Raw genomic sequence first — 57,671 nt, forward strand, 5'->3', positions numbered from 1 at the left:
CTACCAGAGTTAACAGCAGACTTTGATGAAGAGACTTTGCTTGCTGATGAGCCTGAAGCACCAGTCGAAGAAGCTGAGAGTGACACGCTAGAGTCCGAGCCAGATCTGGAAATCGAAGACGAGCTGCCAGAATTAACTGCAGATTTTGATGAAGAGGCTTTGCTTGAAGACGAGCCTGAAGCGCAGGTTGAAGAAGCAGAAAGTGACACGTTTGAGTCTGAACCTGGGCTTGAAATCGAAGATGAGCTGCCTGAATTAAATGCAGATTTTGGCGAAGAGACTCTGTCTGAATTCAACGATGAAGATGACTTGGAAACTCTACTTTCTGAGCCACAAACAGAATCTGAATTACCAGAGGTCAATGAAGCCGAAATTGAAAAAGAATTTATGGCTGACTTCACCCAAGCAGACTTCGATGCTCTACTCAGCGAACTGGATGATCCCAGTGACTTTGACGCCGGAAATGCAGAAGATTTCGAAGTAGATTTCGATAGCTTGTTACAAGACGAATTGGTCGCAGGGGAAGCCCAAGCGCTACCAACGGATGCCGAAGGTACGGAAGATTACTTAGAAATTGAAGACTTACTTGAACAAAGCGACGACCTTGATGGCGATGTTGAACCTTACGTTGGAGCAAATATGGACGTTGGGCTTGGCGATTTTGAAGAGCTATTAGCGGGTGAAAATACCACGGATGTTGATTTAGAGGATGAAGGATTTGCCGCTAAATTAGATTTAGCGAAAGCTTACATCGAAATTCAAGATTATGATTCGGCGATATCAACGCTCAACGATGTTATTGAGAACGGCCCGGATTCAGTGCAAGCTGAGGCAAAGTCGCTTAAATCCAGTCTTACAGAGCCTTAATACTCACTTCAACGATACCGACCAAACAAAGTAATTGCCTTGTTTGGTCAGTATCATCATCTACTTCTTAGCTTAAGCGCTTTAATTCACATCGCCAATCGCATAAAATGTCGTTTTTGTTATGGGTTGCGATAGAAAAAGTATGCGAGTAGCGTTAGGCATTGAATATAATGGTGCAAATTATAGTGGTTGGCAGAGGCAAAATCATGTCAGCAGTGTCCAAGAAGAAATAGAAAAAGCGCTATCGAATATCTGTAATCATCCCGTTGAGATAACTTGCGCGGGGCGCACTGATGCAGGGGTTCATGCAACGGGTCAACTCGTGCATTTTGACACAGATTCTGCTCGCGATATGAGTGCCTTTACATTAGGAATGAACTCTCAGCTTCCTGACGACATTGCGGTACGATTTGCTAAACAAGTCGACCCAGAGTTTCACGCTCGTTTTTCGGCGACAGCTCGCCGATACCGCTACGTTATTTATAATCATACCTACAGACCGGGCATTTTACGCAGTGGCGTAACGCATTTTCACCACGAGCTTGATGTTGAAAGAATGAAAGCAGCATGCCCTGTGATGATAGGGGAGCAAGATTTTACGTCTTTCAGGGCAGTACATTGTCAGTCTAATACGCCGTTTCGTAATATCCATCACTTAGAGGTGAAACGCATTGGCAAATATATTGTCATTGATATTAAAGCAAACGCGTTTTTGCACCATATGGTGCGCAATATTACAGGTTGTTTACTTGATATTGGTGTCGGCAAGCAAGAGCCTGAGTGGATGGCGGAGCTTCTTGTTGCCAAAGACCGCACCTTAGCAAGTGCTACGGCAAAACCTAACGGATTGTATTTAGTTGATGTGGACTACCCTGAACAATGGCAAATAGAAAAGATGCCGCTTGGGCCATTATTTTTGCCTGAGGAATTAGTGTAACGGTCATGTTTATGTAGTACCTTATACTCTTAAGACCAGTTTTTTATATCACCTATAGCTAAATCATGATTTAATTGGGAAAAGATGTCTGTCTTTGCTGACGGAACAGAATAAAGCACGATAGAGAGTTGCAAATGAGTTGGTTAGAAAAGATCTTACCTAAAACCACTAAATCTTCTGGTAAAAAAGAGATCCCAGAAGGGGTTTGGGCAAAGTGTACAGATTGTGATTCAATCCTATACAAAGCGGAATTAGAAAAGTCGTTAAACGTATGTCCGAAGTGTGATCATCACATGCGTATTACGGCACGTAAACGTCTTGAAAGTTTCTTAGATGATGCAGATCGTCAAGAGCTTGGCACAGAGCACGAGCCACAAGACGTATTAAAGTTTAAAGACTCTAAAAAATACTCGGATCGTATTGTTCAAGCACAAAAGGCAAGCGGTGAGAAAGACGCTTTAGTTGCAATGAAAGGTCGTGTAAAGGGTATTCCTGTTGCTGCTGTTGCTTTTGAATTCTCCTTTATGGGTGGCTCAATGGCGTCAGTTGTTGGTGCGAGATTTGTTGATGCAGTTAACGTTTGTTTAGAACATAACATGCCATTAATCTGTTTCTCTGCATCTGGAGGTGCACGTATGCAAGAAGCACTTATGTCATTGATGCAAATGGCAAAAACAAGTGCTGCATTGGCAAAAATGAGTGACAAAGGCTTGCCATTTATCTCAGTATTGACCGACCCAACAATGGGTGGTGTTTCAGCATCATTAGCGATGTTAGGTGATATCAACGTTGCAGAGCCAAAAGCACTTATCGGTTTTGCGGGTCCACGTGTTATCGAACAAACTGTACGTGAAACCTTACCAGATGGTTTCCAGCGCAGTGAGTTCTTATTAGAGCACGGTGCGATTGACATGATCGTCGACCGTCGTGAAATGCGTGATACGTTAGCGCGTATTTTGGCGAAGTTTATGGACTTGCCTTCCACTGAACAAGAGCATAGAGTAGCGTAAATTTTTCAAATTGAGCTACTCAACTTATGACGGTTAACCAGCCTAGCCAATCATCAAGCCTTGATGATTGGCTTTGTTATTTAGAAGCAATTCATCCAGCCACCATTGAAATGGGACTTGAGCGTGTAGCACAAGTTGCCGAGCAAGCCGGATTACTTGAGCCTTTCAGTAAAATTATTCTAATTGGTGGAACCAATGGTAAAGGCACAACAGCCAGGTGCTTAGAGTCGTTGTTGCTCGCACAAGGGTTTTCTGTTGGCACCTACGCTTCACCACATTTAGTACGCTACAACGAGCGTGTCCGAGTGAATGGGGCAGAGCTTGAAGATCAGTATCATATCGATGCATTTAAATTCCTCGATGACACCCGCAAAGACACTCAGCTGACCTATTTTGAGTTTGGTACGCTTGGCGCGTTAAGTATTTTCAAGCGCTGTAAGGTTGATTATATTTTGCTTGAGGTGGGTTTAGGCGGGCGGTTTGATGCGACAAATATAGTCTCGCCATTTGCCTCTGTTATCACGACTGTCGATTTAGATCATAAAGAGTATCTGGGTGATACCCGAGAGCTGGTAGGCTATGACAAAGCTGGCATTTTCCGCAGTGGTAAGCCTGCAATCGTTGGTGATTTAAATATTCCACATACGGTTATAGACTATGGCGATGAAATTGCCGCAGATATGGTGTTATCAAAGCGCGATTTTTATTTTACTCCGCTAGGTTCTCAGTTTAGATGGCAATATCTTGATTTTGATTGGCACTTCGACAAACCAGCTATTCCAGCACAAAATGCTGCGACAGCGTTAACGGTATTAGCTAAACTAGAGTTGCTACCTAGCTATGATGTAGTGAAGACTTGTTTGGCAAATTTGCAAGTAGAAGGCCGCTTTCAGCAACTCAATACCACGCCGCTGGTGTATACCGATGTTGCTCATAATCCAGAATCTGCAAGATATTTAGCAACTAAGTTACAAGAACTCAAGCAAAAAGGGTTTAAAATTCATGCCTTAGTCGCTATGCTTGCGGATAAAGACAAAGCCTGTGTGCTTAAAGAAGTCAGCCAATATGTAGATAGCTGGAGTTTAGCTTCACTTTCAGGGCCTCGTGGAGAGCGTGCGGAAAACCTTAAGCCATTGCTTGACTCAAGTTGCAATGTCACCTTATTCGATAGCGTTACAGCAGCACTTGATACTCAGCTCGATACACTTGCGAGCGAGCAGGTACTAGTGATATTTGGTTCGTTCTTTACCGTTGCTGAGGCAATGGAGTACTGGCGAAAATAGTTATAGATGATTTAATGTAAAGTAGAGAGTAAAGTTGTGAACTCAGTATTTATAAATCGCCTTGTTGGAACAAGTATCGTCGTCGTAGCTGCGGTGATCTTTATTCCTAATATCCTTGATGGTGAAAAGGTCCACTACAAGGAAGGATTTCAAGCGATCCCTGAAAGACCTGAGTTCAAAACGATTGATCTGCAAGAAAAAGTAGATGCGCAAGCCAAGCTTGCGCCTGAGTTGCCCTCAGAGCCGCTGGAAGATATTGACGCCGATGATGCTAAGCTAGAGGGCACAGAAGAGGCAACGCTAGCAAATACGCAGCAATCAGATACGTCACCTACACAAGTTGAGGCGAAACCCGTCGTAACGACCGACAAAGTTGAGGTGGCAAAATTAACGCGTCCTGAGACTGCTAACTTTTCAAAAATGGCTTACGTTATTCAGCTTGGTAGCTTTTCACATAAGTCGAACGTCGATGCACTAACGAAGAAGCTTGCAGATAATGGCTTTAAAACCTTTACTAAACCCGTTAAAACGGCCAATGGTACATTGACAAAAGTGTTTGTCGGACCAGATTTAAATAAAGCTGAACTTGAAGCTAAGTTACCAGAATTAAAGAAATTAACTAAGTTAAATGGTCGTTTGACACAATTTGAAGTGACAAAATGATCTGGCATTTAGATGCCAAACCTTTTAGAATGCGCCCCACATTAACGACTTATTGGTTACTATGATCTGGGTTGATTACGCCATTCTTGGTATTGTTGGTTTATCGACTATCTTTGGCTTGCTTCGAGGCTTTGTCAAAGAAGCGATGTCACTTGTCGTATGGATCGGCGCTTTTTTCATCTCTAGTATTTTTTACCAATATCTCGCAACCTTCCTAACATTCATTTCAGAACCCCTTTTAAGAAATGCAGCCGCAATAGCCATACTCTTTTTTGCGACCTTGATGTTAGGTGGGCTTGTTAATTATGTCTTGAGTGAACTGGTTCAAAGAACTGGGCTCTCAGGCACCGATAGGATCTTTGGGATTGTATTCGGTGGACTTCGAGGTGTGTTGGTCGTTAGCGCCTTACTCTTTTTCCTTGATGCGTTTACCAGTGCACCAGACACGCAGTGGTGGAAAACATCAAACTTAATTCCTGAATTTGGCTTTGTGATAGAGTGGTTTTTCTCCTATCTTGAACATAACTCGAGCTTTTTAGATTCAGTAAACCGTTAATCGGCGAGGAAATTTTTAATGTGTGGTATCGTTGGGATAGTCGGAACATCTCCTGTTAATCAGGCGATTTATGACGGCTTAACTGTTTTGCAACACCGCGGCCAAGATGCGGCTGGCATTATTACCATTGACAACAATACGTTTAGCTTACGAAAAGCAAACGGCCTAGTGAAAGACGTATTTCATACAAGACACATGAAACGCCTACAGGGCAACATTGGTCTTGGTCATGTACGTTATCCTACTGCTGGTTCTTCAAGCTCAGCAGAAGCTCAACCTTTCTACGTAAACTCTCCATTTGGTATTGCCCTTGCGCACAACGGCAACTTAACCAATGCAGAAAAATTAAAAGAGCGTTTGTTTACTCAAGCGCGTCGCCACGTTAATACTACGTCTGATTCTGAGATCCTGCTGAACATCTTAGCTCACGAGCTTGGCAAAACAGACAAGATGAAATTAGACGCGGAAGACATGTTTACGGCAGTAACGGAGGTTGTGTCTATTGTTTCTGGTGGTTACGCGAGTATCGCGATGATCATCGGCCATGGTATTTTGGCATTTAGAGACCCTCACGGTATTCGTCCGCTTGTTTTCGGTAAGAAAGAAACTGAGCGTGGCATGGAATACATGTTCGCTTCAGAGAGTGTTGCATTGGCAACCGATGGCTTTGAGTTTGTGCGAGATGTTGCACCTGGTGAAGCTATTTACGTAACCGAAAAAGGTGAGTTTTTCTCTCAGATCTGTGCAGCTAAAACGATGCTTGCACCTTGTATCTTCGAGTTTGTATATTTTGCCCGTCCAGATTCAAACATTGATAAAATGTCTGTTTATGCAACTCGCGTGAATATGGGTACCAAGCTCGGTGAGAAAATCGCAACTGAGTGGGGCGATAAAGATATCGACGTGGTTATCCCAATTCCTGAAACATCATGTGATATCGCACTTGAAATTGCTTCCGTGCTAGGGCTTCCTTATCGCCAAGGGTTTGTTAAGAACCGTTATATTGGCCGTACTTTTATTATGCCAGGCCAAGAGCTGCGTAAGAAGTCTGTACGTCGTAAACTTAACGCAATTGACAGAGAGTTTGCTGGTAAGAACGTGCTACTTGTCGACGATTCGATTGTACGAGGCACTACATCAGCGCAAATCGTTGAGATGGCGCGTGAAGCGGGTGCGAAAAACGTGTACTTTGCATCAGCAGCACCAGAGGTAAGATTCCCGAACGTATATGGTATCGATATGCCTTCTGCATCAGAGCTAATCGCTCATGGTCGTGAAGTGGAAGATATCAATGCGAGTATTGGCTCGGATGGTTTGATCTACCAATCACTAAGTGATTTGATTGCAGCCGTTGGTCAAGAAAACCCAGAGATAGCTCGCTTTGAGACTTCGGTATTTGATGGTCAATACATCACAGGTGATGTTGACCAAAACTACCTCAATCACATTGATGAATTGCGAAACGATTCGGCAAAGTCTAATCGTGAAGCTGCGATGTCTGCAAGCCTTGAGTTACATAATCAAGAAGCAGAAAGCGCCGAAAGCGATTAAGCTAGTTGATGATGTGAATAAGCATTATGATAAAAACCCAAGTTTAACTTGGGTTTTTTTATTTAATTTTAACTCAGGCAACAGCCTAAAATTGATAGACTAGGCCAACATAAGCGAGGTCACTGGTGTCTCTGTCTAGCAAAGGACTATTGGCGATAGCATCATCGAGCTTAGTTCGTGTTATCCCACCAACCAAACTGAGTTGTGTTTTTAACTGATAATGTGCGGTAAACCCTGCCGAATAATTCACGGCGTCATCAGCAGTTAAATAGCCCACTCGACCACGGCTTATATCGATGTTTTTCCCGCTTACCCCGTAAATATAATTGACGTAATCAGATTGCTGCCACTCTACGTTACCTACTGTCGAGATTTTAAATCCTCGACCATCGTTGTACAGTGGGATTGATACCGAAAAAGTAGCCGTGGTTGAATCTGAATTATCGGAAATATCACTGTGACCAGCGAGCGTAAACCACAAATAGGTGACGCCATAGTTAACGGTAACATCGCCATCCGGTGCGTCATACCCTTCAAAAACCTCGTCCTCAGATTTCGCATCTCGGAACACGCCGTCATAGCCGTCTTGACGATAGCCCAATCCGGAGTAGACAGATAAATCCTCGGTAATAGGGAAGCGATAGCCAATTAAGCTGTCTTTGTTGATAAACCAGTTTCCTTTTTGGATATCGATAATGGGAATTGAGATCAGCTCACTTTCAATGCCTTTCCATGGCAAATCTGCAGCGGCAGCTCCTCCTCCTAGACGAACTTGCCATTCGTCAGATGACGTTTCAATGGCGTGGCTACAAGAAGCAAAAGCGAGAGTGAAGATGGCAGCAGAGGTAAGTGCTGACTTGATGAGATACATACAGAATTCCTTTCGTAAGTTAAAGGTTGCGAGAATTTAGAATGTAAGAAGTTTGTTACAAGACTTGGAAAAGTGCTGTTAGAAAGTGTAATAAATTGTCGGGAAGCGTTGTCTGGTGTGCTAGGAGTCATTTGCCACACTCTTCTATTCGCTATTTCTATGGTTGTTTGCATAAAAGTAGCGAATAGAAGAGTGTGAACATAAAGGTCAGTTGGATTGTGTGGGCTCGGAATCAGAAAGCAATAAAGTGAGTCCATCAACCAGCTCAAATAGCTCAGGCTCGATATCACTGAGTGGTTTTTCTTGTTTTAATCCTGTTTCAATGGTTTCGGCCAATTTCTTCAGGGTTGGCACGCCAGTGTAACAACATGCCCCGTGAAACTTATGCACTACTTTGAGCAACGTTGGGAGATCCTCTGCGTCTTGTGCAGACTCCAACTGCTGCAACGTTTCGGGCACGCTAGAAAGCAGCATGTTAAGCATCTCCAATGCTAAATCAGGTTTATTACCCGCGCGCTGTAACGCTAATCCCCAATCTAACATTTGGCTATTAAATGGCGGCACACTGTGCTGATGACTCTCGATATTTTTTTGTCTCGCGACTGGTGAAGATGCGCTATGGTCGCAAATAATTTGTTTGAGCATATCTTCATCTATGGGTTTAGTCATATAGTTACTAAAACCATCTTTAAGCAATTGCTCTTTTTCGCCCGCAAGCGCATGTGCGGTGACGGCGATGATAGGGGTATCCTCATTTAAGGACGAATCTCTTATGCTTCTACAGGCGCTTATACCATCCATTATGGGCATTTGAATATCCATAAATATCAGGTCGTATTTCCTTGATTTACATAAACTGACTGCTTGAGCGCCGTTATGTGCGGTATCTATTGCCTCTACCTGCTCATCTAACAAAGTACAGATCAACTTCAAGTTAGCATCGTTATCGTCTGCAACGAGCACTTTAAGTGGTAAACTGGTAGCTTCGATTTCATTGGCACTCATGTCTGGGTGGTCTAAACGATAAGGTGCTGCAAGCATTTCGCAGAGTTTTCTGTGATTAAGCGGTTTGCTTAAACAAGCGTCAGCACCACTGCCAATAAGCGCCTCACGCATATTATGAGACACTGTATTAACCATCAAGTATAAGTAGTCTGCGGAGCCGCGAGCTTGCTTGATGTAACTCTTAACCGTCTGCATTTGATCGACGCTTGCCATAGAGCCGATTAGACAGATATCGTAATTAAAATCCTGCGCCAAGGCTGTATCAAACTCTTCTTCGGTGAGGCAGCGTGTTACTTGCATGTCCCATGCTTGTAGCTGAGCCATAACAGCATGATGAGTATGCTCTTGCGGTTCAAAGTAAAGCACGCGCTTATTTTCCAGCGGCTTGCTTGGTAAATCGTCGTTGTAGAGACGGTTTGGCAGGGCAAAGACGGCATTAAATGAGAAACATGTACCATTTCCAGGTGCTGAGTTCAGAGTGATACGGCCATTCATCGCCTCAACAATGTGCTTAGTGATGATAAGACCTAGGCCGGTGCCGCCAAATTTACGGGTGATACTGGTATCGGCTTGAGCAAACGGTGTAAATAGCGCGTCTTGTTTATCCTGCGCAATACCAACTCCTGTATCGCTGACAGACACTAACAAGGAGGACTGAGATTCATCCATCAAGCGATGGTTAATATCCACTTTGACTGAGCCTTTTTCCGTGAACTTGATGGCATTACTAATTAGATTGGTCAATACCTGCTTAAATCGCGTTGGGTCGCCAATTAAGTTGTCGGGCACCTGGCGATTAACAGAAATCGAAAATTCTAGCTGTTTGTCGTGGGCGCTTGGCGCTAATAAGGTCATGACCTCATTAACGGCGTCGCGTAATTCAAACTGGATATTCTCCAGCTCCATAGCACCGGCTTCTAGTTTTGAGAAATCCAAGATGTCACTAATGATGGTAAGCAGGCTATTTGCAGATAGCTCTATGGTATCTAAATAATCTTTTTGGTGTTTATTTAATGGTGTTTTATAAAGTTGACGAGTAAAGCCTATGACCCCATTGAGCGGCGTTCTAAGTTCATGACTCATTTTAGCCAAGAAATCCGATTTTACGCGGTTAGCGTCTTGTGCTTCTTTTTTGGCAATATTGAGCTGAATATTCTGCGTTTCATACTGCTCTAGGGTTTCGCGATAATCACTAGTTGCCTGATCAATGTGCTTTTGCATTTCGTCTTTTTGATTGGCCATCTTTCTGCCAATAACAATCAAGCCTTGGCGCAACAGCTCAAACTCACCCCGCATCGGCTCATTGATAGCGATGTCTTGTTTACCTTCGTTGAGCTTGTCTGTGGCTAAAATCAAACTGGCAATCGGTTTGGTCAGCATACGTGATAATCGCATGGCCAACATAACACTAAGTAAAAAGGAGAAAATAATAACAATAGCACTCAAGATCAGCGCGCGCTGCTGCGATATCAACGCTTGGTCTTTACTGATCTCTACAACTAAAATCGCGAGCGTAGCTGGTTCTGCACTGTGCCAATCGGTTTTTTTGGCTAAATGGTTTTTAACTGGTGAATAAAACACAAAGGTATTTTTTAGTGCAGTAACTTCGGTGGTTTGTAGCTTTTGCACTTCACCAAAATAATGTAATTTGTCGAATTCACTATGATAATTACTGGTAAGAATAAGCTGATTTTGGTTATCAAACAGCGCGATACTTTTTACCAGTGGTGCGTGTTTATTGTGTGCTTGGCTTAAAATGCGGTGTAAATGCGCTTTATCTTGTTTTTCTATTGGGTATTCTACTGACATGGCCAGAGAATCTGCAATGCGATTTCCCTGACTTATCAGAATTTCCTCAAGCTCTACGTAGCGATTTATAGTAAAATAACCACCAAGTAGCAAGCCAACCAAAAGAGTTGGCAAAAGAGTGAGTAGTAAAATACTGTCACGCAGGTTTAATTTTGTCATAGGGTCAAAAAAGTGCAGAGAAATCTGTAACTAAGATTATCTTTTACCGACGTGATAAGCAAACAAATGAGGAACCCAATGGCACAGATTTTTCGTGCTAAGAAAGCTGCTAAGCCGTCAAAGCAAATAGAATTAAACATAGAGTCAATGGATCATCAGGGGCGAGGTGTTGCTCGTCACGAAGGTAAGGTCTGTTTTGTGGCAGGTGCCTTGACTGGCGAGCGAGTGAGAGCACAGGTTGTACAGGCCAAGTCTAAACTGTTGGAAGCGAAGATGACCAAAGTACTTAATACCTCTAAAGAGCGTGTTAAACCGTTTTGCCCGCATTACCAGCAGTGTGGTGGTTGTAGCTTGCAGCATCAAAGTGTTGATGGTCAGCTCAATGAAAAGCAACATGCAGTTGAAAAACTTTTTGCGCGTTTTGCTAACATTAAACACTTACCTTGGCAAGCACCGATCACTTCTATGCCGCTTCATTATCGCCGAGCAGCTCGTTTGGCATGTATTTATGATAAACAAAGCAAAAGCGTGAAGTTAGGCTTTAGAGCTAGTCAGTCGAAGCAGATTATCGAAATAGCGCAGTGTGACGTATTGGTGTCGCCTTTTGATCGTATTGTTAACACGCTAAATGCGCTTGCACAGTCGCTAAGTGAGTTTAGGCTGATCAGTCATATTCAGCTTTGTCAGGCCGACAACCATAATTATGTGTTGTGTCGTCATACAAAGCCACTGTCCGCTTCGACTCGCGAAACGTTACAAAACGAGCTAGGAAATTGCCAGGTCCTGTTTGACGATGGCGAGACGCCAGTTGTGTATTCCCCGATGCCGTACTATCACCTTGGTGAATTTGGTTTAACACTTGAATTTAAATTGAACAACTTTATTCAAGTGAATCAATCAGTAAATGAAGCAATGCTGCGCCAAGCGACAGACTGGCTACAGCTGAGTAACGATGAAAGTGTCCTCGATCTTTTCTGTGGGGTGGGAAATTTCTCATTGGTGCTCGCAAAACAAGCAAAAAATGTGATTGGGGTAGAAGGTGAAGCGCAATCGGTTGCAATGGCTCAGCAAAATGCGCAAACTAATCAAATCAGTAATGTTCAGTTTCACTGTTTTGATCTAACCCAGTCGATTACAGAGGCTGCTTGGTTCGACGCAAATCTGGATGTGTTGGTACTGGACCCATCAAGGCCTGGTGCACTTGAGGTTCTGCAGCAATTACCGTTGACGCAGTTTACCCGTATTTTATACGTGTCATGCGATCCTGTGACACTGGCGCGCGATGCTTTGGTAATAGCGCAGGCAGGCTTTGAATTAGAAAAGCTTGGCTTAATGAATATGTTTGTTCACACGGGACATATCGAAACCATGGCGCTGTTTAAAAAACAGTGTAAATAACCTGAGCTTTGAGGCCGTTATTGCCCGAGCATTAGGTTAAATAATTTACCCGAAAATGAGGCGGGTAAGTAGTTTTAAGGAGGTATCAAAACATGGTTGCTACTCGGCAGTCGCATCAAACCACTTTGCCACTAGAGTTTGATGCGCGACTCACTATCTTAAACTTGTCTGAGGATCAAAGAGAATGGCTGCAAAAGGCCTATGAACTTTGTCCCGCGGATCAATCAACGGAACATCTCAATAATGCCATCGAAATGGTAGAGATCCTTGCAGACTTAAATTTTGATAGCGAATCCTTAGCAACCGCGTTTTTAACTCCTTATTTTGTCGCTGGAAAGTTGTCCCTTGAGCAAGTAGAGGAAGCGCTTGGCAAAAACATCTCGCTGCTTTTAAGAGGGGTGGAAAACATGGACACCATTAGCACTTTGGCACACCAAAGCTCGGGTAAGGTACAAGTCGATAATATCCGCCGTATGTTACTCGCTATGGTGGAAGATGTGCGTGCTGTAGTGATTAAACTTGCTGAGCAAATCTGCCATTTGCGTGCGGTTAAGAAAGCATCGGAAGAAGAAAGAGTTGTTGCTGCAAAAGCCGCAGCAAATATTTTTGCGCCACTTGCGAATCGGTTGGGGATTGGTCAATTAAAATGGGAACTTGAAGATCTCTCGTTCCGTTATTTACATCCGGATACGTATAAGTCTATTGCCAAGAAGCTTTCTGATAAACGCCTAGACCGCGAAGCTTATATGGAAAATATGGTTTATTCGGTGGCACAAAAACTTGCGGATGCAGGCATTAAAGCGCAGGTCTACGGTCGCCCTAAACATATTTACAGCATTTATAAAAAAATGGCGCAGAAAAGCTATGAATTCGAACAGTTGTTCGACATTCGCGCGATGCGAGTGGTGGTAGATGAAATTCAAGATTGCTACGCCGCTTTGGGTATTGTGCACACCAGTTGGCGACATTTAAACAAAGAGTTTGACGACTATATTGCTACGCCTAAGCAAAACGGCTATCAGTCTATCCACACCGTGGTATTTGGTCCTGAGGGCAAAACGGTAGAAATCCAAATTCGCACCGAGGCCATGCATCGAGATGCAGAGCTTGGAGTAGCGGCACATTGGATGTACAAAGAAGGTGCATTGCCGGGCAGAAACTCAGGATACGAGCAAAAAATTAGCTGGCTACGCAAACTGTTGCAGTGGCAAGAAGAAGTGGTAGATGGTAGTGAAATAGCTGATGAGCTAAAGAATCAGGTTGTCGAGGACCGCGTTTATGTATTCACGCCCAAGGGCGATATCTTTGATTTGCCGTTAGGCTCGACGCCGCTCGACTTTGCATACTACATTCATTCCAATGTTGGACATCGCTGCATTGGTGCAAAAGTGTTTGGTAAAATAGTGCCTTTCACTTACACATTGCGCACCGGCGATCAGGTAGAAATTCTTACCCAGAAAAATGCTTCGCCAAGTCGAGATTGGTTAAACCCGTCGCTGGGATATATTCATTCTTCAAGAGCGCGCAGTAAGATCCATCACTGGTTTAAGCAGCAAGATAGAGACAAAAATCTTCAAGCGGGTAAGGAAATTTTAGATAGTCATCTGCAAAAACTAGATATTACCTATAAAGATTTAGAACCCGCGATTGACCGCTTTAACTTTAAAGAGCTCGACGATTTAATGGTGGCGATTGGTGCCGGTGATATTCGTATCAACCAATTCCTGAACTACGTTCAAGATAAACCTGAGGATACACCTAAGTTAAAAATCTCCTCGCCAAAACACACTAAAGGCGACAAAAACGCAGTGGTGGTTGATGGGGTTGGCAGCTTGATGAGTCATATGGCGAAATGCTGTGAGCCTGTACCGGGCGATGAAATTGTGGGTTACATCACGCAAGGGCGAGGTATTGCTGTGCATCGCTCTGATTGTGAGTCATTTGCTCATATTACGGATGTACATCCAGAGCGTGAGATTGCGGTCAGTTGGTCAGATGATGTTAAAGCGTCGTACGCCATTACATTAAAAATTGAAGCGCACGACCGTCAAGGGCTGATCCGAGACATTAGCTCTGTGCTTGCCAATGAAAAAGTCAATGTGCTCAATATGAACGTACAAACACAAGACGATAAAAACGTAGCAGTATTTATGATGAAGGTAGAGGTGGATGACCTTTCTGCTATGCATCGTTTGCTGACTAAATTGATGCAAATCGAAGGTGTTTTTGATGCTAAACGACTCTAAGCCTTCTACAGCAATTGGGATAGAGCAGCTGCTAGAGATTATGTCGCAGCTGCGCGACCCAAGCACTGGATGCGACTGGGATAAGAAGCAAACCTTTAAAACCATTGTCCCTCATACGTTAGAAGAAGCACACGAAGTTGCCGATGCTATCGAGCAAGGCGACTTTGCTCACTTAAAAGAAGAGTTGGGAGACTTGCTGTTCCAAGTGATTTTTTATGCTCAGCTTGGAAAAGAGCAGGGGTTGTTTGATTTTGCTGACATAGTGCAAACTCTCAATGACAAATTAGTGAGACGTCACCCTCATGTATTTGAAAAGCAGGAAAGTTTAAGCGAAGCAGAGCTTGAGCAGCAATGGCACGCCATTAAACAGCAAGAAAAACAGGGGCAAAAACAAGGGGCGTTCGCGGCGGATATTCCAAGTAGCTTGCCAGCATTATCAAAAGCCTTCAAAATTCAAAAGCAAGCAGCCAAACTCGGATTTGACTGGCCAAGTTACCACGGCGCGTGGGATAAAGTACAAGAGGAAGTCGCTGAGGTGAGCGAGGCGCTGCAAGTTGACCCACTCTCTGAACATACGGCGGAAGAGGTGGGCGACTTGTTGTTTGCAACTGTAAATGTGAGCCGACATATAAAACGAGATCCTGAGCAGCTGCTACGTCAAGCCAACGAGAAATTTAGAAATCGCTTTGTGCAAGTCGAAGCCGTTTTGAATGAGTCCTCACTATCACTTAAAGATGCGAGCTTGGAGGAGATGGATGGTGCTTGGGAGACAGTGAAACGTCGTCAACGCAGCAAAAACAGAGACTGATTTTTACGGTTTGTTCGTTAATTAAAACGACCCCCTGATAAAATATATTACCGTGCTAAGTCATTTTTAGCTGGAATGACTTAGGTGCTTTTGCTATACTATCGCCCCGTCTTGATTCTTATTTAAATTCCAATTTTCCTGAAATTTCTAGGGTTCGCATGAGTACAAAATTTATCTTCGTAACGGGCGGAGTAGTATCCTCCTTGGGTAAAGGTATTGCAGCTGCTTCTTTAGCCGCTATATTAGAAGCACGTGGCTTGAAAGTAACGATTCTAAAGCTGGATCCTTACATCAATGTTGACCCTGGGACCATGAGCCCTATCCAACACGGTGAAGTATTCGTAACCGAAGACGGCGCGGAAACCGACCTTGATCTTGGTCACTACGAGCGTTTTATTCGCACTAAAATGACCAAGCGTAACAACTTTACACAAGGCCGTGTATTTGAAGACGTGTTGCGCAAAGAGCGCAGAGGTGAGTACTTAGGTGCCACTATTCAGGTTATTCCTCACATCACAAATGACATCAAGCGTCGCGTGCTTGAAGGCGCGGAAGGGCATGATGTTGCTATCGTAGAGATTGGTGGCACGGTTGGTGATATCGAGTCACAACCTTTCCTAGAAGCAATTCGTCAGCTAGGCACAGAGCTTGGTCGTGAGAGCGCTTTGTTTATGCATTTGACGCTAGTGCCTTTCTTAGGCCCTGCGGGTGAAGTGAAAACTAAGCCAACTCAGCACTCAGTGAAAGAGCTTCGTTCAATCGGTATTCAACCTGATATTTTGATCTGTCGTTCAGATCGTAAACTACCAGCGAACGAGCGCGCAAAGATTGCACTATTCACTAACGTGGAAGAAAAAGCAGTTATCTCACTACAAGACGTAGACAGTATTTATAAGATCCCTGCGCTATTGAAGTCGCAAGAGCTTGATAACATCATTTGTCGTCGTTTCTACCTTGAACGTCCGGAAGCGGATTTATCTGAGTGGGAACAAGTACTTTATCAAGAGTCAAATCCTACTGGTGAAGTGACAATTGGTATGGTTGGTAAATACATCGAATTACCGGACGCATATAAATCAGTTAACGAAGCATTGAAGCATGCTGGTTTGAAAAACCGTTTAACGGTGAATATTGAATATGTTGACTCTCAAGATATCGAGAGCAAAGGCACTGAGTTACTTGAGCACCTTGATGCTATCTTAGTACCTGGTGGCTTTGGTAACCGTGGCGTTGAAGGTAAGATTTTAGCTGCAAAGTATGCACGTGAAAACAAAGTACCATACCTAGGTATTTGTTTAGGGATGCAAGTTGCGCTAATCGAGTATGCACGTAACGTTGCAGGTCTTACTGGTGCTAACTCAACTGAATTTGATCTTGAAAGCCCACACCCAGTGGTTGGTCTGATCACTGAGTGGTTAGATGCAGATGGTAAGATTGAAGTACGTGACCACGATTCTGATCTTGGTGGCACAATGCGTCTTGGTGCACAGCTTTGCCACTTAAAAGAGGGCTCTAAGGTGCGTGAAGTATACGGTAATGCCGAAATCGTTGAGCGTCACCGTCACCGCTATGAAGTAAACAACAACTATGTTGCTGAGCTTGAAAAAGCGGGTCTGCAATTTACTGGTCTGTCAGAAGACAAGAAGCTAGTTGAAATTATCGAGAATAAAGATCACCCTTGGTTTATCGCGGCTCAGTTCCACCCTGAGTTCACGTCAACGCCTCGTGATGGTCACCCATTATTTGAAGGCTTTGTTGCGGCGGCATACAGCCACCAAAAAGCATCTTCGTAATAAGAAAAAGCCGTGCTCTTGCACGGCTTTTTTGTTGCAGAAGGTTTTGCAATAGGCGCTAAGAGTAGTGTTTATCGCCAAACTTTTTCTTATCTGTCGGCGCGTCAATGTGATACGTGTAAATTCTTCACTTTGCGAAGCAACAGAGATAAGGCAAACTTTAAAGCGGGTTTATTGACCCTGAATTCGCCTGCGACAGAAGCAGTGCAACACACACCACTTTGGGAATAAGAGGAATCAAGATGTCAAAAATCGTTAGAGTGATTGGCCGTGAAGTTATGGACTCACGCGGTAACCCAACAGTAGAAGCGGACGTACACCTAGAGTCTGGTGCATGGGGCCGTGCATGTGCGCCATCAGGTGCATCTACGGGTACCCGTGAAGCACTAGAGCTACGTGACGGTGATAAGTCTCGTTACTTAGGTAAAGGTGTATTAACAGCGGTAAACTACGTAAATAACGAAATCGCGGCAGCACTTGAAGGTCAAAACGCGCTAGAGCAACGTGCAATCGACCAAATCATGTTGGACTTAGACGGCACTGAAAACAAAGAAAAACTAGGTGCGAATGCCATCCTTGCGGTATCTCTAGCAACAGCAAAAGCAGCTGCACAAGACAAAGGCGTGGCGCTATACGAGCATATCGCAGACATCAACGGTACAGCAGGTCAGTACTCAATGCCAGTTCCGATGATGAACATTATCAATGGTGGTGAGCACGCGGATAACAACGTTGATATTCAAGAGTTTATGGTTCAGCCTGTTGGCGCAAAGAGCTTCCGTGAAGCACTACGTATGGGTGCTGAAATCTTCCATAGCCTGAAAAACGTACTTAAGTCACGTGGCCTGAACACTGCAGTTGGTGATGAAGGTGGTTTTGCTCCAGACCTTAAATCAAATGAAGAAGCGCTAGAAGTAATTGTTGAAGCAGTTGCAGCTGCTGGCTACGAAATGAACAAAGACGTAACACTAGCACTTGACTGTGCAGCGTCTGAGTTTTATGTCGATGGCAAGTATGACCTAAAGGGCGAAGGTAAAACATTCGACTCGGAAGGTTTTGCAGGCTTCTTGGCCGATCTTGCCGCACGTTACCCAATTGTATCAATCGAAGATGGCTTAGACGAAAGTGACTGGGCTGGCTGGAAAATCCTAACAGATAAAATTGGCGATAAAGTTCAGCTAGTGGGTGATGATCTCTTTGTTACTAACACTAAGATTTTAAAGCGTGGTATTGAAGAAAGCATTGGTAACTCAATCTTGATTAAATTCAATCAGATTGGTTCACTGTCTGAAACGCTTGATGCCATCAAAATGGCGCAAGATGCTGGCTTTACTGCCGTTATTTCACACCGCTCTGGTGAAACTGAAGACGCTACCATTGCTGATTTAGCTGTGGCGACAGCGGCAGGTCAAATTAAAACAGGTTCACTTTGCCGTTCGGATCGTGTAGCTAAGTACAACCAATTGCTACGTATTGAAGAAGCGCTAGGTGAAAAAGCGGTATACAAAGGCCGTAGTGAAATCAAAGGTCAGTAATTAGCATTACTTGATGTATTGTAAAAACGCCAGTTTAGCTACTGGCGTTTTTTATTGCTAGCGGTCGTCACCCCAAATCTCACAATTTGCTTGGCCATTTCTAAATGTCCAACAGACTTGAAGTGAATTACAAGCATCATCCATCGTTGCAGGACCATTACCTCCAGCAACAGCCGGCGTCATCTTAGTAGCAAGTGTTTTGTTCACACTAAGTTCTTTAATCGATTTTTTGTTGAACTTTAATTTCATTGTCGTCTCCTTCTATAAAAATATAAATGTTAACCAAATCCATACAAGATGTTGGTTGTGTTACATTTGTACTTTTTGTATAAAAAGTCAACAGGTGTTTTTAAGCACCAAACTCTTGCGCCAATATCGATTGAGTGAAATTGATTTTCAAATAAAAACCTCTTGGCAAAGTTTGCACTATTTTACCGTTTGGCCCTATGGCGTCGGTGAGCGCCTTGGCATTTGCCGCCTTTGGCCTTATCTGCATGACTTCTCCAAGATGCCCTGAGATTTGGTCTACGTGACCCGTAGCGATTAACTCGATTTGCTCTTCCCAGTCTCTTCGTAACAACTGTTCTTGATGCGCGTCTGGCCGCCATAAGAAGCCGTGTCCAATAACCCTATCTATTAAAGGAATTTCTCGTTCGGCTAATATGGGTAGCCAAAGAACGTGAGCTAATTTCTTTTTAACACTCGACGCTTCCCACGTTAACCCTGTTAACTGAGTCAGCGGCACGACAGAAACATAGGTGGTCTCTAGCGGTTTGCCTTGATAGCTTATTGGCAAAGTTTTGAGTTCAACGCCAATATGCTCAAAATCAGGTACAGGCTTTGAGCCCGCGGTGGCACCTAAGGCTGCTTCTATGAGTTGTCCTACCCAGCCTTTCTCTTTGAGCAAATCTTGTGGTGTTTTAAACGAGAGCTGCTGAGCGAGTTCTCCCAATGTTAAACCGGCTATGTTTTCAACACGTTGCATAAGTTCGCCCACAGAGCGTGGTGGTGTAACTGATGGCAAGCGATACTCCTGAGTCTATCCCCTAAAAACACGATTATAAAAGAAATCATGTGGTGAAGTAAGTTGGTTATTTTGCGCTCAACTTAAGTGCGGCTTGTTATCTCAACATATGGTTAAAGTAATAACTTTATTATCTATATGATAAATATGAAGTTATTTTTATTTTGCTACAGTCAGAGTGGCTTGAAAATCTTATGGCTTTGGATAAATACAAGACTATAAACATAATTATCCACAGAATATGTGGAAAACCTAGGGTTTGAAGTGTGTAATTGTGGATTTGTTCGTAATTTGAACTGAAAAAAACTTAGTTATGCACAAGTTGTGGGTAACTTGAGAGTATGCTGAGATAATTTAGGTATAGAATGGAATTAAATTTGCCGTGACGCGGGAGTTGTGGAACAATCATTAAAAATCGACTTATAAATGAGGCACTAAGGTGATTGATGCCGAAGGGTTTCGTGCCAATGTCGGAATAGTGATTTGTAATAATCAGGGGCAGGTTTTTTGGGCCCGTCGTTACGGACAACACTCTTGGCAATTTCCTCAAGGCGGAATAGATCAAGGGGAAACACCTGAGCAAACGATGTATCGTGAACTTCATGAAGAAGTTGGACTTAGGCCAGAAGATGTTGAAATAGTAGCAAGTTCTAAACATTGGTTACGTTACAAACTACCAAAAAGGTTAATTAGACGAGATTCAAGCCCAGTTTGTATCGGGCAAAAGCAGAAATGGTTTTTATTGAAACTTAGGTGTAAAGATGAAGACGTAGACTTATTACGTACGCATCACCCTGAGTTCGATGATTGGCGCTGGGTCAGCTATTGGTATCCAGTACGTCAAGTTGTATCGTTTAAACGTGATGTCTATCGTCGAGTGATGAAGGAATTCGCTCCGTTTGCGATGCCATTTGGTAAACGTGAACAGCAAGGGCAGAAGGATTTCTGGCGCACAAAACGATAAAAATAGGAGCAGCAGGTGTTAGCAACGTTAAGATCGATTGCTGAGTCAGTGGCACAGCAAAGTGACCTACAAAGCGCGTTAAATTGCTTTGTTACTATGGTCAAAGATGCCATGCACACTGAATGCTGCTCAGTTTATTTTGCCGATTACAGTCAAGATAACTTTATCCTGATGGCAACGGATGGCTTAAACCCTGAAGCAATCGGAAAATTCCGAATGGGATTTACCGAAGGCCTAGTCGGTCTTGTTGCCCAGCGTGAAGAGCCAATTAACGTTGCCCACGCCCAATCACATCCAAGATTCAAATTGTCACCTGAGGTCAATGAAGAAGGCTACAATGCTTTCTTATCAGTGCCCGTTGTACACCAGCGTAAAGTGCTTGGGGTTATTGTGGTGCAGCAAAAGGTTGCTCGTGTATTTAGCCATGATGAAGAGTCCTTTCTTATTACGCTTTCAGCGCAATTGGCTTCACAGCTTGCCAACACCGAGATCCAAACTTTACTTCAACAAGATGCAAGCAGTCACAGAACCTCAGTGTTAAAAGGGGTATCGAGTGCACCTGGTATTGCCTTAGGTGATGGTTATGTGGTGTTACCCCATATTGATTTTACGAGTATTGAACCGCAGCATAGTGACAATATTCAGCAGCAAATTCAGCTGTTTCATCAAGCGGTGGCCGCGACTCGGCAAGAATTCCATATTTTAGCCAAAACCTTGAGTGATGATATTCCAAAAGAAGCGGTAGCTGTGTTTGAGGTTTACCAACAACTTTTGGATGCCAAGAGTTTAGGTAAACAAGTGGAGTCTGAGATACAACAAGGCTGGAACGCAAAAACCGCGCTAAAGCTTGTTATCGAAAAGCTTGTGGCTCAGTTTGATATGATGAGTGACCCTTATATCAAAGAGCGTGCGATTGATGTTAATGATATTGGCCTGCGCGTGCTCCAGCATTTAGTCTCAACTGAGCAAGCTGTTAAACACTATCCAGATAATACGATTCTAATCGCCCACACCTTGACCCCAACTATGTTAGCGCAAGTACCAAAAGAAAAGCTCAAAGGGGTAGTCAGTGTGCATGGTTCGGCCAACTCTCATGCTTCCATTCTCACTCGCGCGATGGGCGTCCCCGCTATTTGGGGCATAGAAGACATTCCATTATTACAGTTTGATGGTAAGTCTATGATCATGGATGCGTATTCTGGACGGCTTTATATTTCGCCTTCGCAAATGTTGGTCAATGAGTACGTTGAAATTAAACGTAAAGACAACATTCTGCATGATAAGTTTGAGGCGGAACATGATTTGCCGCCCATTACACTCGATGGTGAGCGTATAAATTTACTCTTAAATGCTGGGCTTGATCTATCGACCGAGACATTAAGCGCCAGTTATTGTGATGGCGTTGGTCTTTATCGTACTGAGTCTTGGTTTATGCAAAAAGGCCAATTCCCAACACAATCGGAGCAAGAAGTCTGGTATCGTGAGGTGCTATCACGTTATCACCCTGAGCCTGTAGTAATGCGGACTTTAGATATCGGTGGCGACAAAATTCTAGATTATTTTGATATCAAAGAAGAAAACCCATTTTTAGGGTGGCGAGGCATTCGTGTATCGCTGGATCATCCCGAGCTTTTTTTGGATCAAATCAAAGCGATGATCAAAGCAAACGCGGGTCTTGGCAACTTACAGATCATGTTGCCTATGGTGGGCCATAGTGAGGAAATAGATGAAGCGATGGCACTCATTGAGCAGGCTTGTTTTGAGCTGCAAGATGAATGGGCTGATCCTTTTTATACCATCGACCGGCCAGAAATCGGCGTAATGCTTGAAGTACCGTCTAGCGTGTACTTGTTACCTGAGTGGTCGAAAAAAATCGATTTTTGCTCTGTGGGCAGTAACGATTTGACGCAGTATTTATTAGCAGTGGATAGAACCAACGCACAAGTGGCGGATCTTTTTGACCCTTATCATCCCAGTGTATTGCGAGTGTTAAACCAGATTGCACAGCAGTGTGAATTACACGAGCTGCCTTTTAGCCTGTGTGGAGAATTAGGCGGTGAGCCTGAGGGAGCAATCTTGCTTATTGCAATGGGGTATCGCCGTTTGAGCATGAATATTTCATCACTGAACAAAGTAAAATGGGTGTTACGTAGACTGAGAGTAACGGATATGGAAGCTTTACTTGAAAATTGTTTAGCACAGCCGTCATCCAAGCAAGTGCGCCGAATTATTAAAGAATTTATGATAGAACATCATTTTGCAGAATTACTCTATACCAGCCACCAAGCAAAGGGTGCTTCTTAAAGCTATTTACGCTACCATTACGGCGCTATAAGAATAAGAGCTTGTTGATGGAAACTATTATACTCATCGTTGTACTTTGCGCTTTGCTTGGCTGTGCAGTTGGCTTTTTGGCAGGTCTGCTTGGTATCGGCGGCGGGCTGCTGATAGTCCCTATTTTATCTGTTATCTTGACCAAATTTAATGTTATACCCACAGAACAAGTGGTGTTGGTTGCAATTGCGACGTCTCTCGCCTCCATTATTTTCACTTCGACATCTTCAGCCAAAGCGCATCATAAAAATGACAATGTTCCATGGCACATTGCTCCATGGGTGATGTTAGGTGTGGCAGTCGGCGCGTTGGGCAGTGGTTTTGCCGCAGTGATGTTGCCTGAAAAACTCGTCAGAATTATTTTTGTGGTTAGTGTTGTGGGCATTGCATTGAAAATGGCGTGGAGCTCCAGAAGACCGCCACAATCAACCAGAGTTATACCACAAGGACCGATACTTGCGATGCTAACCTCGGTAACGGGGGCGCTGTCTGCAATGATTGGTATCGGCGGGGGAGCATTAATCGTCCCACTACTGACATTTTTCTCTGTTGATATGAAAAAAGCGATAGGATGTGCGTCTGCCAGTGGTATTGTTATTGCTATCTTTGGCTCCTTTGGCTATATCGCCTCTGGCAGCCAACATGTGGATATTGAACATGGATTTTTAGGTTTTGTCTATTTACCGGCTTTGTTTGGTATAGTGGCAACTTCATGGTTTATGGCGCCTATTGGTGCTAAAGCTACGCACCACTTACCTGTCACAACGATTAAGAAAGTGTTTGCGGCGTTACTCATTGTTATCGCTGGCAATATGTTAATGAATTAAGGAAAGGCTATGGCTTTGCAGTTTCCACAGATAGACCCTGTGATTTTTTCCATCGGACCGTTAAGTGTTCGTTGGTATGGATTAATGTATTTAATCGGCTTTATGTTCGCCATGTGGTGGGCAGGGAAAGAAGCAAAAAAACCAAACTCTGGTTGGAATAAAGACCAAGTTGGCGACCTAGTTTTTTACTGTATGCTCGGCGTGATCTTGGGCGGGCGAATTGGTTACGTGTTGTTTTATCAATTCTCTCATTTTATTGAAAACCCGCTTTATTTGTTTAGGGTGGACCAAGGCGGTATGTCTTTCCATGGCGGTGCATTGGGCGTTATCACGGCGATTATCGTGTATGCGCTTAAAAACAAACGTTCGATTTTATCGGTAGGCGACTTTGTCGTTCCTATGGTGCCTGTTGGGCTTTTTGCCGGTCGTATCGGTAACTTCATTAATGGCGAATTATGGGGTCGCGTAACGGATGTTCCTTGGGCATTTATTTTCCCAACGGGCGGACCACAGCCGCGCCACCCATCACAACTTTATGAAGCGTTTTTTGAAGGGTTGGTATTGTTTGTGATGTTGGTATGGTTTAGGAAAAAACCGCGCCCAGCGGGCAGTGTAGCTGGTCTATTTTTAGCCGGTTACGGTGTGTTCCGCTTCTCAATCGAGTATTTCCGTGAACCAGATGCACATATTGGCTTATATGGTGGCTTTATTTCTCAAGGTCAGATCTTATCCCTCCCTATGGTGATTGCAGGCGCTATCCTTATGGTGTGGGCATATAAGCGAGAAGGTAGCAACCCATCTACCGGGCAAGTTAAAAGTTAAAGAGTAGCGAACAATGAAGCAATATTTAGAACTGATGCGCCATGTGCGTGATAATGGCACAAAAAAAGAAGACCGCACGGGCACTGGCACAGTGAGTGTTTTTGGATACCAGATGCGCTTCAACTTGCAAGAAGGCTTCCCACTTGTAACGACGAAAAAGTGTCATCTACGCTCGATTATTCACGAGCTACTTTGGTTCTTGCAAGGCGATACTAACATCAAATACTTAAAGGAAAATGGCGTTAGCATTTGGGATGGCTGGGCAACGGATGAAGGGGACTTAGGGCCAGTTTATGGCAGCCAGTGGCGCTCTTGGACTGGGCCAAATGGTGAAGTGATAGATCAAATCAAAGATGTTGTAGAGCAAATCAAAACCAACCCTGACTCTCGTCGCCTGATTGTGAGTGCTTGGAACCCTGCGCTTTTGCCTGATACTAACTATTCACCCAAAGAAAATGCAGCTATGGGCAAACAAGCGTTGCCACCTTGCCACACGTTATTCCAATTTTATGTACTAGATGGCAAGCTTTCTTGTCAGCTTTATCAGCGCAGTGCGGATATTTTCTTAGGTGTGCCCTTTAATATCGCAAGTTATGCGCTGTTAACGATGATGATTGCACAAGTTTGTGACTTAGAAGTGGGGGATTTCGTACATACTTTCGGCGATGCCCATTTATACCTAAACCATATGGAACAAGTTGAAGAGCAGCTAAGCCGAGCGCCGTTTGCGAAGCCACAAATGCAGATCAACCCTCAAGTAAAAGACATATTTGGTTTTAAGTTTGAGGACTTTGAGTTGGTGAACTACGAATGTCACCCGCATATAAAGGCACCGGTCGCGATTTAGGAGCATTTATGAAAGCCGTTATTCCAGTGGCGGGTCTTGGCACTCGCATGTTACCCGCGACGAAGGCCATTCCCAAAGAAATGCTGCCAATTGTCGATAAACCTTTGATCCAGTATGTAGTAGATGAAGCAGCTGCGGCTGGCGTCAAAGAAATTGTACTGGTAACTCATTCAAGTAAAAACTCAATTGAAAATCACTTCGATAAGAGCTTTGAGCTGGAAGCGACACTGGAAAAGCGGGTTAAGCGTCAACTGCTAGAAGAAGTACAATCTATATGCCCCAAAGGTGTTACGCTGATCCATGTGCGTCAAGGTGAGGCTCGAGGCCTTGGTCATGCCATCAATTGCGCAGCCCCTGTGATTGGCGATGAGCCTTTTGTGGTTATGCTGCCCGATGTATTGGTTGATGACGCTGCATGCGATCTAACAAAAGATAATCTTGCTGACATGATCGCGCGTTTTAAAGCGTCAGGTAATAGCCAAGTGATGGTAGAAGCGGTAGCGCCTGAACTCGTCTCTCAGTTTGGTATTGTGGACTTGGGAGGAGCAGCACTCGCGCAAGGAGAGTCAGGCGCCATGCAGTCTATTGTCGAAAAGCCTGAACTGCAAAGTGCACCTTCAAACTTAGCCGTTGTTGGTCGTTACGTACTTAACAAATCTATTTGGCCACTTTTGGCAAAAACACCGCTAGGCGCTGGTGGCGAAATTCAACTGACTGATGCTATTGCTATGTTGATGGAGCAAGAGCAAGTCGATGCATACTCGTTACGAGGAAAGAGTCATGATTGCGGGAGTAAAATCGGCTATTTAAAAGCGATAGTTGAACACGCGATGAGAAGAGAGGAGTATTCAACTGAGCTTGCTTCTCTTATCGATTCAATGGCTAAAAGGTAATTACATAAAGTTAAATGTACCGATATTTGCGGTAAAAGCATTTGGTACTTTACCGCGATTTATGTACTATATCAGAAAATGGATTTTTGTTATAACTTATTGTGGATATTCGGTTTTTTAAATTTTTACTACTCGGCTCTTTAATCACCTTAGGTGGCTGTAGTCATTCATCTAAAGAGCCTTCGCTGTTAAGTGAGCAGCAGCTCAAAAGTATTGAGCGATTGAGCTCGTTAGAGCAGGATCTCACAAACTTGCTGACTTTGTTAGAGTCTCAAGCAAGCGTCGATAATATCCAAGTAGAATCAAATCCTGACGTAGAGGTTAAGCGTTATTCCGCGAGTAAACAAAAGGCGAATCAAACGACTGGAATTCAACTCAAGTTGTTTCCCCTATCTATCAATTCCATGCCTCAAGTTGAGCAGCATCAAGCGCTATTAGCGGCAGTAAAGCGAAAGTTTCCTAGTATATTTTCTGAGGCAGAATTGCAAATTCAAGCGTTTGAAATGCGAAATTGGGCAACAGTTTCTGGATTAAGAACAACTCAAGAAGCAAAAGTCTACTGTAGACTATTTTCTATCCAAAGCATTGATTGTAGAAGATTAATGCTTTAATTTTACTAAAGTTTTCCCATTTGGGAACGATAAACAATAAGTCACCAAAAAACGGTATTGCGGTGATGATAAAAATGACCTCTAAAGGAATTTAAAGATGAAAACACTGATTAAATCTGCGCTTATTGCAAGCTCTATTTCCGCTGCTTTACTTACTTCTTCAGCAATTGCTAAGGATACTGCTCGTCTTGAAGTTAAAGTAGAAGTTAAAAACTTATTTTCAGCTGAAGCCGGTGATCCGCTTGATTTCGGTATCATTCGAGTGCAGGGCGATGCAGCGGATGTCGCCACTATAAAGATTGAGGCGGATCCAACACTGACCGATCCTGAAATTAAGAATACTGGTGACGCAGTAATAAACCTCATTAGTACAGGTGGAGCTGGCTCTATCAATATCACCGATGCCGCGCCAAATACTGAGCTAACGATTACGGTTCCGGCCGCAACTACGGTTGATAGCGTAGGTAATGCCTCTTTTGATTTAAAGGATTTTGAGTTTTATGTGGTAAGCGGTGCACAGCCTAATAGTGAAGTGACAAACAACAAGTTTAGGGTTGATGCAAATGGTGCCGCAACGCTTTCAGTTGGTGCGACATTAAGTACGAAAGCACTTTCTGGAACAGATACGTATGGCGGTGGTGTATACACCAGTAAAGTTGATATCGAAATCGCTTACTAAAACATGTGGCGTTACATGGTACTGGCATTGCTTTTTGCCAGTCACTTGGCCAAAGCTCAAGATATATCGGTCGTTAAGAAATTGAGCTTTGGCACTATTGCGATTATTGACCAAAATAGCGCAGGCACAGTGACGATAGAACCTAATGTTAGACCACAAACCTCAAGCAATATTCTATTCGTAGAGTTTGGTCATGCGGCAGAAATCCTCTTGACCGATTTTCCTCATAATCGCCAAATTAGCGTCCAATCTACCGTTTACAACGACTGGTTTGGCTATTGGAATCTTGGTGCATCCGATGCCTTCCAATTGACTGAGTTGTATCACGAGAAGGCTATTTTCACTGATAGTGTTGGGTCTGGTGAGTTTAAGGTCGGGGGGCAATTGCGCTTTGCTGGCAACGGTAAATCGCTATCGGATGGGGTGCAAACCTTGAACGTTGAAATAACTTTGTCTTACTAGGGCCTGTTGACCTTTGCTGTTTGATTTTTGTTCCCCTGAGTGGGTTTTGGTCGCGGCGCTCGACTTGCCGCCTAGTAATCTAAGCAAAAGTTGAGCAACAATGAACAAAGCGCACTCAGGGGAACCCAAAGGGCAGCGCTTGATTGGCATTTCTTCTGTGATGCCACACAAGGATGTGGGGTAAGGTGACTTTGCAAGAGCACAAAGTCTTTATCGCCTGACTCACATAGAATAACTATGCTACGCAGGCTCTGCCTTGTATAAATGGCAATTAAACTGCTGCAAAAACAAACTTGAAAGATAAACAGGCCCTACATTATGAATAAATTAATATTAACGCTGCTTTTGTTTTGTTGCTGTAAAGTAAGCGCCAATCTAATGATCACCCCAACACGGGTTGCTTTCGAAGAGCGTCAGAGAATTGAGAGGGTTACAATCATTAATAATGGTGATGTGACCAAATCTTATCGACTTGAATTTCAAGAGAAGCTAGCACTTAAAGAAGGTGGTTATGCCAACTTTTCCGAGCAAAAAATGAACCCTATGGCTGCAAGCCATTTCATCCGTATTTCACCTAGGCAAGTAACACTGGGACCTGGTGAGCGTCAGGTAATAAAGCTGGCTGTGCGCAGAAAGGCGAATATGGAACAAGGAGAGTATCGCTCACATTTGCTTTTTAGGGAGCTGCCGAATAATAAAGGCAAGCTGCAAGAAGGTATCAATATTGACGTGCTGATGAGCTATAGCATTCCGGTGATGCTACGAGTTGGCGATGCGAACCCGCAAGTACAGCTTGAGGATGTCATTGTAAGCAACGCAAAAAATGGTCGTCAGGCAATTACGGTACTACTTAATCGAACTGGGAAATATAGTAGCTTTGGCGAATTATCCGCTTATTGGCAGGGGAAAAATGACGTTAAACCTTTGCGGATCGGAGTATTAAATAAGTTTGCCGTATATCCAGAGCTTAATCAAAGGAGTGTAGAATTCTCGATAGACCCTGCAATCAAGCTCGGGCCATCAGGCAAGGTCTTAATCAAGTATGTGGGTGATGAGGAGTACACTGACCGCACCTTTGTAGATGATTCGGTATCTTTGTAGTTTAGGGTAAGCGAACGTAATGAGAGCCCCCGCTATTTGGCGCACGTTACTAATAGGCATTCTATGCTATCAACCTGCTATGGCATCGCAGGTTGATACTTTGCAACAGCTATTAGAACGGGTTGAACGAGTGAAAGCAAAACTTGCGATACAGCAAAATGAACGGGTGGTCTCTCGGGTTGATGTTGGTACGGAACTGTTTTTATCCGCCTATAAAGGAAATTTATATTTAGGTGAAGTGATCGCGGTGACGTCGGAACAAGGCGTCAATGTGGAACTCTTGAGTTTGTTTTCAGCTTTGGGCTTTGTGGTATCAGAAGATGTGTCAGGAACTTTTGATGGCTGGTTCTTCACACCTGAAAACACTTTTAATCTTAATGCCAAAGCGCATTTAGTTGAGAGCAAAGGGCAGCGAACGCAATTGAGTAATAGGGAGATCCAGGTTATCAATGGTGAGGTATTTCTCGCCGATTATATCGTTGCGACGTTATTCGATGTGAGCCTGTTTACCGATATACAGGATTTATCTCTTACGGTTAAAAGTAGGCAAATTCTGCCAATAGAAGCACAGCGACAGCGATTAGGAAGAGAGGTTGTCAGTTTTGACCGCAATGCTAGCGCAACATTACCGTGGCGACCAAGTCCTTATCAAAGCATCGGTAAACCAGTGCTGGATGCTCAGATAAATACGCAGCTGACTGAAGACATTAGTCAGACGTCTTATTCCCTTATTGGTTCGCAAGACATCGCCTATTGGCAAGCTCAGTATTTTATTGCTGGTAGAGAGGGTGATGTGATTAATCGTTCACGATTATCCCTCAACCGTGCTTCTAAAAAGGCCGATGTTTTACCGTTTGGGAGTTTTACCAAGGTATCGCTCGGTGATGTCCAGAGTGTTCAAGTTGGAGTCGATGCGCTAAATGAAGAAGGGCGAGGAGTGAGCTTCAGTAACGCGCCATTAGATAGGCGTACGAACCGTCAGCGCATCGTCATCTCAGGTCCTGTTCAGGTAGGGTGGGACGTAGAGCTTTATCGAAATGGATTGCTAATAGGGCAAGAAAATAATCTCCAATCTGGGCGCTATGAGTTTGAAAATATTGATTTACTATTTGGTGAAAATACCTTTGAACTGGTGATGTATGGAGGCCAAGGTCAAGTATCAAAAGAAGTGCAGACCTATTATGTTGAACAGAGCACCGTAAACGAAGGTGAAGGCTTTTTTGCCGTATCAATTACTGAGACGGGCAAAAGTATACTGGGCGACAAGACTGCGGAATCAGGAGCATCAAGCTGGCAAGTAAATGGTCGATTTGACTACGGTCTTACTAAAAACTTTGTGGCGTATGCAGGTTTGCAGCATCGTCAAGGTGTGAAACATAGCGCCTCGGAACAGTACTTTTCTGCAGGGTTTAACACCAATATTAATAAACGACTATTACTGGATGTTGACTATAGTAAGAGCGAAACGAACCAACGTCTCTCTGCAAATACTCGAACCCGTCTATTTGGCCAGCAGGTAGGTGCTAAATTTGAGCAAAAGGAAGATTTAGAACGGGATGAAAATGCGACCGAGATAAAATTAACGGCGGCGGGAGATTGGCCTCTTTTTGATGCCGCTAAGATTTACTATCGTGCTGAATACTTTCAGCTTAATAGAGCTAATATAGATACCACCGAGCAAGCGTCGCTACTGTTTAGTACGGGTAATTATTGGGGCACTTTCAGTAACCAATTTGTGTGGCAAGAGCAGACAAATCAAGCCAGCGATGTGAGTGGCTACTTGCGCTGGCAGCGTAGGGTTTTTGGGATATATAGTCGCTTTACTACTTGGTATGACATAAAACCTTCTAATGAAATTACAGCCGCAGAGCTAGAGTTGAGCAAAGAGCTAAGTCCTGAGCTTGATCTTGGCATTACTCTATACAAAGACTTTGCTGCCGATTACTATAAAACCGAACTTGGATTGAGCTGGAATCATGATAAGTTTAGGTTGTTAACAGACTTGCAATACGATAACGATGATAACTGGCAAGTAGGCCTCTCTGGACAAGTGAGTATTGGAGCGGGCGAAACCGTAGATCAGGTTTTTTTAACTGGCAAACGCTTGTCGCAGTTTGGCTCTTTGATGGTTCGTGCTTTTATCGACCAAAATAATAACGGCTATCTTGACGATGGGGAGTTACCGCTGAAGGGGGTAACTATAAAAGCATTGCAAAACTTTGCTCAAGGTAAAACTGACGACGACGGTGTGGCTCTATTACCCGCAATGGTTAATTACAAACGAACAGATATTATTGTTGACAAAGAAACGATCCCCGAACCCTTTTTAATTCCCGCTAACGATGGCTTTTCATTCACTCCAAGACCCGGTCATATTGAATATGTTGAAATACCATTTGTAAACTCGTCGGAAGTTGAAGGTATTGTTGAAATCAATGAGGGTACTGAGCGCCGACCTGCAGGGTTCACCACCGTGAGTTTACTTGATGAAACGGGTAACGAAGTCGCGCGCACTCAAACGGCATATGACGGCTACTATGTATTTACTAGTTTGAAGCCAGGGACTTACCGTACAGCGATAAGTGATGCGAAAAGGCTCGCGGTAGCCAGTACTCAACAGATAGAAGTGGAGTTAAGTGCAGAGGGAGACTTGCTGCTTGATGTAAATCACGAATTACAACGACAGCGTGCAACCACGCAAGAGTTTGCTGTAGTTGGACGCTTCAAGACATTAACGATATTAAAAGTGTATGCGGCGATTTTGGCTAAGCGTTATCCCGCGTTATTAAGCGGTGGTTTTGGGTATGCGCAACAAGAAGGCGACGTCACTTATTTACTTATATTAAGAGATGACGCCACGCAAAATGCGGCAAATATTTGCCAAAATCTACTTCCCTTCAAAGTTTCTTGCGCGGTGGAAGCCTTAACTATTTATGAAAGAGAAAACAATGCAATCAATTAAGTGGCATCTCATTATGTTCAGTTTCGTTGCGCTAAGTGGTTGCCAAGCAACTGCGAGCAAGAGTCAACTTGACTCATTACAAATGAAGAAGCAGCTATCTTTATTGGAACAGCAGGTAAGCACCTTACAACAAGAAGTTGAGCAACTCAGAGCGCTAAAACAGCAGGTTGCTAAGTTTGAAGAAGTGCAGGAAGATTTAGATGTTATTGCGATGCAGCTATCAAATTCGCTTGCAAAGCAAAAGGATGCTGAGCTTTTAGCAGAGCAACCCGAGCAAGTGATAGAGCAAAAAACAAAGCCCACCGAGAAACAAGAACAGCCTGTCGAGATAGCTGAATTCGCAATTCAATTGGCCTCTACAACGGAATATACCAAGCTTAGGCAAACCTACGAGCAACTCAAGGATAAGTTACCGCAAGACTTTGCAACAAGCGAAGTGAATATCGAGCAAATAGATATTCAAAATACCAAATATTATCGACTCAAATTAGGTGCATTTACAGATAAGGCCTCTGCATACAAAGGTTGTCAGCAGCTTAAGCGTGCAGGTTTAAGCTGTTTGGTTAGCCATTACACCAGTCATCGACTTTAAAACTTGGTGCGTATTTTGCATTTTATCCAATAAGTTTATCGTGGGCTTGGTGAAATGAAATATCTAGCACTCATAGTGATTATGTTGTTGGCGGGGTGTACAAACAGCCAACAGGTCGGCAAAAGAGAAGCGACCCAGCAGCAAGAAATCTTACCTGACGTAGATGGGTTTGGCGCTCAGTTAGCCGCGGAACTTGGGCAGTATGTACGGCCGTTCAAGCCGAATTCAACGCTTGCTGTGACGAGCTTTTTTAAGGCTAATCAGCTGGATGATACCGTTGCTGGGCAAGGTTCAGGCTTGAGCGTGGCCTTGCAAGAATCCCTCATGACCCATTTAAGTCAAATGGGGGCAGATGTCGTGGAATATCGACTCAGAAACGCTTTATCTTTACAAAGTTCTGCCGATAGTATGTTAAGTCGAGAATTGAATGTGCTGAATCAGCGCCAGAAAATTGACCTCGTGGTGGTCGGGACAATCGTAGAAAGTCGAGATACCTATTTGGTCAATGCGCGGCTGGTTGATACGTTACATAATCGAGCCGTTTCAGCCGCATCAATCAGCATTCCTAAAGCTGTGATGTGGGGTACGGAGCGTGTCACAAATCGTGACGGTCAGATTATACGAAGCCAATATTAGTGGAGATGAAAGTAATGAAAAAAGTATTAAGTTTGGTTTTGCCGCTTTCATTGATGGTTGGCTGTGCTCAGAGTAACTTTTTTGCGGTGGATAATGCTCAGGCTGAGCCCGTGCGTAATGGCTTTGAGAAATCTTCGATGTATCAAAGTAACCCAAACGGTATGAAACAATTCTCTGTTTCTCAGCAAATGGCTGGTAAAAATGTCACTCACTATGTCCAGTCTATAATGCAAGACATGGTTGCAAACTTGAAACACGTGAATGAGAAAACACCGGTAGCAGTGACAAGCTTTGTATTTTTAGATAAAGAATTTGATAAAGGTTCCTTGCTGGGTAACCAGTTGGCTGAAAGCTTTATCCATGAGCTTCATGCATTTGGGATCCCTGTTGTGGACTTTAAAACAACAGACTATATCCGGGTGACACCTGAAGGCGATTTTATTTTTAGTCGTGACTTTTTAGAGCTATCTGACGACCACCCTTTTTTGTACGTGCTAGGTGGTACTTTGGTGAATCATCAGGGCGGAGTTATGGTTAATGCCAGAGTGGTTGGGCTTAGAAGTAAAAGTGTCGTGGGTTCTGCTCAAGGGTTTTTACCGCAAAACGTAGTTAACGCCCTACAAGATGGTGCGGCATACGATGGCATTCGTATAGAGCGTGCGAACTAATTCGGAGGCGATGATGAAAAATGTAGTGCTATTCGCGACGACACTCGCATTACTCGGTGGTTGCGAAGTGACAAATCAGGCGACTCCTGAATCTACAGAAACGCAGCAATCCGATATGGAAATATTATATGCCATGATGGAAGAGCAAGAGCGTAATGAAGATTCACAAGCGGCGATATCGCAAGATATTGGCTTCGTTAGCTATCGTCATCGCAAAGAAATTGCTAACTACGCCAATCAAATTGCGTTGGAGCTGTCAGATACGGTGTTAGGGCAAAAGCCCGAGTCGATAGCGGTAGCTAGTTTTGTTAACTTTAATGAATCATTAAGGGATACAAACCAGCTAGGAAACCAATTGGCTGAGTCTTTAATGCATCAAATGCAAAAGCTGGGTTATCAAGCATTAGACTTTAAAGCATTGGGGAAAATTGAAGTGACATCTAGTGGTGATTTGACTTTTTCGCGTAATGCAAGTCGCTTGAAAAACACTCAATCTCCCAGTCATTTGCTCACAGGCACTATGGTTTACCGTCCACGAGGCGTGGAGGTGAACGCAAGGTTGTTAGAGTTTAATACTAACTTAGTGATCGCAAGCACGGTGGTGACTATCCCGTATTTTATCCTTGATGATCAGGCAACCGCTTCAAGGTAGTACTTCAAATAGCGTTTTTTAGAAGAAAATACCGTTTAGGTTTTATTAAACGAAGAACTATCCTACTTCTTATTCACACCTCAAGCGAAGTAACTGATAGCGCAGTAGTGGGTCTTAACTGCTGCGTATTCACCTACTGAACCACCTCATTTATTAGCGCGAATAAATTGACTATTAATCTTTAAAAGTTCATTAAGATCAGTATACTAAAGCGAAGTCACTGAGATGCAGTACAACAGAGAATCGACAACTCTCGACTTCATTGGTATTAAGTACCGCAGATCCCGCTAGTGAAGGTCAAAAAAGCGACTGTTATCTGACTTTAGAGATTGTCCCCATAGTTTAATGGATAAAACAAGGCCCTCCTAAGGCTTAGATGTAGGTTCGATTCCTACTGGGGACGCCATTGGTATTCATTTCTGTGTGGAATGACCAAAGTAAATGGGAGGTGGAAGCATGATGCAGAGGGGATAAAGTCATCGAAATTCTTGCCTTTTGCTGCAGAAAGACTCTGCCTTACAATTCAAACTCATTTTCAGTTTCTATTTGAATTTCAACCAAATCATTAATTTGCACATTGTGAAGTGGGCGATTACTGATATTTACCGCAATGGCATTTTGAGCGTTCACTTGGATCACTTGCAGCTTATTAATGGTTTTAATTTGATGCATAAATATTTTACCATCGACATTAGTCAGCGGATTACTATGTGCTACGTTAAGGATCTGGCCATTCTCTAAGCCATGCATGCGGCCCAAATTAATAACGACTTGTTCATCATCGATATGTAGGATTTTGCCATTGGTAGGTAAGCAGGCGACCGCTGCGTTTAAATCAGTTGCGATTTGTGTCAGCGTGGTTTGGATCTCATCAGCATAATCTGTCTGCCAAAAGCGCTCACTGTACACATCAATTAATTTGGTTTTCTTAAACGGCCACACGCCTTGAGTGGCATATTGTTTTTGCCACACCCTTTCATGAGAAAGTGCATCAAACAGCGCAAAGTCTACCTTGAAGCTTCTTAAGTATTTATCGCTTTGCCAAAATGCGAGGTCACTATTAAGTTTATCGACACTAGCAACATCAGTTATTTGACTCAGTAGTACAAATTGGCTGTTGGTATTTGCTGTAATGGTCTCGATTAGCTGTTCATTATAATCAAAACGCTGACTGAAAAAGCGGCTAACATCTATAGTCTGTGCAAAATAGGGAACGGGTTCTAAGCTCGACTTTTGTTCAGTCATAGTCTGGTATAGGCGCTCGCTCACCGCTTTATTTACGTCAAAAATTTGACCTAAAGTTGCTTGATGTTTATTTTTTAACTGGCTTTGTGTGACTGCAACCTGTTTATTGTATGCACTAGTTGGGCACTGAGCACTTTGTGGGGTAATATCGATATGCAATGTTACTTGCCATGAGTCACCGACTTTTGCTTCAGCAATCACGTTGGCGCTCTGGATTTCGGCATTTGAGCGGATCTTAAGTTGATCTTGGGTGAGCACACCATCGGTGACGGTTTGTACACTACTCACAGAAGCACCAGAAAACAGCAATGCTTGTGTGATGGCGTCGTTTACGGCCTTTCTTTTGGCTTTTTGATGATCGCCATTTTTAACGTCAGCCATGCCGGTAACTTCAAACCATTCGGCATAAGCAGGATTAGTTAAGGTGATACACAACAGTGATAGACTGATCGTGAATTGCTTTTTCATGTTTAAATGCCCAGATAAAAAACTACTCTTTAACTCAGCAATACCTGTGCCAAATTTTGGCAAGGTTCGTGCATAATCATAGATCATTAAAGTTAATTTTTATTTATTGCCAATACTCGATGAAACCACAACAATCCTTGCGAGACTAAGATGCTGGGGAAGTGTTAAATTTTGATTGGTATTTATTGTAGCGGAGTGAGGTGAAATGCGTATCACTAATTCTATCAGTGCAGTTGTTATGGTTTGCTCGCTAGCGGGACTCAGTGGCTGTTCAAGCCTCGTTGATAAGCACATTGAATATGAAACAGTACAACCGGAAACTTTTCCTGTTTTACGTGCTGTGGGGTACGCGCCTTTGAGTGCTCAGCCGGGTAAAACTGCGGGTGAGAAGCAGCTAATGGCTATTAAAGTCTCAAAATTAGAAGCGTATCGTGAATTGGCCGAGCAACTGTATGGCCAGAATTTGACATCTACTATTACGGTAAAAGGGGCGGTTGCGCAAAACGACGGCCTTAAGAGCCAAGTAAATGGACTCGTTCGAGGGGCTAAGGTGCTGAAAAGTTACGCTGTTGGTGATACTTACACGACGGAATTAGAGCTTGATATGAAACGCGTTTATGATTTGTATATTACTCAAGTCAAGCCGCAGAAAATTAAGAAGATATCTTATAGTTTTAAGTAAGCACTCATCACATGTCGCTTACTTAATATGCTGCATTTCGGTTGTTCTTCAATACTGAAATATGATTGGCGTGGCTACGCCTTTAGGTTACGTACTAACTCACTGTCGCTACTTTTAACACTACCATCCTGACCATATGTAATCGAAGTTGGTGCGCCAATTAAGATCCCTTTTAATTCACGTGTGCTTACATTCGCCTGATGAGCAGTTTTAGCATTGATTTCATTTTTGGTTTGGCATTCACTGAGTAGTGCTCGCACTTTAGTAACGAGCGGGGCTACTTCATTGTGTTCAAAGACGTGAGACTCTGTTTTTGACAATTCATTGTCGAGCTTTTGCAGTTTTGAAATGAGAGTTAGCTTTTCACGAGCGATTTCTTTTAAGTTGTCGCCACGCCGAGATGCAAGCTCGTCAAGCTCACGCGCCAGAAGCTGGGTCATCGCTTCTAGCGTTGAGATTTGTTCAGAAAGTTTGTGGTGGCAAAGCCGAACCAAATCATCCATATATTTCGAACTCAAATGCAGCTATGTTTTTGGCGAGTTTTTCCGCGTCAACTTGGTACTTGCCTTCTGCAATCGCTTTTTTCAATTCTTCGACTTTCTTGTCGTCAAAGCCTGATGATTGCTGCGCTTTTTCGTTGACTGTTTTCAGCTGTTGCGCTTGTGGAGTCAGACTGACTGAATCCGCAGCTGCTTTTGGTGTAGCTGGTGATTTAACTGATGCGCTGTTGGCATCATTTCTTTGCAATTCAGCTTTCTGTTGCTTAACATTATTAGCAACGGATGTAGACTGATTCTGACCGTTAACTTGATTAACCATGATTGTAGACCCAATAAAATTATACTCTCAGCCTTGTTATCGGCGTTTAATAGTATTACTTTAGCAAATTTTTTATAAATTCACCTCTACTGTTTCCACTTCTATTACTCTAGCACGTAAGGTTTTGCCAGAGCGAGAGTTTTTAATATTAATCAGTTCACCACGGTTGCCATCTTGCTGCGCTTCTCCTTGAGTTTTGATCACGAGTCCACCTGATTTAGCAATAATCGTCACAGTATCGCCTTTGCAGACCATGCAGATATGGGCTTGAGTAAAGGCTTGGCCTTCTCTTATATTACGTTTGCTGCGACTACCTATTAGTATCGACTTATCTTCAACATAAGAAACTCTGCGAAAACGTTTTGGCTGATACTCTATTTTTACATCTTCATCTTGAATAACACGGCCTTTTTCTAACATGGTTGCGCTAACTAATATGGGGAAGAGGTGATCGATACGTACGTGGACGTATTGAGTCCAGCTGAGGGTATCGTTGCATCTAATTTGTACTGTCACTTGAGTATCAAAAGGCGGAGCCATCGCTGTACTATATTGCAACGGTGACTGACAATCCCTTGCTGGAATTCTTGAATCAAGTGGTATAGCAGTCAGTGACAGCTGACTATCGGGATCCTGCTCTACATTTGGTTCAACAAATTCTATTGCGCTTTGTTCTAAAGTTTTGTTGTCATATTGCTGACAATAACCATAGTCAACGCCTATAAAATAAGCGAACAAACAAAAAAACTGAATGTAATGGGTTTTTTTTAACAAACTCATGATGTTTCGACTATGCTTATGGGGTGAAACAAGGTATAAAGATTCTGCTTTAATAACTGCACCTAATCAAGGGTGGTAAACCATATCAGAGTCGAAGCAAAGATCGTTCCGATTAGCGGTTTATACAGTAGGAGATTGAAATGGCAGGTATTTTAGACTCGGTTAACCAACGTACACAGCTGGTTGGACAAAACCGTCTCGAGCTATTACTTTTTCGACTTCAAGGTCGACAGCGCTTCGGCATTAATGTTTTCAAAGTCCGAGAAGTGCTTCAATGTCCAGCATTGACAAGCATGCCCAAGTCAAACCCGCTTATCCGAGGGGTTGCTCATATTCGAGGCCAAACTATATCCGTAATTGATATGTCACTTGCGGTAGGTGGACCTCCTATTCAAGATATTCGTAACTGTTTTATTGTGATTGCAGAATACAACCGTTCAGTCCAAGGTTTTCTAGTCAGTGCAGTAGAACGCATTGTGAATATGAACTGGGAAAAAATAATGCCACCGCCATCAGGGGCAGGTCGTTATTCCTATTTGACAGCGGTTACAGAAATTGAAAACGAGCTAGTTGAAATATTGGACGTAGAAAAGATCCTTAATGAAATTTGCCCAATCAACACAGAAGTCAGTGCTGATATTGTCTCTGATGGTGAAATGCAAAAAGATTTAGGCGAACGTATTGTATTTATTGCTGATGACTCTGCGGTTGCTCGTAATCAGGTCAAACGTGCATTGGAGCCACTAGGTGTTCAGACTGAGCTTGCGAAGAACGGCAAAGAAGCACTTATCAGGCTTCGCGAAATTGCGGAAATGGACTGTCAAAATAATGTCACCGAGCGAGTAGGGCTATTAATTTCTGACGTTGAAATGCCGGAAATGGATGGTTATACGTTAACGGCTGAAATAAAAGCTGATCCAAAATTAGCGCCATTGCATGTGATACTCCATACTTCACTGAGTGGCGTATTTAATCAGGCTATGATTGAGAAAGTGGGCGCTGATGATTTTATTGCTAAGTTTAACCCAGATGAATTAGCTTCAGCGGTTAAAAAATGGGTTCATTGTGATTAAAGCTGGTGGTAGCACTTGGAAAATAAGCATTTAGAGCAAAAAGAGTACGACCAATTTAGAACCTTTTTGGAGCAACAGTGCGGTATTGTACTGGGTGACAATAAATTGTACTTGGTCAAAAGCCGGCTTGCTCCTCTGATGGCTCGCTTTGGTGTGGAAACACTTTCGTCCTTAGTAGCTAAAACACTCAGTCCCCATGAGCGGCAATTGCGTGCCGCTGTGGTGGATGCGATGACAACGAATGAAACACTTTGGTTTAGGGATACTTATCCGTTCGAGCTAATTAAATCGAAAATCTTACCAGAGTTTAAAGACTTGAGACGCCCTGTTAAGATTTGGTCGGCGGCAAGTTCATCAGGACAAGAGCCATATTCAATCGCGATGTCTGCGAGTGAATATGTGAGTAAAAGCCCTGGTGCGCTGAAAATGGGTGTTCAGATTATCGGTACGGACATTTCTAATACAATGCTGGATATGTGTAAGAATGCTGAATATGACGCGCTAGCGTTGGCGCGGGGGTTATCGCCTGAGCGCAGAAAGAAGTTTTTTATGGATAGTGGCAATGGAATGGCTAAGGTTGTTGAACCGATCCGTAAAATGGTCAGTTTTAGACATTTAAACCTGCTAGATTCTTATGCATTGATGGGTAAGTTTGATGTTATTTTCTGCCGTAACGTCCTGATCTATTTTTCACCTGAAGTGAAAGCCAAAATCATTTCGCAATTTGCTCAGTCGTTAAATCCTAATGGTTATTTGTTTTTAGGTGCGTCAGAATCAATGGCGGGTTTAAGTGACGACTTTAATATGATCCGTTGTAATCCTGGGATTATATATCAGAAAAAGACTTAATACTCACATATAGCGGCAGGGACGTTCGCTATAGTTAGGTATTGAATATTTGTACGCAGTCGCAGTTCCAATGACTACTTTCATCAACCTTGGATTTTCTAAGTTCAACCGCCGACTCTTCAGACGCTTCCTCTTATTTATTTCACTCCTCAATATTGGCTCAAGTTTAACTATTCCAAAAAATATAATTTAACATATTGAAATTTAATGAATAAATTGAATTTCAAAACTGGCCTAAAGATTGCTTTGTCATACTTGAGTCAATTTTTTGGAGTCAGATAATGGCAATTAGTTTCGATAAAGCGTTGGGTATACATCAGCATACTATGCTGCTTCGCTCACAACGCGCTGAAATTCTAGCAAGCAATATCGCAAACGCAGACACTCCAGGATACAAAGCTAAAGATATCGACTTTGCTAGTGCTTTGAAAGCGGCAAAGACAATGCAAAGAAGCGGCAATGATATGGTTAGAACAGATGCAAAACACCTCACTGGTGGTACCAAAATGAGTAATTCATCTGAGCTATATCGTTCGCCAAATCAAGCAGATACAGGTGATGGTAACTCAGTTGATATACAAGTGGAACGAAACTTGTATGTACAGAATGCATTAGAGTACCAAGCCAGTTTGCAATTTCTTGGTGGTAAGTTCAGTAGCCTTAAGAAGGCACTCGGCGGACAAGGGGCATAATTATGAGTTTATATAACGTTTTCGATATTGCGGGTTCAGGAATGAGCGCACAGAATGTGCGACTTAATACCACCGCAAGTAATATCTCGAACGCAAACTCAGTGAGCTCTAGTCAGGATACTGTGTATCGCGCTAGACACCCTGTATTTGCCGCTGAACTTTCCAAAGCTGCAGCTTCCCAGAACAATGTTGCGGGATCTTCAGTTGGAGTAAAAGTCTTAGGTGTGGTTGAGAGCGACAAGCCGCTTCAAGTTGAATACAACCCAAACCACCCAAGTGCTGACGCAAATGGCTACATTTATAAACCGAATGTGAACGTGGTAGAGGAGATGGCAAATATGATTTCTGCTTCTCGCTCTTACCAAACCAATGTTCAAGTTGCAGATGCTGCAAAGCAAATGCTTAGCAAAACATTGCAACTAGGCCAGCGCTAAATTGGGAGTAACAGCTGATGAGTAATAATGTAAATGCCACTTCTTCAACGGGTGTAGATTCACTCTACTGGGATAGGCAAAAGCAGGCCGAGGAGAAAAAGCCCAGAGATGAGCTATCGCAAGAAGATTTCTTCTCGCTGCTTACTCAACAGCTCTCTTTCCAAGATCCAAGTAAGCCTGCGGACAACGATCAAATGATCGCGCAGATGACAAGTTTTACTATGGCCGAGGGGATCTCAAAGCTAAATGAGAATTTTGACTCGTTGGCTGCATCAATGACTTCTAACTCGGCGCTTCAAGCATCAACGCTGATTGGTAAGAAAGCATTACTCGAATCAACGACGTTAGAACATGGTGACGATGCACTTACAAAAGGTTCTGTGATTGTACAGGAACCAGTTCAGAATCTATCAGTGGGTATCTATGATGAATCTGGAGCGCTTGTAAAGACGCTTGAATTTGGCGAACAAAGTGTGGGCGCTGTGCGATTCGATTGGGATGGTAAAAATAAAGACGGTGAGATGATGCCTCCAGGTGAATACACCATAAAAGCGGAGGGTATGATTGAAGGTGAATATCAAACTTTACCGTCGGCCACATTTAGAAATATAGACAGTGTTAATGTTAATGGTGCTAACGGCATCGTCATTAATACCAAAGAAGGCGCGGTGCGCTTAACTGATATTGCTGAAATAGCATAGTAGTTTTAAAGAATTAACCTTAAGAACTTAGAGGTGAGAGTATGAGTTTCAATATAGCACTGACAGGTATTGCCGCCGCGCAAAAAGACTTGGACGTAACAGCAAATAACATTGCTAACGTGAACACGACGGGTTTTAAAGAGTCTCGCGCAGAATTTGCTGATGTTTACGCGTCTTCGGTTTTTAGCTCTGGCAAAACGAAAAATGGCGATGGTGTACAAACTACCATGGTTGCACAGCAGTTTCACCAAGGGTCATTAAAGTTTACGCAAAACTCGCTAGACTTGGCGATTGAGGGCGAAGGCTATTTTGCCATGTCAAACTCGCTCCAGTCACAAGATTTCACCTATTCTCGAGCGGGTGCATTTAAGCTCAACAAAGACAACTTTATCGTGAATGCTAAGGGTGATTACTTGCAAGGCTTTCCAGTCGATCCATCTACAGGTGATACCACGTCTTTGAGTTTAAGCACAACATCACCCGTTCAAATTCCAGATGCATCAGGTTCTCCTCGTGCAACATCGCAAATCTATACCTCGTTTAACCTAGATGCGACTGCGCAACCACCTACGATTGCTTTTGATCCTGAGCAACGTGCCTCATATAATTCAAGAACAGCAATTACGGTATATGATTCGTTGGGTGAATCACATACATTGCAGTTATTCTTCAGAAAAACAGCGGATAATGAGTGGTCTACTTACGCAACAATGGACGATAAACCTTTTAACCATAATGCGCAGCAAATTGATCCAGCAGCAACACCACCTGTGCCATACACTCCAGTAAGCGTATTTCGTTTTGACGCAAGTGGTATTCCTTCACAAACAGCGGATGATCCATCAGCTTCACCACTGACATTTAGTAACAATACGGGTACAACGTTTAACCCGCTTAGCCTTGCAGGTCCTCAAGATGCGGTCGATCCAACTATTGGTATGTCAAACTTGTTAGAAAACGGCGCAACCTTCCCGAATGATATTGTTGTTAACTGGCGTGATGAAGCAAACACGGCTCAGAAGTTACCGACACAATATTCATCAGGTCGATTTGAAGTGAAAGCGCTGGAACAAGACGGTGCAACCGTAGGTCGACTAGCTGGTATTGATATTGGTACTGATGGCAAGGTAGTAGCTTCATACACTAACGGTGACTCGACTTTCCTAGGGCAAGTCGCGCTCGTACGCTTCCCGAATTCTCAAGGCCTCCAAGCGATTGGTAATACTGAGTGGAAGAAAAGTCTATCTTCCGGCGAGCCACTAGCAGGCGAGCCAAACACAGGTACGCTTGGTGGTATTAGTTCATCGGCGTTAGAGCAATCGAACGTCAACCTTACAAACGAGTTAGTTGACCTTATCAGTGCCCAGCGTAATTTCCAAGCGAACTCTCGAGCGCTTGAGGTGAACTCAACATTGCAACAAAATATATTACAGATCCGATAATATATTATGCCCTCCAAAGGCTGCTACAAAGGCAGCCTTTTTTATGCCCGTCAAAAACATCTCATCACTTTGGCACTGTGTTTGCATTAACTAGATTAAGTTTGAATTTTATAGGTCATCGTCATGGATAAAATGGTGTATATCGCTATGTCAGGCGCTAAGCAGAGCTTACGCGGTGTGGCACTCAAAGCGAATAACCTTGCTAATGCCAACACGACTGGCTTCAAAGCAGATTTTGCTCAAGCGCGTTCAATGCAGGCATTCGGAGAAGGGTTACCCTCTCGGGTTTTTGCTATGCAAGAACGTCCAGGTACTAATATGACTGGTGGTGCAATCGTTGAAACTGGTCGTGAGCTTGATATTGCAGTAGATGATAAGTCATGGATCAGCGTCGTTGATGCGTCTGGCGAAGAAGCTTACACCAAAGTCGGCACGCTCAATATTCGTAATGACGGTGCGTTAGTCACAGCTCATGGGCGTCAACTTATTGGCGAAGGTGGGCCTATTGTCTTACCTATCCCCGTTGATAAAGTGGTGTTTAGTGACGATGGCTCTATTCAAGTGCGTCCACAAGGCGCTCCCGCTAACTTTCTTGAAGTGGTTGATCGGCTGAAAATTATTGAAGCAGACAATAGCAAGCTACAAAAAGGCAATGACGGCCTTTATAGACCAAAAGAAGATAAGCTAGAAGATGGGATCTGTGGCTTTTGTGAAATATCTCCAACTGCAAAAGTAATGAGTGGCTTCTTAGAGATGTCCAACGTCAATCCCGTTCATGAGATGGTGGATATGATCAACCATCAAAGACAATTTGAAATGCAAATTAAGCTGATGAAAACAGCTGAAGAAATAGATGAGCGACACACTTCGCTCCTACGCATAGTTTAAGAGTGAGGTAGAGATTATGAATCCAGCATTATGGATAAGTAAAACAGGCTTAGATGCTCAGCAAACTGATATTTCAGTTATTTCGAACAACTTGGCGAACGCCAGTACCGTCGGCTACAAAAAGAGTCGGGCGATATTCGAAGACTTGCTGTATCAAAACATCAATCAACCAGGTGGCCGCAGCTCTCAAGATACAGAACTACCATCAGGCCTAATGCTTGGTGCAGGTGCCAAAGTGGTCGCTAACCAAAAGAATTTTTCTCAAGGTAATATGTTAAGTACCGAAAACTCTTTAGATTGGATGATCCAAGGTCCGGGCTTTTTTGAGATTCAGATGCCAGATGGCACAACTGCGTATTCAAGAAACGGTCAATTCACGACGGATGAAGAGGGGCGGATAGTTACCTCTGGTGCGGGTTTTCCTGTGTTACCTGAGATGAATGTGCCCGACGATGCACAGTCAATCACTATCTCTCAAGATGGCGAAGTATCAGTGCGCGTTGCTGGACAAGCTGAAAACGTTGTCATTGGGCAATTGACGATCAGTGACTTTATTAACCCATCAGGTCTTGAACCGATTGGACAAAACTTGTACACGGAAACTGCGGTAAGTGGTGCACCAGTACAAGGTAATCCAAGCGTTGAAGGGCTAGGTAAGATTGTGCAAGGCGCACTTGAAACGTCAAACGTTAATGTGACCGAAGAGCTTGTAAATCTAATTGAGACACAACGCGTGTATGAGATGAACTCAAAAGTGATTTCAACGGTAGATCAGATGCTGAGCTACATTAATCAACAGCTGTAATTGGGTAGGGGGTATTATGCGTGCATTATATTTAGCCATCGTAACGGTCGCTGCATTATCTGGATGTAGTACAACACAAAATAAAAATGTGGTGCGTGACGATCCGTATTATGCGCCTATCTATCCCGAGGATAATCAAGCCCAAATGGTGGCAACAGGGTCATTATTTAATACGCAGTTTTCCAATGATCTTTATGCTGACAAAAAAGCGTTAAGAGTCGGCGATATTATTACCATCGTACTCAGAGAAACGACTCAGGCGACCAAAGCTGCAAATTCTGAGCTGGATAAATCCAGTGATTCGAGCTTAGACCCTGTGATTGGTCTTGGTGGCAATGCCATCAATATCGGAAAGGAAGCGATACAGTTTGGTGCTAAATCCAGTTCTTCTTTCTCTGGTGATTCGAAGTCTAATCAGTCAAATAGCTTATTCGGGAATATATCGGTCAATGTAACCCGAGTATTGCCTAACGGTAATTTAGTGATCCGCGGTGAAAAGTGGTTAACCCTCAATACTGGAGAGGAATTTATTCGCTTAGAAGGATTGGTAAGACCTCAGGATGTGACCGCAGATAACACTGTTGAGTCTAATCGAGTGGCAAATGCCAGAATTCAATATTCAGGTAAAGGTGACCAACAAGAAGTGCAAAGTGCAGGTTGGTTAACGAGTTTCTTTATGAGCGCGCTGATGCCGTTTTAAGGTGCTGAAAATGAACAATATGCTTAAGAATATTTTGCTTATCGGTGCGGCCATTACGTTGGTTGGTTTTTCTTCTTTGGCTTCTGCTGAGCGAGTTAAAGACGTCAGTATGGTTGAAGGTGTTCGTTCAAATCAACTGGTTGGCTACGGCCTCGTTGTAGGCTTGCCTGGTACCGGTGAGCAAACCAGATTTACCGAGCAAAGCTTTAAAGCGATGTTGAATAGCTTTGGGATCACGATGCCCGCAAGCTTAAAGCCAAAAATTAAAAATGTTGCGGCTGTTGCGGTTCACGCAGATCTGCCACCTTTTGTTAAGCCCGGCCAAACCATTGACGTTACCGTTTCATCTATTGGTAGTGCTGGTAGTTTACGAGGCGGTACTTTACTTCAGACCTTTCTAAAAGGGGTCGATGGTAACGTATATGCAATTGCGCAAGGAAGTTTGATTGTTGGTGGTTTGGGTGCTGATGGTGCCGATGGGAGTCGAGTTGTGATCAATACGCCGACTGTTGGTCGGGTGGCAAACGGCGCGACAGTGGAGCGAGCGGTACCAAGTCCGTTTACTCAGGGTGATTACATTACCTTTAACTTGAATAGACCAGACTTTACTACTGCAAAACGCTTGGCCGATACTATCAATGGCCTTGTTGGACCAAATAGTGCAAAACCTATGGATGCAGCCTCAGTTCGAGTAATTGCACCAAGAGATCCGTCTCAGCGCGTTGCGTATTTATCTACGCTAGAGAATCTTGAATTCAAACCAGCGGATACCGCTGCGAAGATCATCGTTAACTCGCGCACTGGCACTATCGTTATCGGCAAAAATGTCAAGTTGCAGCCTGCGGCAATTACTCATGGCGGCCTTACCGTAACAATTGCTGAGCAGCAAAATGTGTCACAACCTAATGCGCTGGCGAATGGCGAAACAACAGTGACGCAGCAAAGCATTATCGACGTAAATCAGGATGACTCTCGAGCGTTTGTGTTTGACCCAGGCGTGAGTCTTGATGACTTGGTTAGGGCAATTAACCAAGTTGGCGCAGCGCCTGGTGATTTAATGGCGATCCTTGAAGCGCTAAAGGAAGCGGGCGCAATAAATGGTCAATTAGTCGTCATTTGATGTTCTATTATTAATCAACTAGTTAGCCTCACAATTGTGAGGCTTTTTTTTGGCTCAGATTTTGCATTTCTATTTGTATAGTTATTAACGTCAAACAGTGCTGAGTGTATGAACACCGACCAATTGAAAAATCAAAGCTTTTTTGACCTAGGAAACCTTGATTCGATCCGTAAAGAGGCGCTGAAAGGTGCTGGCGATCAAGGTGCCTCAGATCAGGCATTGAAGAAGGCGGCACAACAGTTTGAGTCTATCTTTACGCAAATGTTGTTACAAAGCATGCGTAAAGCGAATGAGGCGCTAGAGGATAAAGACAGTCCATTTAACTCTAGCGGTGTCAAATTTTTTGAAGAAATGCATGATCAGCAACTTTCGATGCACTTATCTGAGCAGGGCAGTTTAGGACTTGCAGATCTGATTGTGCAGCAATTGTCTCCTAATTCTGAAAAGTATAAGCCTGCCTCAGTAATGAGAGTTGACGGCGATATTTCCTTTAAAAGACAGGCGACAGCGAGTGAGAGTGTGCGTAAACCTGAACCGCAGGCTGTCAATGTTAAGGTAGATACCTCAAGCGATGAACAAACAGGCTTTGGTTCTCCTGAGGAATTCGTCGACAGAATTTGGGAACACGCTCAAACTGCTGCGAAAAAGTTAGGCTTGAACCCTGCGGTAATGGTTGCACAAGCTGCACTGGAAACCGGTTGGGGTAAACACATCATCAGCAAAAAAGATGGTAGTAGCAGTTTTAATCTATTCAATATCAAAGCGGATAGCCGCTGGAGTGGTGAAAGCGCCAGAAAATCGACACTTGAATTTGAGCAAGGGTTACCGGTGCAAAAGCAAGCCGATTTCCGTGCTTATAAGTCGCTTGAACAAAGCTTTGATGATTATGTCAGTTTCCTAAAAGGTAATCCGAGATACGAGCAAGCCTTAAATAAGGCTGGTGATAGTCATGCTTATTTAAGTGAGCTTCAAAATGCAGGCTACGCGACCGATCCGAATTATGCCAACAAAATTAAGTCAGTTCTAAAGCGTATTGATGTATCCGATTTCTTATCCGGTGCGCTAACAAAGGGAGTCAGATGAGATGTCATTTGATCTATTAAATATTGGTGCGGCAGGGGTTAGGGCTAACTCTGAGTTACTACAAACCACCAGTAAAAACATTGCTAACCTAAATACCAAAGGGTATATCCGTGAACGGACTGAACACGGAACTATGATAGGTGGGATGGTTGGCCGCGGTGAAACCGTGCGTTTACTCAACCAATTTGCGCAGCAGCAGTTAAATCGTGATATTTCTAATCAGTCTTACTATGAGCAGTTTGTCACTGAGGCAAGCCGCGTTGACACGTTGTTTGCACAAGACTCAAACAGTCTGAGCAAGAGCATCAACTCGATGTTTAATAATTTACAAAGCGCGATTAACTTGCCTTCATCGACAACTAACCGCTCTTTATTTATGACAGGCGCTCAAGGCCTAGTCGATCAAATGGATAGATTGTCAGGTATTGTTGTTGATCAAAACAGTATCGTGAACGAGCAATTGGATATTTTCTCGGAAGAAGCCAATAACCTTGTTCAAAAAATCAGTGAATTAAACAAGCAAGTAGCGAGTAAGTCAGCGCTCAATCTTAACAATGTCGATCACAGCGTGCTTAATGAGCGAGATCAAGCAATTAAAGAGCTTGCTGAGCTCGTAGATATAGAAACACTCGACGGTGAAAATGGCGAGAAGCTCGTGTTTTTAGGCACTGGGGATGCGCTTGTGATGCAAGGTGGAGCCTTCAATTTATTCGCGATGAAAGGCAACCCAGATCCTAACCATAAAGAACTAATCTTAGACATTAAAGATAAAAATGTTGTGCAGCTCGAGTTAGATAGCGGCAGCTTGAAAGGCAAAATCGGCGGGTTACTGGCGTTTAGAGATGAAGTCTTAATCCCGGCACAAAACCAACTAGGTCAAATTGGCCTCGCATTGGCAGATGCTTTTAATCAGCAAAATAGATTGGGAATGGACTTAGATGGCAACATAGGTGGAGATATATTTAAAATACCTACCGTGGGTGGCTTTGCTTACAGCGAAAATACAGGCACCGCAGCGCTTACGGCAACACTTGAGCCTGGGCGCGGCAATGAGTTGCCAGCTACCGATTTCCAAGTTACTTATACCAGTGCAACAACCGTTGAAATAACAGCTGTAGATGCCAAAGGCAATCCTATCGGTACTCCGACGACTGGTAATATTGCAGGTGGAGTCATCACGGGAACGGGCGATTATTTTGGCTTACAAATGAACGTAACGGGTAGTGGTGCAACAGGTGATAGATTTCTTGTGAAATTAAATCAACAGGCTGCAACTGGGTTGGAGCTTGCAACTCAAAGACCAGAAGCACTCGCATTAGCGTCGCCAATTCGTACTGAAAAATCAGCAGACAATAATGGTACGGCAACCATTTCAGCGGGAGTCGTCACTGATACCGATCCAGCGACTAGTGCGTTTACTGCAGGAACGCCGCCAACGTTGAATGATGGTCCTTATACTTTGACTAAAACAGCAAATGCTAACGAATATACGTTAACCAGTAATTCAGGTACAACGCATACCTTCACGGCTCCTGCCGATGGTAAAGATATTCTTTCTGGAGTGGGAGCCGCGCCTGTACCTTTTGATAATCTTGGCTTCACTTTCGATATCGAGGGTACACCGAATACCGGTGATAGTTTTGAGATTAGCTTTAACACAGGTGGTTTTGATGACAATCGTAATGGCGCGGCGCTCGATGGTCTGAAATCATCGGATTTAGTTAGACAAAATGTAGAGTCTACAGGTAGTACCGAAAGCCATAAAACCTTTAATGAAGCATATGCCGATATTGTCACAGGTGTAGGGGTTATTACCAATCAAGCAAAAACCAACGGCGCGGCATTTGAAGCGCTGGCTAATCAGTCAAGCGCATGGTTTGAGTCTCTATCGGGCGTAAACCTAGATGAAGAGGCGGCCAACTTGTTACGTTTTCAACAGTCTTACTCGGCTTCGGCTCAAGTCATTTCGGCAGCAAGAACTGTGTTCGATACCTTATTAAGTGCAGCGAGGTAATTATGCGTTTATCTCAAAATCAAATTTTTAATTCTAATCTTAATTCTATTTTGCGTAATCAGCAGGACGTGAATAAAGCAACACAGCAGCTGAACACGCAAAAGCGGGTATTGAGTGCTTCTGATGATGCTTCAGCGACTGCTAGAGCCATGCTTTTTGATGACAGGATCCAAGCAAACGATCAGTTTACCAAGAACCTGACTATGTTGTCTTCGAGATTAGATACTCAAGAATCAGTACTAGAAAATATTAAAACGGCCATTGATAGCGCTTATGCGAAGTCGATACAGGCAGGTAACGGTGGGTTATCTGACGTTGACCGTGAAGCGATTGCTGATGAGCTCGAGTCCATTCAGGATACTATTTTGGATTTAATGAACTCAAAAAGTGAGGATGGTAAGTTTATATTTTCCGGCTACCAAGATAATACGCAAACCTACAGCTTTGATTCTGCCACTGGAAAGTACGTATATAACGGTGACCAAGGACAGCATAAAATAAAAGTTTCTGAAGGGGTTGAAATACGCTCAAGTGATAACGGTTTTGATGTATTTGAAAGTGCAGAGAAGCGACTGAATATTACTTCAAATACAGGTGTGGTTTCTGGTGGAATTACTTCTGCATCGGTTTATGTAGATGAGCAAGCTGTGTTTGATAAGTTTCATAAAGCAAATTACAACGCCGATCCAAGTGCGCCTGCAGGTGCAAACACCTTTGACTTAGTAGTGACAGCGGGTACGCCAAATACTTACCAGCTTGAGCAGGGGGGAACGGTTATTTCAACAGGTAGCTTTGAAGGTAATTCGGTCAAAGTAGCAGGTATGGAATTTAAATATGAGGGTGCCGGTTCTGGTCAAATCAGTTTTGATTTAGAAAAGCCCCAGAAGGAAAACATTCTAAATACATTAGAATCTATGATTACGTCATTAAGAGACCCCAGTATTACGGGCGATGATTACAAACAGGTACTTGCAGATGGGATCTCTGGACTAGACAATGCCAAAATCAAGATATCGCAAGGACAAGCGGGGCTTGGTGGTAGGTTAAATGCTGCTAAGCTTGTATCTGATGCAAATTCAGACTTGGACGTAGATAATAAGGCAAATAAAGCGGCTTTAATAGAAGTCGATTTTTATTCTGCGATTTCAGAACTCACCAAGCATGAAACTGCGTTGCAGGCCTCTCAGGCAACATTTGGCCGCCTAACTAACCTTTCTCTATTAGACTATATTCGTTAAAAGACGGCCTTTACGGGCCGTTTACTCTCACACCGCTCTAAACTCAACTTTTCCTCGTAACAAGCTGAATAATAATACAGTTTTATATAATTACCTGACCGTAACCTAGGTGCGTCAAAACTTTGCCATATTTGTTTGAGCAACAATAAAAGCATATAGAAATCATGACGATAATTTTTTTTTAAAAAAAATACTAAAGGAAATTTTTTGCCGACCGATAACTTAATTAACCAAGCCGGAGAGTGAAAAACATTCAAAGGTTGGAAAAGAATCTAAGTTTGAGAGTGAAAGACTCGATTTAAAGTGGGAGAACCATCATGGCACTTTATGTAAATACTAACGTAAGTTCATTGAACGCACAAAGACAATTAATGCAATCTGGTAATTCACTAGATACATCATTCAAACGTCTATCATCAGGTTTTCGTATCAACAGCGCTGCTGATGATGCTGCAGGCCTACAGATTTCTGACCGTTTGAGTTCACAAATCAATGGTCTAAACCAAGGTAACCGAAACGCGAACGACGGCATTTCACTAGCGCAAACAGCCGAAGGTGCGATGGATGAAGTAACCTCAATGTTCCAGCGTATTCGTACACTGGCACAACAAGCATCAAACGGCTCAAATACAGACGAAGATCGTTTGGCGATTCAAGAAGAGATCCGTTCACTGTCAGACGAGGTGAATCGAGTTGCTGCAGATACAACTTTTGGTGGTCAAAACTTACTGGATGGCAGTTACTCAGCAAACTTTCAGGTAGGTGCTGATGCGGTACAAACTATCGGTTTCAGTATGCAGAATGTTGCTGGTACAGCAAATGATATGCAGGCAAACGGCGGTTTTACACTGTCAGGTATCGCGGGTATCGCAAGTGGAGTAACAGGTGTAGCACTAAGTGCAACAACAGGAACTATTAGTACAAACATTGGTACTGAAGCTGATGCAAAAGTATTCTCAGATGTATTCACAGCTGGCGGCATCTCAGTATCTTCGCAAGCGAATGCTCAGGCTGTACTAGCTGGTATGGATAACTTGATTGCGGTAGTTGATAAGAAACGTGCAGAGTTAGGTGCGGTTCAAAACCGATTCCAATCAACGATTCGTAACCAAGCAAATATCTCTGAGAACTTGTCGGCTGCGAAATCACGTATCAAAGATACTGACTTCGCTCAGGAAACTGCAAGCTTAACTAAAATGCAAATCCTTCAACAAGCTAGCCAAACAATCCTAAGTCAGGCTAACCAACGTCCTCAGGCTGCTTTAAGTCTTCTAGGATAACAGTTGGAAGGTAAAGGTGCCTAAGCCGAATGGGGTATTTGCTTAGGCACCGAATTGGATGATAAAGCGGAGGTGCTTAAATCCAATAGCGTTCATTAAAACAATGAACACGTTAACTAAAGCATTAAGTATGCCAACTTTATGCTAGAAAAATGACACTCACTCTCAAATTTATCTAAAGAGGCCAACTGGCCTCTTTTTATTTCCCTACACTTTGAGCTGAAGCCTCTCCACCCATCAAAAAAGCCGCGGCTAGATGCCGAAATGCTAGTTAGCCGTTCCTCGATAAACAAAGTATTTAATACCTATGTTTAAGTTCCCTGTGTTATTTAATCATAGCTTTGGATTTTTGGCCTGCTATTTGCTTACTACTAGTTACAGTAAATTCTGGCGTCAAAGTGGCAATTGGTTGCCTTAGTTGGTTGAATACCCGATGCATAAGTGCCGCTTTGTCATTTAACTATCTATCAATTAGATATTGATTTGACAAAAAGAGAGTGAATTATGGCTTTATATGTAAATACAAATGTTAGTGCTATTAATGCACAGAGACAGCTAACTAACTCGGGCAATGAACTAGATACATCTTTCAAACGTTTGTCATCTGGTATGCGTATTAATAGTGCGGCTGACGATGCGGCCGGGTTACAAATCTCCGATCGATTACAATCTCAAATTTTAGGTTTAACCCAAGGGAACCGAAACGCCAATGACGGAATTTCATTGGCTCAGACCGCTGAAGGGGCAATGGATGAAATCACTTCTATGTTCCAACGTATCCGTACCCTATCTCAACAGGCAGCGAATGGTTCTAACACTGATGAAGATCGCTTAGCCATTCAAGAAGAAATTAGACAGTTAGCCTCTGAGGTTAATAGGGTAGCGTCTGATACCACTTTTGGTGGACAGAACTTACTTGACGGTTCTTATGCTGCTAATTTCCAAGTTGGTGGTGATGCGGTTCAAACTATTGGGTTTAGCATGCAATATGTAGGTGCGACAGCAAATAGTTTGGCTGACAATGGTGGCTTTACACTTTCTGGGATTGCAGGGGTAGCTAGTGGTGTTTCTGGCGCTGCATTAAGTGCAACAACTGCTACGATTAGTACAAATATTGGTACTGAGGCTGATGCCAAAGTGTTCTCAAATGTTTTCACAGCAGGAGGGATCTCGGTTTCTTCACAGGCCAATGCACAAGCTGTTATGGCAGGTATGGATGCGCTGATTGCGGTAGTTGATAAAAAGCGTGCAGAGTTGGGTGCTGTACAAAACCGATTCCAGTCAACAATACGGAACCAAGCTAATATTTCTGAAAACTTGTCGGCAGCAAAATCGCGAATTAAAGATGCTGACTTTGCACTAGAAACAGCCAAATTAACTAAGAATCAGATATTACAGCAAGCAAGTCAGACGATTCTCGGTCAGGCAAATCAGCGTCCACAAGCGGCACTGAGCCTACTTCAGGGCTAGAAATGAATAAAAAATAAAAAAATTACAAATAAAGCTCAAGCTTTCGCTTTAGCAGCCGATAGCAGAATTAGAGAACTATAAATTTAGGACTCTTATTCATCGTTGGTAGCAGGGTAGGGGTATCCCGCTCCAGCGAGTTATGTTGATAAAGCGGAGGCTATTATGGCTTTATATGTAAATACCAATGTGAGTTCATTGAACGCACAGCGGCAACTAAATAAATCCTCAGGTGCGTTAGATACATCCTTTCAACGCTTGTCGTCAGGTTTGCGCATTAACAGCGCAAAAGATGATGCTGCAGGTATGCAAATCACAAACCGTCTAAATGGTCAGATCAATGGTCTGAATCAGGGCATGAGAAACGCCAACGACGGTATTTCATTAGCGCAAACAGCCGAAGGTGCACTGGATGAAACCACTCAGATGTTCCAGCGTATTAGAACGCTTGCTCAGCAGGCTTCGAACGGTTCGAATACGGATGAAGATAGGCTTGCACTACAAGAGGAAATTCGTTCATTAGCTGAAGAAGTAAACCGTGTCGCTGCGGATACGACATTCGGTGGTCAAAACTTGCTTGATGGCAGTTATGATGCGAACTTCCAAGTCGGTGCCGATGCAGTTCAAACTATCGGCTTTAGTATGCAAAACGTAGCAGGTACTGCAAACGATTTACAAGCGGATGGCGGCTTCACACTGTCTGGTATCGCAGGCATCGCAAGTGGTGTAACTGGTGTGGCACTCAGTGCGACTACAGGTACAATTAGTACCACGATTGGTACCGAAGCAGATGCGAAAGTCTTCTCAAATGTATTCACGGCGGCTGGTATTTCTGTATCTTCGCAAGCGAATGCCCAGGCTGTATTAGCTGGTATGGATAACTTGATTGCGGTAGTTGATAAGAAACGCGCAGAGCTGGGTGCGGTTCAAAACCGATTCCAATCAACTATTCGTAACCAATCGAATGTTGCTGAAAACTTAACGGCTGCACGTTCTCGGATCCAAGATACAGACTTCGCACAAGAGACTGCAAACTTGACTAAGATGCAGATTTTGCAACAAGCAAGTAGTTCTATCTTGAGCCAAGCGAATCAAAGACCGCAAGTAGCTTTATCGCTACTAGGTTAATTGATTAGTATTGTAGCGTCAGGTTTGTGAATAATTCTCAAACTTGGCGTATACTTTACGGTAAAAGGTTTGGAGGTGTGTTGTGAAAGAAGTTCAAGCGTCTACACCAAATGGATTCGTCAATCATACAAAACCAGAAGAATTAATTAGGACGGCATCTTCTGCTGAGACGACTCGTGCGGTTGAGTCTACTAGCAAAACAGAATCTAGTACGAAGCAAAGCGAGGAACAAGGTGCTGTAAAGCCTGACATTTTGGAAGAAATTAAAAGCAACTTAGAAAAGCTGAATCAGTTTATTCCTGTTACAGCAACTAATTTGTCTTTCGAGTTTGACGAACGTGGAGATCCTCCCGTTGTAAAGGTGATCGATACGAACAATGATGAAGTAATACGGGAAATTCCTTCCGAGGAGTTTCGTGAAATGGCTAAAGCTCTCGAAGAGTTTGCCGATAAGGTGTCAAGTAGAGGATTGCTGTTTGATAAAACAGCTTAATATTGGGTTGGAGGTTGTATGCCATTAATTACATCTGCGGGTATAGGCTCGGGGCTTGACTTAGAAAGCATCATTAAAGCGACAATTGATGCTGAAAATGTTCCTAAGTTACAAGCGTTTGCCAAAAAAGAAGACTCTTTAAAAGTGGAGTTATCTGCGGTTGGTGAGTTAAAGTCAGCAATCTCTAAACTCAAAGATACGATGGCGAAGCTTGCAGATCCTGACAACTTTGGTAAGCGAGTAGCAAACATTACCCAACCTAGTGGCGGAGATATAATCAGCGTTACTCCAACATCAGATATATCCGTAGGAAACTTTAAAGTTGCCGTCAAACAATTGGCAGAGGGTAGCCGAATCATTTCAGCAGACGACGCATTTGCATCGACTGATGCGGTCGTTAGTGCATCCGGAGGTACACTTTCGTTCGGAGCTGGGCCAGATAAGTCATTTGATTTAGATGTGACAGCGGGAATGACACTTGCTGAGCTTAGAGACGCAATAAACTCTTCTGAGTCTAATTTCGGGGTAACCGCGAATATCGTGAATACGGGTAATGTTGGTTCTAAGCTTGTACTTACTTCTAATGTCACCGGCGACAATAACGACTTAACGATAACTTCGGATACTGCAGAGCTTGATGCAATCAGCACAACTGCATCTGGTGGTGGTGCTGGTGGAATGACAACAGTTCAAGCTGCGCAAAACGCAATTATTACTGTTGATGGCCTTGAAGTGACGAGTGATAGCAACACATTCAAGGATGCGGTGCAAGACATGACGATTAGAGCCCTTGAAGTTAGTGAAGGTAACGATACTGATGGTTATGCGACAGCTAAATTAAATATTGATTACGATCGTGAATCTATTAGCAAAATGATTGACGAGTTTATTGCAAATTATAATAATTTGATTGGCACTATTGGCCTTCACACTCGAGTTGGTAGACCGTTAAACGGTGACTCCTCAATGAGGACATTGAGCGACCAGATGATATCGACTCTATCGTCAGAGCTTACAGACGCAGGTCCATTTGGTTCCATTTTTGATATTGGCCTCGGCGTTAAAAAAGATGGATATCTTGAAAAATCTTCACTGGTAAGAAGTCTTAATGAAGCTATGGACGATAACTACGATGATATTGGCAAGGCTTTTGCAGGTGATAACGGTGTAGCTAAACAACTTGAAGAGTTGCTAGGTAATTACGTCGATTCTAAAGGCATATTGAAGCAACGTGAGACGAGCTTAAATAGCCAGTTAGATGATTTAGAAGATGACGTCCTGAATCATGAATATCGAATGAAATCGATGGAAGAAGGGTTACGTCAAAAATATGCTGGTCTAGACGTGTTGATTGCTCAAATGCAGCAAACACAGTCCTATTTAGGTGCTCAATTAGCAAATTTACCTGGCTTCACTAAATCTAAGTAAACTAAGAGGCATGTGATATGTATAACGCCCGAGTCAAAAATTACCAAAGAGAAGCATTGAAAACGAGAGTTGCAGGTGCAGACCGTTATGAAATAATTCAAATGTTGATGGCTGGTGCCGTTGAAAAAATGGTACTTGCGAAGGTATCTATTGAAAAGCGTCATCTCGAAGCCAAAGCAGAACATATTTCTAAGGCTTCAGCCATCATTGAAGCACTTCGTGGAAGCTTAGACTTTGAAGTTGGTGGCGAAGTAACAGAGAATCTGTATGCCCTTTA

At 43.3% G+C, this 57,671-nt stretch carries 55 protein-coding genes and 1 tRNA gene (2 of these 56 cut by a window edge); 48 read left to right on the forward strand and 8 right to left on the reverse strand.

From position 1 onward, the window contains the following. The 7 genes from NO992_RS01510 to purF form a co-directional block, all read left to right on the forward strand. A protein-coding gene (locus NO992_RS01510; RefSeq protein ID WP_371373812.1) for a FimV/HubP family polar landmark protein crosses the window boundary here: on the forward strand, nt 1-867 show its end. Its footprint begins 4,635 nt before the window's first position; only the last 867 of its 5,502 coding nucleotides appear in the window; its start codon lies beyond the left edge, outside the window; it ends in the stop codon at nt 865-867. A gap of 142 nt (nt 868-1,009) precedes the next feature. Then, nucleotides 1,010-1,804, forward strand: coding sequence for a tRNA pseudouridine(38-40) synthase TruA (truA, locus tag NO992_RS01515; RefSeq protein ID WP_305776726.1), 795 nt, complete (start codon nt 1,010-1,012; stop codon nt 1,802-1,804). 134 nt (nt 1,805-1,938) lie between these two features. Beyond that, nucleotides 1,939-2,814: an acetyl-CoA carboxylase, carboxyltransferase subunit beta gene (accD, locus tag NO992_RS01520; protein WP_017218111.1), complete on the forward strand. Its 876-nt coding sequence runs from the start codon at nt 1,939-1,941 to the stop codon at nt 2,812-2,814. Between the two features lie 26 nt (nt 2,815-2,840). Continuing rightward, nucleotides 2,841-4,097: a bifunctional tetrahydrofolate synthase/dihydrofolate synthase gene (gene folC / locus NO992_RS01525; protein WP_371373816.1), complete on the forward strand. Its 1,257-nt coding sequence runs from the start codon at nt 2,841-2,843 to the stop codon at nt 4,095-4,097. Nucleotides 4,098-4,133: 36 nt separating this feature from the next. Next, complete coding sequence (locus NO992_RS01530) at nt 4,134-4,760, forward strand: SPOR domain-containing protein (RefSeq protein ID WP_371373819.1); 627 nt, start codon at nt 4,134-4,136, stop codon at nt 4,758-4,760. 61 nt (nt 4,761-4,821) lie between these two features. Beyond that, nucleotides 4,822-5,316, forward strand: coding sequence for a CvpA family protein (locus tag NO992_RS01535; RefSeq protein ID WP_010369359.1), 495 nt, complete (start codon nt 4,822-4,824; stop codon nt 5,314-5,316). An 18-nt stretch (nt 5,317-5,334) separates the two neighbouring features. Further along, nucleotides 5,335-6,867: an amidophosphoribosyltransferase gene (gene purF / locus NO992_RS01540; protein WP_017218108.1), complete on the forward strand. Its 1,533-nt coding sequence runs from the start codon at nt 5,335-5,337 to the stop codon at nt 6,865-6,867. An 85-nt stretch (nt 6,868-6,952) separates the two neighbouring features. Here the strand turns inward: purF and NO992_RS01545 are convergent, their stop codons facing one another. Further along, the gene (locus NO992_RS01545) at nt 6,953-7,738 is read right to left on the reverse strand and encodes a MipA/OmpV family protein (protein WP_371373822.1); all 786 of its coding nucleotides are present in this window, start codon (nt 7,736-7,738) and stop codon (nt 6,953-6,955) included. Nucleotides 7,739-7,945: 207 nt separating this feature from the next. Continuing rightward, nucleotides 7,946-10,711 carry a two-component sensor histidine kinase BarA gene (gene barA, locus NO992_RS01550; RefSeq protein WP_253105242.1) on the reverse strand — a complete coding sequence of 922 codons (2,766 nt, stop codon included), beginning with the start codon at nt 10,709-10,711 and terminating at the stop codon, nt 7,946-7,948. A gap of 78 nt (nt 10,712-10,789) precedes the next feature. On the opposite strand from barA, the gene rlmD reads away from it, so the two are divergent. The 5 genes from rlmD to eno all read left to right on the forward strand — a co-directional run bounded on the left by rlmD (nt 10,790) and on the right by eno (nt 18,491). Further along, entirely contained in the window at nt 10,790-12,109 is a 1,320-nt protein-coding gene (rlmD, locus tag NO992_RS01555) for a 23S rRNA (uracil(1939)-C(5))-methyltransferase RlmD (RefSeq protein WP_371373825.1), read from the forward strand. A gap of 92 nt (nt 12,110-12,201) precedes the next feature. After that, entirely contained in the window at nt 12,202-14,355 is a 2,154-nt protein-coding gene (relA, locus tag NO992_RS01560; protein WP_371373828.1) for a GTP diphosphokinase, read from the forward strand. After that, nucleotides 14,339-15,163, forward strand: a complete 825-nt coding sequence (gene mazG, locus NO992_RS01565; protein WP_371373831.1) for a nucleoside triphosphate pyrophosphohydrolase — start codon at nt 14,339-14,341, stop codon at nt 15,161-15,163. The genes relA and mazG overlap by 17 nt, the downstream gene beginning before the upstream one ends. A gap of 158 nt (nt 15,164-15,321) precedes the next feature. Next, nucleotides 15,322-16,956, forward strand: a complete 1,635-nt coding sequence (locus NO992_RS01570) for a CTP synthase (RefSeq protein WP_010369341.1) — start codon at nt 15,322-15,324, stop codon at nt 16,954-16,956. 242 nt (nt 16,957-17,198) lie between these two features. Beyond that, nucleotides 17,199-18,491: a phosphopyruvate hydratase gene (gene eno / locus NO992_RS01575; protein WP_010369337.1), complete on the forward strand. Its 1,293-nt coding sequence runs from the start codon at nt 17,199-17,201 to the stop codon at nt 18,489-18,491. A 57-nt stretch (nt 18,492-18,548) separates the two neighbouring features. Here eno and NO992_RS01580 read toward each other — a convergent pair whose 3' ends face one another. Continuing rightward, a complete protein-coding gene (locus NO992_RS01580; protein ID WP_010369334.1) occupies nt 18,549-18,740 on the reverse strand; it encodes a hypothetical protein in 192 nt (63 codons plus the stop codon). A gap of 100 nt (nt 18,741-18,840) precedes the next feature. Beyond that, entirely contained in the window at nt 18,841-19,515 is a 675-nt protein-coding gene (gene mutH, locus NO992_RS01585; protein ID WP_010369332.1) for a DNA mismatch repair endonuclease MutH, read from the reverse strand. A 439-nt stretch (nt 19,516-19,954) separates the two neighbouring features. Between mutH and rppH the strand changes: the two genes are divergently transcribed. The 16 genes from rppH (at nt 19,955) to NO992_RS01665 (ending at nt 34,971) form a co-directional block, all read left to right on the forward strand. Next, the gene (gene rppH / locus NO992_RS01590) at nt 19,955-20,479 is read left to right on the forward strand and encodes an RNA pyrophosphohydrolase (protein WP_010369331.1); all 525 of its coding nucleotides are present in this window, start codon (nt 19,955-19,957) and stop codon (nt 20,477-20,479) included. 15 nt (nt 20,480-20,494) lie between these two features. After that, entirely contained in the window at nt 20,495-22,783 is a 2,289-nt protein-coding gene (gene ptsP, locus NO992_RS01595) for a phosphoenolpyruvate--protein phosphotransferase (protein WP_371373837.1), read from the forward strand. 47 nt (nt 22,784-22,830) lie between these two features. Continuing rightward, entirely contained in the window at nt 22,831-23,640 is an 810-nt protein-coding gene (locus tag NO992_RS01600) for a sulfite exporter TauE/SafE family protein (RefSeq protein ID WP_130164509.1), read from the forward strand. A gap of 9 nt (nt 23,641-23,649) precedes the next feature. Beyond that, nucleotides 23,650-24,462 carry a prolipoprotein diacylglyceryl transferase gene (lgt, locus tag NO992_RS01605; protein WP_017218100.1) on the forward strand — a complete coding sequence of 271 codons (813 nt, stop codon included), beginning with the start codon at nt 23,650-23,652 and terminating at the stop codon, nt 24,460-24,462. A gap of 13 nt (nt 24,463-24,475) precedes the next feature. Next, nucleotides 24,476-25,309: a thymidylate synthase gene (locus tag NO992_RS01610; protein WP_010369327.1), complete on the forward strand. Its 834-nt coding sequence runs from the start codon at nt 24,476-24,478 to the stop codon at nt 25,307-25,309. Between the two features lie 8 nt (nt 25,310-25,317). Then, entirely contained in the window at nt 25,318-26,202 is an 885-nt protein-coding gene (galU, locus tag NO992_RS01615) for a UTP--glucose-1-phosphate uridylyltransferase GalU (protein WP_371373842.1), read from the forward strand. A 101-nt stretch (nt 26,203-26,303) separates the two neighbouring features. Continuing rightward, a complete protein-coding gene (locus NO992_RS01620; protein WP_371373845.1) occupies nt 26,304-26,813 on the forward strand; it encodes a hypothetical protein in 510 nt (169 codons plus the stop codon). A gap of 97 nt (nt 26,814-26,910) precedes the next feature. Then, a complete protein-coding gene (locus tag NO992_RS01625) occupies nt 26,911-27,492 on the forward strand; it encodes a DUF4402 domain-containing protein (RefSeq protein ID WP_371373848.1) in 582 nt (193 codons plus the stop codon). 15 nt (nt 27,493-27,507) lie between these two features. Next, entirely contained in the window at nt 27,508-27,954 is a 447-nt protein-coding gene (locus tag NO992_RS01630) for a DUF4402 domain-containing protein (RefSeq protein ID WP_371373851.1), read from the forward strand. Nucleotides 27,955-28,272: 318 nt separating this feature from the next. Further along, a complete protein-coding gene (locus tag NO992_RS01635) occupies nt 28,273-29,055 on the forward strand; it encodes a molecular chaperone (protein ID WP_371373854.1) in 783 nt (260 codons plus the stop codon). A 19-nt stretch (nt 29,056-29,074) separates the two neighbouring features. After that, nucleotides 29,075-32,017, forward strand: a complete 2,943-nt coding sequence (locus tag NO992_RS01640) for a hypothetical protein (protein ID WP_371373857.1) — start codon at nt 29,075-29,077, stop codon at nt 32,015-32,017. Further along, nucleotides 32,004-32,609: an SPOR domain-containing protein gene (locus tag NO992_RS01645; protein ID WP_371373860.1), complete on the forward strand. Its 606-nt coding sequence runs from the start codon at nt 32,004-32,006 to the stop codon at nt 32,607-32,609. Before NO992_RS01640 ends, NO992_RS01645 begins: the two co-directional genes overlap by 14 nt. 54 nt (nt 32,610-32,663) lie before the next feature. Next, nucleotides 32,664-33,245 (forward strand): FlgO family outer membrane protein, encoded by a 582-nt coding sequence (locus NO992_RS01650; protein ID WP_371373863.1) that lies wholly within the window; start codon nt 32,664-32,666, stop codon nt 33,243-33,245. A gap of 14 nt (nt 33,246-33,259) precedes the next feature. Further along, nucleotides 33,260-33,913: a FlgO family outer membrane protein gene (locus NO992_RS01655; protein WP_017218092.1), complete on the forward strand. Its 654-nt coding sequence runs from the start codon at nt 33,260-33,262 to the stop codon at nt 33,911-33,913. Between the two features lie 10 nt (nt 33,914-33,923). Continuing rightward, nucleotides 33,924-34,565 (forward strand): FlgO family outer membrane protein, encoded by a 642-nt coding sequence (locus NO992_RS01660; RefSeq protein ID WP_232288070.1) that lies wholly within the window; start codon nt 33,924-33,926, stop codon nt 34,563-34,565. Nucleotides 34,566-34,896: 331 nt separating this feature from the next. Further along, nucleotides 34,897-34,971 (forward strand) — tRNA-Arg (locus NO992_RS01665). 110 nt (nt 34,972-35,081) lie between these two features. On the opposite strand, the gene NO992_RS01670 is transcribed toward NO992_RS01665, so the two are convergent. After that, nucleotides 35,082-36,278, reverse strand: coding sequence for a flagellar assembly protein T N-terminal domain-containing protein (locus NO992_RS01670; protein WP_371373867.1), 1,197 nt, complete (start codon nt 36,276-36,278; stop codon nt 35,082-35,084). Nucleotides 36,279-36,483: 205 nt separating this feature from the next. Between NO992_RS01670 and NO992_RS01675 the strand changes: the two genes are divergently transcribed. Further along, a complete protein-coding gene (locus NO992_RS01675; protein ID WP_010369302.1) occupies nt 36,484-36,960 on the forward strand; it encodes an LPP20 family lipoprotein in 477 nt (158 codons plus the stop codon). A 74-nt stretch (nt 36,961-37,034) separates the two neighbouring features. Here the strand turns inward: NO992_RS01675 and flgN are convergent, their stop codons facing one another. From flgN to flgA, 3 genes are all read right to left on the reverse strand, one after another. Beyond that, nucleotides 37,035-37,463, reverse strand: coding sequence for a flagellar protein FlgN (flgN, locus tag NO992_RS01680; protein ID WP_010369300.1), 429 nt, complete (start codon nt 37,461-37,463; stop codon nt 37,035-37,037). Beyond that, complete coding sequence (gene flgM, locus NO992_RS01685) at nt 37,456-37,779, reverse strand: flagellar biosynthesis anti-sigma factor FlgM (protein WP_010369298.1); 324 nt, start codon at nt 37,777-37,779, stop codon at nt 37,456-37,458. The genes flgN and flgM overlap by 8 nt, the downstream gene beginning before the upstream one ends. Before the next feature lie 72 nt (nt 37,780-37,851). Next, nucleotides 37,852-38,559: a flagellar basal body P-ring formation chaperone FlgA gene (gene flgA, locus NO992_RS01690; RefSeq protein ID WP_010369295.1), complete on the reverse strand. Its 708-nt coding sequence runs from the start codon at nt 38,557-38,559 to the stop codon at nt 37,852-37,854. Between the two features lie 140 nt (nt 38,560-38,699). On the opposite strand from flgA, the gene NO992_RS01695 reads away from it, so the two are divergent. The 19 genes from NO992_RS01695 to fliS form a co-directional block, all read left to right on the forward strand. Beyond that, nucleotides 38,700-39,632 (forward strand): chemotaxis protein CheV, encoded by a 933-nt coding sequence (locus tag NO992_RS01695; RefSeq protein WP_010606301.1) that lies wholly within the window; start codon nt 38,700-38,702, stop codon nt 39,630-39,632. Nucleotides 39,633-39,647: 15 nt separating this feature from the next. Further along, complete coding sequence (locus NO992_RS01700; RefSeq protein ID WP_045961733.1) at nt 39,648-40,481, forward strand: protein-glutamate O-methyltransferase CheR; 834 nt, start codon at nt 39,648-39,650, stop codon at nt 40,479-40,481. A gap of 281 nt (nt 40,482-40,762) precedes the next feature. Continuing rightward, complete coding sequence (flgB, locus tag NO992_RS01705) at nt 40,763-41,173, forward strand: flagellar basal body rod protein FlgB (protein WP_017218088.1); 411 nt, start codon at nt 40,763-40,765, stop codon at nt 41,171-41,173. A gap of 2 nt (nt 41,174-41,175) precedes the next feature. Continuing rightward, a complete protein-coding gene (gene flgC, locus NO992_RS01710) occupies nt 41,176-41,607 on the forward strand; it encodes a flagellar basal body rod protein FlgC (RefSeq protein ID WP_010369286.1) in 432 nt (143 codons plus the stop codon). 17 nt (nt 41,608-41,624) lie between these two features. Further along, nucleotides 41,625-42,308, forward strand: a complete 684-nt coding sequence (locus tag NO992_RS01715) for a flagellar hook assembly protein FlgD (RefSeq protein WP_010369284.1) — start codon at nt 41,625-41,627, stop codon at nt 42,306-42,308. 41 nt (nt 42,309-42,349) lie between these two features. Next, the gene (flgE, locus tag NO992_RS01720; RefSeq protein ID WP_371373877.1) at nt 42,350-43,750 is read left to right on the forward strand and encodes a flagellar hook protein FlgE; all 1,401 of its coding nucleotides are present in this window, start codon (nt 42,350-42,352) and stop codon (nt 43,748-43,750) included. Nucleotides 43,751-43,873: 123 nt separating this feature from the next. Then, a complete protein-coding gene (locus NO992_RS01725; RefSeq protein ID WP_010369280.1) occupies nt 43,874-44,638 on the forward strand; it encodes a flagellar basal body rod protein FlgF in 765 nt (254 codons plus the stop codon). 16 nt (nt 44,639-44,654) lie between these two features. Beyond that, nucleotides 44,655-45,443 carry a flagellar basal-body rod protein FlgG gene (gene flgG / locus NO992_RS01730; RefSeq protein WP_010606305.1) on the forward strand — a complete coding sequence of 263 codons (789 nt, stop codon included), beginning with the start codon at nt 44,655-44,657 and terminating at the stop codon, nt 45,441-45,443. 16 nt (nt 45,444-45,459) lie between these two features. Then, nucleotides 45,460-46,143 (forward strand): flagellar basal body L-ring protein FlgH, encoded by a 684-nt coding sequence (flgH, locus tag NO992_RS01735; protein WP_010606306.1) that lies wholly within the window; start codon nt 45,460-45,462, stop codon nt 46,141-46,143. Between the two features lie 19 nt (nt 46,144-46,162). Beyond that, entirely contained in the window at nt 46,163-47,263 is a 1,101-nt protein-coding gene (locus NO992_RS01740) for a flagellar basal body P-ring protein FlgI (RefSeq protein WP_010606307.1), read from the forward strand. A 108-nt stretch (nt 47,264-47,371) separates the two neighbouring features. Next, nucleotides 47,372-48,346, forward strand: a complete 975-nt coding sequence (gene flgJ, locus NO992_RS01745) for a flagellar assembly peptidoglycan hydrolase FlgJ (RefSeq protein WP_371373882.1) — start codon at nt 47,372-47,374, stop codon at nt 48,344-48,346. Between the two features lies 1 nt (nt 48,347). Then, entirely contained in the window at nt 48,348-50,360 is a 2,013-nt protein-coding gene (gene flgK, locus NO992_RS01750; RefSeq protein ID WP_253105262.1) for a flagellar hook-associated protein FlgK, read from the forward strand. Nucleotides 50,361-50,362: 2 nt separating this feature from the next. Next, the gene (gene flgL, locus NO992_RS01755; protein ID WP_102056459.1) at nt 50,363-51,598 is read left to right on the forward strand and encodes a flagellar hook-associated protein FlgL; all 1,236 of its coding nucleotides are present in this window, start codon (nt 50,363-50,365) and stop codon (nt 51,596-51,598) included. 317 nt (nt 51,599-51,915) lie between these two features. After that, nucleotides 51,916-52,878, forward strand: a complete 963-nt coding sequence (locus NO992_RS01760) for a flagellin (protein ID WP_371373886.1) — start codon at nt 51,916-51,918, stop codon at nt 52,876-52,878. Nucleotides 52,879-53,382: 504 nt separating this feature from the next. Beyond that, nucleotides 53,383-54,348 (forward strand): flagellin, encoded by a 966-nt coding sequence (locus tag NO992_RS01765; protein ID WP_010369253.1) that lies wholly within the window; start codon nt 53,383-53,385, stop codon nt 54,346-54,348. A gap of 162 nt (nt 54,349-54,510) precedes the next feature. Further along, nucleotides 54,511-55,473, forward strand: coding sequence for a flagellin (locus NO992_RS01770; RefSeq protein WP_017218082.1), 963 nt, complete (start codon nt 54,511-54,513; stop codon nt 55,471-55,473). A gap of 82 nt (nt 55,474-55,555) precedes the next feature. Next, nucleotides 55,556-55,966 (forward strand): flagellar protein FlaG, encoded by a 411-nt coding sequence (locus NO992_RS01775; protein ID WP_010369249.1) that lies wholly within the window; start codon nt 55,556-55,558, stop codon nt 55,964-55,966. Between the two features lie 18 nt (nt 55,967-55,984). Beyond that, complete coding sequence (fliD, locus tag NO992_RS01780; RefSeq protein WP_010606312.1) at nt 55,985-57,394, forward strand: flagellar filament capping protein FliD; 1,410 nt, start codon at nt 55,985-55,987, stop codon at nt 57,392-57,394. Nucleotides 57,395-57,411: 17 nt separating this feature from the next. After that, a protein-coding gene (fliS, locus tag NO992_RS01785; RefSeq protein WP_010369245.1) for a flagellar export chaperone FliS crosses the window boundary here: on the forward strand, nt 57,412-57,671 show its 5' portion. 169 nt of this gene lie beyond the right edge of the window; only the first 260 of its 429 coding nucleotides appear in the window; the start codon lies at nt 57,412-57,414; its stop codon lies off the right edge, out of view.

It is taken from the genome of Pseudoalteromonas sp. DY56-GL79 (assembly GCF_041414765.1).
GTDB lineage: Bacteria > Pseudomonadota > Gammaproteobacteria > Enterobacterales > Alteromonadaceae > Pseudoalteromonas > Pseudoalteromonas piscicida.

Coding starts and splice junctions, on each gene's coding strand:
- truA (WP_305776726.1), top strand. CDS start 1,010: ATGCGAGTAGCGTTAGGCATTGAATATAATGGTGCAAATTATAGTGGT.
- accD (WP_017218111.1), top strand. CDS start 1,939: ATGAGTTGGTTAGAAAAGATCTTACCTAAAACCACTAAATCTTCTGGT.
- folC (WP_371373816.1), top strand. CDS start 2,841: ATGACGGTTAACCAGCCTAGCCAATCATCAAGCCTTGATGATTGGCTT.
- NO992_RS01535 (WP_010369359.1), top strand. CDS start 4,822: ATGATCTGGGTTGATTACGCCATTCTTGGTATTGTTGGTTTATCGACT.
- purF (WP_017218108.1), top strand. CDS start 5,335: ATGTGTGGTATCGTTGGGATAGTCGGAACATCTCCTGTTAATCAGGCG.
- NO992_RS01545 (WP_371373822.1), bottom strand. CDS start 7,738: ATGTATCTCATCAAGTCAGCACTTACCTCTGCTGCCATCTTCACTCTC.
- barA (WP_253105242.1), bottom strand. CDS start 10,711: ATGACAAAATTAAACCTGCGTGACAGTATTTTACTACTCACTCTTTTG.
- rlmD (WP_371373825.1), top strand. CDS start 10,790: ATGGCACAGATTTTTCGTGCTAAGAAAGCTGCTAAGCCGTCAAAGCAA.
- relA (WP_371373828.1), top strand. CDS start 12,202: ATGGTTGCTACTCGGCAGTCGCATCAAACCACTTTGCCACTAGAGTTT.
- mazG (WP_371373831.1), top strand. CDS start 14,339: ATGCTAAACGACTCTAAGCCTTCTACAGCAATTGGGATAGAGCAGCTG.
- NO992_RS01570 (WP_010369341.1), top strand. CDS start 15,322: ATGAGTACAAAATTTATCTTCGTAACGGGCGGAGTAGTATCCTCCTTG.
- eno (WP_010369337.1), top strand. CDS start 17,199: ATGTCAAAAATCGTTAGAGTGATTGGCCGTGAAGTTATGGACTCACGC.
- NO992_RS01580 (WP_010369334.1), bottom strand. CDS start 18,740: ATGAAATTAAAGTTCAACAAAAAATCGATTAAAGAACTTAGTGTGAAC.
- NO992_RS01600 (WP_130164509.1), top strand. CDS start 22,831: ATGGAAACTATTATACTCATCGTTGTACTTTGCGCTTTGCTTGGCTGT.
- lgt (WP_017218100.1), top strand. CDS start 23,650: ATGGCTTTGCAGTTTCCACAGATAGACCCTGTGATTTTTTCCATCGGA.
- NO992_RS01610 (WP_010369327.1), top strand. CDS start 24,476: ATGAAGCAATATTTAGAACTGATGCGCCATGTGCGTGATAATGGCACA.
- galU (WP_371373842.1), top strand. CDS start 25,318: ATGAAAGCCGTTATTCCAGTGGCGGGTCTTGGCACTCGCATGTTACCC.
- NO992_RS01625 (WP_371373848.1), top strand. CDS start 26,911: ATGAAAACACTGATTAAATCTGCGCTTATTGCAAGCTCTATTTCCGCT.
- NO992_RS01630 (WP_371373851.1), top strand. CDS start 27,508: ATGGTACTGGCATTGCTTTTTGCCAGTCACTTGGCCAAAGCTCAAGAT.
- NO992_RS01635 (WP_371373854.1), top strand. CDS start 28,273: ATGAATAAATTAATATTAACGCTGCTTTTGTTTTGTTGCTGTAAAGTA.
- NO992_RS01640 (WP_371373857.1), top strand. CDS start 29,075: ATGAGAGCCCCCGCTATTTGGCGCACGTTACTAATAGGCATTCTATGC.
- NO992_RS01645 (WP_371373860.1), top strand. CDS start 32,004: ATGCAATCAATTAAGTGGCATCTCATTATGTTCAGTTTCGTTGCGCTA.
- NO992_RS01650 (WP_371373863.1), top strand. CDS start 32,664: ATGAAATATCTAGCACTCATAGTGATTATGTTGTTGGCGGGGTGTACA.
- NO992_RS01655 (WP_017218092.1), top strand. CDS start 33,260: ATGAAAAAAGTATTAAGTTTGGTTTTGCCGCTTTCATTGATGGTTGGC.
- NO992_RS01660 (WP_232288070.1), top strand. CDS start 33,924: ATGATGAAAAATGTAGTGCTATTCGCGACGACACTCGCATTACTCGGT.
- NO992_RS01670 (WP_371373867.1), bottom strand. CDS start 36,278: ATGAAAAAGCAATTCACGATCAGTCTATCACTGTTGTGTATCACCTTA.
- NO992_RS01675 (WP_010369302.1), top strand. CDS start 36,484: ATGCGTATCACTAATTCTATCAGTGCAGTTGTTATGGTTTGCTCGCTA.
- flgN (WP_010369300.1), bottom strand. CDS start 37,463: ATGGATGATTTGGTTCGGCTTTGCCACCACAAACTTTCTGAACAAATC.
- flgM (WP_010369298.1), bottom strand. CDS start 37,779: ATGGTTAATCAAGTTAACGGTCAGAATCAGTCTACATCCGTTGCTAAT.
- flgA (WP_010369295.1), bottom strand. CDS start 38,559: ATGAGTTTGTTAAAAAAAACCCATTACATTCAGTTTTTTTGTTTGTTC.
- NO992_RS01695 (WP_010606301.1), top strand. CDS start 38,700: ATGGCAGGTATTTTAGACTCGGTTAACCAACGTACACAGCTGGTTGGA.
- flgB (WP_017218088.1), top strand. CDS start 40,763: ATGGCAATTAGTTTCGATAAAGCGTTGGGTATACATCAGCATACTATG.
- flgC (WP_010369286.1), top strand. CDS start 41,176: ATGAGTTTATATAACGTTTTCGATATTGCGGGTTCAGGAATGAGCGCA.
- NO992_RS01715 (WP_010369284.1), top strand. CDS start 41,625: ATGAGTAATAATGTAAATGCCACTTCTTCAACGGGTGTAGATTCACTC.
- flgE (WP_371373877.1), top strand. CDS start 42,350: ATGAGTTTCAATATAGCACTGACAGGTATTGCCGCCGCGCAAAAAGAC.
- NO992_RS01725 (WP_010369280.1), top strand. CDS start 43,874: ATGGATAAAATGGTGTATATCGCTATGTCAGGCGCTAAGCAGAGCTTA.
- flgG (WP_010606305.1), top strand. CDS start 44,655: ATGAATCCAGCATTATGGATAAGTAAAACAGGCTTAGATGCTCAGCAA.
- flgH (WP_010606306.1), top strand. CDS start 45,460: ATGCGTGCATTATATTTAGCCATCGTAACGGTCGCTGCATTATCTGGA.
- NO992_RS01740 (WP_010606307.1), top strand. CDS start 46,163: ATGCTTAAGAATATTTTGCTTATCGGTGCGGCCATTACGTTGGTTGGT.
- flgJ (WP_371373882.1), top strand. CDS start 47,372: ATGAACACCGACCAATTGAAAAATCAAAGCTTTTTTGACCTAGGAAAC.
- flgK (WP_253105262.1), top strand. CDS start 48,348: ATGTCATTTGATCTATTAAATATTGGTGCGGCAGGGGTTAGGGCTAAC.
- flgL (WP_102056459.1), top strand. CDS start 50,363: ATGCGTTTATCTCAAAATCAAATTTTTAATTCTAATCTTAATTCTATT.
- NO992_RS01760 (WP_371373886.1), top strand. CDS start 51,916: ATGGCACTTTATGTAAATACTAACGTAAGTTCATTGAACGCACAAAGA.
- NO992_RS01765 (WP_010369253.1), top strand. CDS start 53,383: ATGGCTTTATATGTAAATACAAATGTTAGTGCTATTAATGCACAGAGA.
- NO992_RS01770 (WP_017218082.1), top strand. CDS start 54,511: ATGGCTTTATATGTAAATACCAATGTGAGTTCATTGAACGCACAGCGG.
- fliD (WP_010606312.1), top strand. CDS start 55,985: ATGCCATTAATTACATCTGCGGGTATAGGCTCGGGGCTTGACTTAGAA.